The sequence below is a fragment of the Lentzea kentuckyensis genome, from assembly GCF_002150765.1.
Taxonomy (GTDB): Bacteria; Actinomycetota; Actinomycetes; order Mycobacteriales; family Pseudonocardiaceae; genus Lentzea; species Lentzea kentuckyensis.
On the sequence record NZ_MUYM01000088.1, the window covers coordinates 1 to 57,671 of the forward strand.

At 68.9% G+C, this 57,671-nt stretch carries 53 protein-coding genes (1 of these 53 running past the window's edge); 20 read left to right on the forward strand and 33 right to left on the reverse strand.

The window, feature by feature from the left end; genetic code table 11:
* Positions 1-324: 324 nt before the first annotated feature.
* From B0F77_RS35055 to B0F77_RS35065, 3 genes are read right to left on the reverse strand one after another with little or no spacing between them, the layout of a single operon-like run.
* Positions 325-573, reverse strand: a complete 249-nt coding sequence (locus B0F77_RS35055) for a three-helix bundle dimerization domain-containing protein (RefSeq protein WP_143467054.1) — start codon at positions 571-573, stop codon at positions 325-327.
* A gap of 32 nt (positions 574-605) precedes the next feature.
* Positions 606-2,504 carry a hypothetical protein gene (locus B0F77_RS35060; RefSeq protein WP_086667333.1) on the reverse strand — a complete coding sequence of 633 codons (1,899 nt, stop codon included), beginning with the start codon at positions 2,502-2,504 and terminating at the stop codon, positions 606-608.
* A 22-nt stretch (positions 2,505-2,526) separates the two neighbouring features.
* On the reverse strand, positions 2,527-3,450 hold the full coding sequence (locus tag B0F77_RS35065; protein ID WP_086667334.1) for a heme o synthase: 924 nt from the start codon (positions 3,448-3,450) through the stop codon (positions 2,527-2,529).
* 242 nt (positions 3,451-3,692) lie between these two features.
* Between B0F77_RS35065 and tkt the strand changes: the two genes are divergently transcribed.
* The 6 genes from tkt to pgl are packed head-to-tail and all read left to right on the forward strand — an operon-like array spanning position 3,693 to position 11,830.
* Positions 3,693-5,777 carry a transketolase gene (gene tkt, locus B0F77_RS35070; RefSeq protein WP_086667335.1) on the forward strand — a complete coding sequence of 695 codons (2,085 nt, stop codon included), beginning with the start codon at positions 3,693-3,695 and terminating at the stop codon, positions 5,775-5,777.
* A 4-nt stretch (positions 5,778-5,781) separates the two neighbouring features.
* Positions 5,782-6,894 (forward strand): transaldolase, encoded by a 1,113-nt coding sequence (gene tal, locus B0F77_RS35075; RefSeq protein ID WP_086667336.1) that lies wholly within the window; start codon positions 5,782-5,784, stop codon positions 6,892-6,894.
* Between the two features lie 25 nt (positions 6,895-6,919).
* Positions 6,920-8,506 carry a glucose-6-phosphate isomerase gene (locus tag B0F77_RS35080; RefSeq protein WP_245849047.1) on the forward strand — a complete coding sequence of 529 codons (1,587 nt, stop codon included), beginning with the start codon at positions 6,920-6,922 and terminating at the stop codon, positions 8,504-8,506.
* Between the two features lie 50 nt (positions 8,507-8,556).
* Positions 8,557-10,044, forward strand: a complete 1,488-nt coding sequence (gene zwf / locus B0F77_RS35085; protein WP_245849066.1) for a glucose-6-phosphate dehydrogenase — start codon at positions 8,557-8,559, stop codon at positions 10,042-10,044.
* On the forward strand, positions 10,041-11,054 hold the full coding sequence (opcA, locus tag B0F77_RS35090) for a glucose-6-phosphate dehydrogenase assembly protein OpcA (protein ID WP_086667339.1): 1,014 nt from the start codon (positions 10,041-10,043) through the stop codon (positions 11,052-11,054). Before zwf ends, opcA begins: the two co-directional genes overlap by 4 nt.
* Entirely contained in the window at positions 11,051-11,830 is a 780-nt protein-coding gene (pgl, locus tag B0F77_RS35095) for a 6-phosphogluconolactonase (RefSeq protein ID WP_086667340.1), read from the forward strand. The genes opcA and pgl overlap by 4 nt, the downstream gene beginning before the upstream one ends.
* Positions 11,831-11,878: 48 nt before the next feature.
* Here pgl and B0F77_RS35100 read toward each other — a convergent pair whose 3' ends face one another.
* The 4 genes from B0F77_RS35100 to B0F77_RS35115 all read right to left on the reverse strand — a co-directional run bounded on the left by B0F77_RS35100 (position 11,879) and on the right by B0F77_RS35115 (position 17,831).
* Positions 11,879-12,709, reverse strand: a complete 831-nt coding sequence (locus B0F77_RS35100) for a M48 family metalloprotease (protein ID WP_158102905.1) — start codon at positions 12,707-12,709, stop codon at positions 11,879-11,881.
* 124 nt (positions 12,710-12,833) lie between these two features.
* On the reverse strand, positions 12,834-14,009 hold the full coding sequence (locus tag B0F77_RS35105) for a hypothetical protein (RefSeq protein WP_086667342.1): 1,176 nt from the start codon (positions 14,007-14,009) through the stop codon (positions 12,834-12,836).
* Positions 14,006-16,900 carry a DEAD/DEAH box helicase gene (locus B0F77_RS35110; RefSeq protein ID WP_086667343.1) on the reverse strand — a complete coding sequence of 965 codons (2,895 nt, stop codon included), beginning with the start codon at positions 16,898-16,900 and terminating at the stop codon, positions 14,006-14,008. The genes B0F77_RS35105 and B0F77_RS35110 overlap by 4 nt, the downstream gene beginning before the upstream one ends.
* A 10-nt stretch (positions 16,901-16,910) precedes the next feature.
* Positions 16,911-17,831 (reverse strand): hypothetical protein, encoded by a 921-nt coding sequence (locus B0F77_RS35115; RefSeq protein WP_086667344.1) that lies wholly within the window; start codon positions 17,829-17,831, stop codon positions 16,911-16,913.
* A 153-nt stretch (positions 17,832-17,984) separates the two neighbouring features.
* Between B0F77_RS35115 and B0F77_RS35120 the strand changes: the two genes are divergently transcribed.
* A complete protein-coding gene (locus B0F77_RS35120; RefSeq protein ID WP_086667345.1) occupies positions 17,985-18,167 on the forward strand; it encodes a hypothetical protein in 183 nt (60 codons plus the stop codon).
* Between the two features lie 184 nt (positions 18,168-18,351).
* Entirely contained in the window at positions 18,352-21,246 is a 2,895-nt protein-coding gene (locus B0F77_RS35125) for a substrate-binding domain-containing protein (protein ID WP_143467056.1), read from the forward strand.
* A 1-nt stretch (position 21,247) separates the two neighbouring features.
* On the opposite strand, the gene B0F77_RS35130 is transcribed toward B0F77_RS35125, so the two are convergent.
* Positions 21,248-21,637, reverse strand: a complete 390-nt coding sequence (locus tag B0F77_RS35130) for a response regulator (protein ID WP_086667347.1) — start codon at positions 21,635-21,637, stop codon at positions 21,248-21,250.
* 92 nt (positions 21,638-21,729) lie between these two features.
* Between B0F77_RS35130 and B0F77_RS35135 the strand changes: the two genes are divergently transcribed.
* The 3 genes from B0F77_RS35135 to B0F77_RS35145 all read left to right on the forward strand — a co-directional run bounded on the left by B0F77_RS35135 (position 21,730) and on the right by B0F77_RS35145 (position 24,560).
* Positions 21,730-22,458 carry a DUF4360 domain-containing protein gene (locus B0F77_RS35135; RefSeq protein ID WP_245849049.1) on the forward strand — a complete coding sequence of 243 codons (729 nt, stop codon included), beginning with the start codon at positions 21,730-21,732 and terminating at the stop codon, positions 22,456-22,458.
* Between the two features lie 81 nt (positions 22,459-22,539).
* The gene (locus B0F77_RS35140) at positions 22,540-23,169 is read left to right on the forward strand and encodes a DUF4360 domain-containing protein (RefSeq protein ID WP_086667349.1); all 630 of its coding nucleotides are present in this window, start codon (positions 22,540-22,542) and stop codon (positions 23,167-23,169) included.
* Positions 23,170-23,300: 131 nt separating this feature from the next.
* Complete coding sequence (locus tag B0F77_RS35145; protein ID WP_086667350.1) at positions 23,301-24,560, forward strand: sensor histidine kinase; 1,260 nt, start codon at positions 23,301-23,303, stop codon at positions 24,558-24,560.
* Between the two features lie 7 nt (positions 24,561-24,567).
* On the opposite strand, the gene B0F77_RS35150 is transcribed toward B0F77_RS35145, so the two are convergent.
* Both B0F77_RS35150 and B0F77_RS35155 read right to left on the reverse strand, forming a co-directional pair.
* On the reverse strand, positions 24,568-26,166 hold the full coding sequence (locus B0F77_RS35150; RefSeq protein WP_143467057.1) for a serine/threonine-protein kinase: 1,599 nt from the start codon (positions 26,164-26,166) through the stop codon (positions 24,568-24,570).
* On the reverse strand, positions 26,163-26,786 hold the full coding sequence (locus tag B0F77_RS35155) for a hypothetical protein (protein ID WP_245849051.1): 624 nt from the start codon (positions 26,784-26,786) through the stop codon (positions 26,163-26,165). The genes B0F77_RS35150 and B0F77_RS35155 overlap by 4 nt, the downstream gene beginning before the upstream one ends.
* A gap of 217 nt (positions 26,787-27,003) precedes the next feature.
* On the opposite strand from B0F77_RS35155, the gene B0F77_RS50105 reads away from it, so the two are divergent.
* Complete coding sequence (locus tag B0F77_RS50105; protein ID WP_245849053.1) at positions 27,004-27,864, forward strand: hypothetical protein; 861 nt, start codon at positions 27,004-27,006, stop codon at positions 27,862-27,864.
* 126 nt (positions 27,865-27,990) lie between these two features.
* Here B0F77_RS50105 and B0F77_RS35165 read toward each other — a convergent pair whose 3' ends face one another.
* The 6 genes from B0F77_RS35165 to B0F77_RS35190 all read right to left on the reverse strand — a co-directional run bounded on the left by B0F77_RS35165 (position 27,991) and on the right by B0F77_RS35190 (position 32,066).
* Positions 27,991-28,335 (reverse strand): RNA polymerase-binding protein RbpA, encoded by a 345-nt coding sequence (locus B0F77_RS35165; RefSeq protein WP_053738343.1) that lies wholly within the window; start codon positions 28,333-28,335, stop codon positions 27,991-27,993.
* 66 nt (positions 28,336-28,401) lie between these two features.
* Complete coding sequence (secG, locus tag B0F77_RS35170) at positions 28,402-28,644, reverse strand: preprotein translocase subunit SecG (protein WP_086667353.1); 243 nt, start codon at positions 28,642-28,644, stop codon at positions 28,402-28,404.
* 94 nt (positions 28,645-28,738) lie between these two features.
* Positions 28,739-29,527: a triose-phosphate isomerase gene (tpiA, locus tag B0F77_RS35175; RefSeq protein WP_086667354.1), complete on the reverse strand. Its 789-nt coding sequence runs from the start codon at positions 29,525-29,527 to the stop codon at positions 28,739-28,741.
* On the reverse strand, positions 29,527-30,720 hold the full coding sequence (locus B0F77_RS35180; protein ID WP_086667355.1) for a phosphoglycerate kinase: 1,194 nt from the start codon (positions 30,718-30,720) through the stop codon (positions 29,527-29,529). Before B0F77_RS35180 ends, tpiA begins: the two co-directional genes overlap by 1 nt.
* A gap of 16 nt (positions 30,721-30,736) precedes the next feature.
* Positions 30,737-31,741, reverse strand: a complete 1,005-nt coding sequence (gene gap / locus B0F77_RS35185) for a type I glyceraldehyde-3-phosphate dehydrogenase (protein WP_086667356.1) — start codon at positions 31,739-31,741, stop codon at positions 30,737-30,739.
* 115 nt (positions 31,742-31,856) lie between these two features.
* Positions 31,857-32,066 carry a hypothetical protein gene (locus B0F77_RS35190; protein WP_086667357.1) on the reverse strand — a complete coding sequence of 70 codons (210 nt, stop codon included), beginning with the start codon at positions 32,064-32,066 and terminating at the stop codon, positions 31,857-31,859.
* A gap of 91 nt (positions 32,067-32,157) precedes the next feature.
* Here B0F77_RS35190 and B0F77_RS35195 point away from each other — a divergent pair, with 91 nt between their 5' ends.
* Positions 32,158-34,509 carry an ATP-binding protein gene (locus B0F77_RS35195; RefSeq protein WP_158102906.1) on the forward strand — a complete coding sequence of 784 codons (2,352 nt, stop codon included), beginning with the start codon at positions 32,158-32,160 and terminating at the stop codon, positions 34,507-34,509.
* Here the strand turns inward: B0F77_RS35195 and whiA are convergent.
* The 9 genes from whiA to B0F77_RS35235 all read right to left on the reverse strand — a co-directional run bounded on the left by whiA (position 34,506) and on the right by B0F77_RS35235 (position 42,242).
* Positions 34,506-35,492 carry a DNA-binding protein WhiA gene (whiA, locus tag B0F77_RS35200; RefSeq protein ID WP_086667359.1) on the reverse strand — a complete coding sequence of 329 codons (987 nt, stop codon included), beginning with the start codon at positions 35,490-35,492 and terminating at the stop codon, positions 34,506-34,508. The two genes, B0F77_RS35195 and whiA, sit on opposite strands and share 4 nt — an antisense overlap.
* Positions 35,483-36,451 (reverse strand): gluconeogenesis factor YvcK family protein, encoded by a 969-nt coding sequence (locus B0F77_RS35205; protein ID WP_086667394.1) that lies wholly within the window; start codon positions 36,449-36,451, stop codon positions 35,483-35,485. Before B0F77_RS35205 ends, whiA begins: the two co-directional genes overlap by 10 nt.
* A 5-nt stretch (positions 36,452-36,456) precedes the next feature.
* Positions 36,457-37,314, reverse strand: a complete 858-nt coding sequence (rapZ, locus tag B0F77_RS35210) for an RNase adapter RapZ (protein ID WP_169731025.1) — start codon at positions 37,312-37,314, stop codon at positions 36,457-36,459.
* A gap of 282 nt (positions 37,315-37,596) precedes the next feature.
* Complete coding sequence (locus B0F77_RS35215; RefSeq protein ID WP_086667361.1) at positions 37,597-38,187, reverse strand: HD domain-containing protein; 591 nt, start codon at positions 38,185-38,187, stop codon at positions 37,597-37,599.
* Complete coding sequence (locus B0F77_RS48195) at positions 38,181-38,333, reverse strand: hypothetical protein (RefSeq protein ID WP_158102907.1); 153 nt, start codon at positions 38,331-38,333, stop codon at positions 38,181-38,183. The genes B0F77_RS35215 and B0F77_RS48195 overlap by 7 nt, the downstream gene beginning before the upstream one ends.
* A gap of 437 nt (positions 38,334-38,770) precedes the next feature.
* The gene (gene uvrC, locus B0F77_RS35220) at positions 38,771-40,729 is read right to left on the reverse strand and encodes an excinuclease ABC subunit UvrC (RefSeq protein ID WP_086667362.1); all 1,959 of its coding nucleotides are present in this window, start codon (positions 40,727-40,729) and stop codon (positions 38,771-38,773) included.
* Positions 40,730-40,771: 42 nt separating this feature from the next.
* A complete protein-coding gene (locus tag B0F77_RS35225; protein ID WP_086667363.1) occupies positions 40,772-41,239 on the reverse strand; it encodes a Rieske (2Fe-2S) protein in 468 nt (155 codons plus the stop codon).
* Positions 41,240-41,345: 106 nt separating this feature from the next.
* On the reverse strand, positions 41,346-41,633 hold the full coding sequence (locus B0F77_RS35230) for a Rieske (2Fe-2S) protein (protein WP_245849054.1): 288 nt from the start codon (positions 41,631-41,633) through the stop codon (positions 41,346-41,348).
* Positions 41,634-41,753: 120 nt separating this feature from the next.
* Positions 41,754-42,242, reverse strand: coding sequence for a hypothetical protein (locus B0F77_RS35235; protein WP_086667364.1), 489 nt, complete (start codon positions 42,240-42,242; stop codon positions 41,754-41,756).
* A 382-nt stretch (positions 42,243-42,624) separates the two neighbouring features.
* Here B0F77_RS35235 and B0F77_RS35240 point away from each other — a divergent pair, with 382 nt between their 5' ends.
* The 4 genes from B0F77_RS35240 (at position 42,625) to B0F77_RS49295 (ending at position 45,979) form a co-directional block, all read left to right on the forward strand.
* A complete protein-coding gene (locus tag B0F77_RS35240; RefSeq protein WP_245849055.1) occupies positions 42,625-44,058 on the forward strand; it encodes a helix-turn-helix domain-containing protein in 1,434 nt (477 codons plus the stop codon).
* On the forward strand, positions 44,058-44,534 hold the full coding sequence (locus B0F77_RS35245; protein WP_086667366.1) for a hypothetical protein: 477 nt from the start codon (positions 44,058-44,060) through the stop codon (positions 44,532-44,534). The genes B0F77_RS35240 and B0F77_RS35245 overlap by 1 nt, the downstream gene beginning before the upstream one ends.
* A 126-nt stretch (positions 44,535-44,660) precedes the next feature.
* Entirely contained in the window at positions 44,661-45,122 is a 462-nt protein-coding gene (locus tag B0F77_RS35250) for a hypothetical protein (protein WP_086667367.1), read from the forward strand.
* Positions 45,119-45,979 (forward strand): hypothetical protein, encoded by an 861-nt coding sequence (locus tag B0F77_RS49295; RefSeq protein WP_211294201.1) that lies wholly within the window; start codon positions 45,119-45,121, stop codon positions 45,977-45,979. Before B0F77_RS35250 ends, B0F77_RS49295 begins: the two co-directional genes overlap by 4 nt.
* Positions 45,980-46,033: 54 nt before the next feature.
* Here the strand turns inward: B0F77_RS49295 and B0F77_RS35260 are convergent, their stop codons facing one another.
* Positions 46,034-46,225 carry a S1 RNA-binding domain-containing protein gene (locus B0F77_RS35260; RefSeq protein ID WP_086667368.1) on the reverse strand — a complete coding sequence of 64 codons (192 nt, stop codon included), beginning with the start codon at positions 46,223-46,225 and terminating at the stop codon, positions 46,034-46,036.
* A gap of 184 nt (positions 46,226-46,409) precedes the next feature.
* Here B0F77_RS35260 and B0F77_RS35265 point away from each other — a divergent pair, with 184 nt between their 5' ends.
* Positions 46,410-47,372, forward strand: coding sequence for a helix-turn-helix transcriptional regulator (locus B0F77_RS35265; RefSeq protein WP_086667369.1), 963 nt, complete (start codon positions 46,410-46,412; stop codon positions 47,370-47,372).
* The gene (locus B0F77_RS35270) at positions 47,369-48,286 is read left to right on the forward strand and encodes a sigma-70 family RNA polymerase sigma factor (protein ID WP_086667370.1); all 918 of its coding nucleotides are present in this window, start codon (positions 47,369-47,371) and stop codon (positions 48,284-48,286) included. The genes B0F77_RS35265 and B0F77_RS35270 overlap by 4 nt, the downstream gene beginning before the upstream one ends.
* Here the strand turns inward: B0F77_RS35270 and B0F77_RS35275 are convergent.
* Positions 48,246-50,012 (reverse strand): LamG-like jellyroll fold domain-containing protein, encoded by a 1,767-nt coding sequence (locus B0F77_RS35275; protein ID WP_086667371.1) that lies wholly within the window; start codon positions 50,010-50,012, stop codon positions 48,246-48,248. The genes B0F77_RS35270 and B0F77_RS35275 overlap by 41 nt on opposite strands.
* Positions 50,013-50,137: 125 nt before the next feature.
* Here B0F77_RS35275 and B0F77_RS35280 point away from each other — a divergent pair, with 125 nt between their 5' ends.
* On the forward strand, positions 50,138-50,857 hold the full coding sequence (locus B0F77_RS35280) for a sulfite exporter TauE/SafE family protein (protein WP_086667372.1): 720 nt from the start codon (positions 50,138-50,140) through the stop codon (positions 50,855-50,857).
* A gap of 21 nt (positions 50,858-50,878) precedes the next feature.
* Here B0F77_RS35280 and B0F77_RS35285 read toward each other — a convergent pair whose 3' ends face one another.
* From B0F77_RS35285 to B0F77_RS35310, 6 genes are all read right to left on the reverse strand, one after another.
* A complete protein-coding gene (locus B0F77_RS35285) occupies positions 50,879-52,489 on the reverse strand; it encodes an alpha/beta hydrolase (protein ID WP_086667373.1) in 1,611 nt (536 codons plus the stop codon).
* A gap of 95 nt (positions 52,490-52,584) precedes the next feature.
* On the reverse strand, positions 52,585-54,186 hold the full coding sequence (locus tag B0F77_RS35290; protein WP_086667374.1) for an alpha/beta hydrolase: 1,602 nt from the start codon (positions 54,184-54,186) through the stop codon (positions 52,585-52,587).
* A 62-nt stretch (positions 54,187-54,248) separates the two neighbouring features.
* Positions 54,249-55,220: an L-histidine N(alpha)-methyltransferase gene (gene egtD / locus B0F77_RS35295; protein ID WP_086667375.1), complete on the reverse strand. Its 972-nt coding sequence runs from the start codon at positions 55,218-55,220 to the stop codon at positions 54,249-54,251.
* Positions 55,217-55,942, reverse strand: a complete 726-nt coding sequence (egtC, locus tag B0F77_RS35300; RefSeq protein ID WP_086667376.1) for an ergothioneine biosynthesis protein EgtC — start codon at positions 55,940-55,942, stop codon at positions 55,217-55,219. Before egtC ends, egtD begins: the two co-directional genes overlap by 4 nt.
* Before the next feature lie 3 nt (positions 55,943-55,945).
* On the reverse strand, positions 55,946-57,235 hold the full coding sequence (gene egtB / locus B0F77_RS35305) for an ergothioneine biosynthesis protein EgtB (protein ID WP_086667377.1): 1,290 nt from the start codon (positions 57,233-57,235) through the stop codon (positions 55,946-55,948).
* Positions 57,232-57,671: the 3' end of a glutamate-cysteine ligase family protein gene (locus B0F77_RS35310; RefSeq protein ID WP_245849056.1), read on the reverse strand. Its footprint extends 649 nt past the window's final position; 440 of the gene's 1,089 nt are visible here — the last part of the coding sequence; its start codon lies off the right edge, out of view — the gene reads right to left on this strand; its stop codon occupies positions 57,232-57,234. Before B0F77_RS35310 ends, egtB begins: the two co-directional genes overlap by 4 nt.

A 57,671-nucleotide genomic window follows, 5' to 3' on the forward strand; every position in this document is an offset into this window, starting at 1 on the left:
CGAAAGCGATACGAAGCACTCACACGCGAGCGCGCTGGATTCAGCGGTGTCGGTGGAGCAGCGAGTGGTGCAGGCCGAACAGCAGCGCCTTGGGCTCTAGTAGTGCTTTGTCGGGTCCGGAGGGACGGACTTCCGCGACAGCGGGCACAGGCGACCCCGGTGGTCGCGCTCTCACGATGCTGCACCTGTAAGTTGGTTGTAGTTACGAGCCGATGTAATCGATTGCAGATCACCTCAACTACCACCAACTGCGCTGGTAGTGGCCATGGGAGCGCAAGGCCCGCTGCGCAGGTCCAGGCAACCCGACAAAGCACTACTAGAACGTCACCGGGCAGGCGTGAGACCGACGGTCTGCTGAATGGGCATCTGCACACCAACGGCCGTAAGCGCCAGCTCACGGGCGGCGCGGCGTGCGGTCAGCACGGCGAGATGGGCGTGCACGGTCGAGGTGCGGCTGAGATCTTCATACGCTGCCGCGGCGGCCTCGAAGATCACGTCGTTCGCCACCCGGTCACCGAAGCGGTGGGTCAGGTCCGCGATCGCCTGACGGAGTTGAGCGTCCGAGTTCAGCATGTCTGCGAAAACGACCACTGGGCGTCGGCGGTTCACCTCAGACGCAAATCCGCCCCGGCGTGCAGCGCGTACGCGAGCCCCAGGACGTTGCCGCGGCCGAGCATCTCCCAGCGGGTGCGCCGCAACGCCTCCCCCGCGGGCATCCCCTCGGCCAGCCTGGCCAGCAGCATGCCGCTCACCCACCCCGCCATGCCCTGGTCGACCGCCACCTCGGGACAGATCACGCCCGCGGCGCCCGCCCCGTTCACCAAGGCGTCCACGAGGCCGGTCGGCGACGACGTCACCACCAGCGGCCGGTGCGGCCAGCCCTCGATCTCGAACGCCTCCAGGACACCCTCGTCGTAGACCAGGTGCACCACGTCCGCGCGCTCGTCCGTCAACGCCCGTGCCAGCCCCGCCGGGCTGACGTAGGCCGACGAGATCGACTCCGGCGGCAGGAACGACATCAGCTCGGCCACGTGCCGCTGGGTGAGCGTCCGGTCCAGATCGGGATCGACGGCCAGCGCCACCGAGACCGGGCGCGTTCCCGGCGCGATCTGCCACGCGAGCGGGCCGGCCGGTTGCTCCAGCACGCTCGACAGGCCCCAGAAACCGAAGGGGCACAACACGTTTCCGCTGTGGTCCGGCTCCGGGCACTGCGCGGGCACCGGTCCGCCGGCACCGAACGGCCCGAACCGCGCCACGGACGCGCACAGCCGATACGGCCCCTCGGTGAACGGCAGGTCGTAGACGAGCGCCCACGGCACCCGCGTGTGACCGGCCACCGTGATCACCCCGCCGCGCCGGACCGCCGCACCCAGTCGTCCACACAGCTCGGCACCCCGCACGGCCGCGGCGGCGAGATCCGCGCAGAAGCCCGGGAAGTCCTTGCCGTACCAGGGATCGAGCCCCGACACCGCCGGCACCGAACACGAAAGGTCGAGGCTGACCCACGACGGCACGCCGCCCGCCGCGACCAGCGCCCGTTCGCCGAGCACCAGGATCGAGGCCACCCGCGACGACAACGGCGCGAGGTCGGCGAACGTCCGCGACAAGCGGAACCGAAGCCGGACCTGCGACTCCCCCGCCCCGACCGGCAGCACCACCCGCTGGACGTGCACCGGCACCACACCGCGATAGATGACCAGCTCACCGCTCCACGGCACGGACGCGTACGGCGTGGTCACCGGGAAGCTCACCCACGGACTGGGGCCCTCCGCCGGCAGCACGAACGACTCGGCCTGCACGTCACGGCCGGTCATGCCGAGCACCGCGCGCAACTCCAGGTCGCCCGGCAGGGCGGCGGCATGCGCCCCGACGCGCACCCACACCTCGTAGGAAGCACCGGGCCGCAGGACTCCCGCGATCCCCTCGGTCGCGCCGGGCAACGCCACCACGACGGTCACCGCGCGGTCCTCGACCACGACCGGCTCCGGCAACGCGGTGTAGCGGACCATCCGGCGTCGTTCCAGCTCACCGAACTGCCAGATGGCGTCCTCGACGCGGCCCTCGCCCGGACCGGACGGCTCCGCGAGGACGACGTGCGGCGCGCTCCACCCCATCAGCACCGACGCGGTGTCCACTCCGGACACCCACGTGTGCGCGGCGGTGAACAGCAGGACCGGGCGCGACCGGCGCAGCGCCTGCACGACCGCGGTGGTGTCCCAGGAGCGCGTGTCGTGCAACGCCACCACGTCGCCGGGGACGTCCGTGATCGACGGCAGTTCGGCGGCCGACGAGAAGTGCCGGAGATCCAGCACGGCGAACTTCAGGACCCGCACCCGTGTGGCGACCGCGGTGGACGCCGCGTGACCAGGCACGAGCCCCTTGCTGACCAGCGCCCAGCCGCCCGGATCGGTCAGGACGACGAGCGAGCGGCCAGGAACGAACGCGGCGGCGAAGTCGAGCGGCGAGCCTTCACCACCGGTGACGGTGAACTCAACGGGCGCCACAGCCGTACGACTTGAGGTGCAGCTAGAACGGCCAGCCAAGCACCGGCAACCCGACCACGGCGTCCACGGCGAGACCGCAGAACACGAGCATCAGGTAGAGGTTCGACATGTGGAAGAACTTCATGGTGTTCGTGGACCCGCCGCGGCGAACAACGTTGTGCAGTTTGTGCGCGAAGACGGCGAACCACACGCCGGACAGGGCCGCCACCGCCACGTAGATCCAGGAGGTGACGGGGGCGAGGGCGAGCGTGCAGACGACCGTGATCCAGCTGTAGATGACGATCTGCCGCGTCACCTGCTGAGCTGTGGCCACCACGGGCAGCATCGGCACGCCTGCTCGCGCGTAGTCCTCCTTGAACTTCATGGCGAGGGCCCAGGTGTGCGGCGGAGTCCAGAAGAAGATGACGCCGAACATCACGAGGGCCGGCCACTCCACCGTGCCCGTCACCGCGCTCCAGCCGATGATCACCGGCATGCAGCCCGCCATGCCGCCCCAGATGATGTTCTGGGAGGTCCGGCGCTTGAGCACGAGCGTGTACACGAAGATGTAGAACAGGATGGTCGCCACGGCGAAGGCGGCCGACATGAGGTTGACGAAGATCCAGAGGAACGCGAACGAGACGACGCCGAGCACGATGCCGAAGATCAGGGCGTTGCGCGGCGGGATGGCGTTCTGCGCGAGCGGCCGGGCCGTGGTCCGCTTCATGACGGAGTCGATGTCGGCGTCGACGAAGCAGTTGAGGGCATTTGCCGACCCCGCGGCGAGAGTGCCGCCGGTGAGCGTGCAGGCGATCAGCCACAGCGGCGGGAGGCCGTGCTGGGCCAGGAGCATCGCGGGGATCGTGGTGATCAGCAGGAGCTCGATGACCCGCGGTTTGGTGAGCGCCACGTAGGCGCCAACAACCTGACGAGGCGACCTGGCAGGGGCCTCGAGGACGGCACTCATCGTGTGAACGCTCCTCGCATCGCAGAGGTGTGAAAACCAGCGACTGATGGTAACCGCGCAAAGAATTCACAGCCCGTTCGGGTGCTGGTGTGCCCCGGCACACACCCACCTGAGACCTTTCAGAGCAACATCTGAATCTCTCAGGACTAGGCTGGCCGGTGGACGAGGGAGAGATGCGGGTCAGGCCGTTCGGGATCGATCAAGCCTGCCCGCCCTAGCGACAAGAGTGGAGCTGTAAGTCCGTGACCGTCACCGACGACATCACCCGGCTCACGAAGGCCGATCTGCCTGACGACTGGACGGAGCTGGACAAGCGCGCCGTCGACACCGCGCGGTTGCTCGCTGCGGACGCGGTGCAGAAGGTCGGCAACGGGCACCCCGGCACCGCCATGAGCCTCGCGCCGCTGGCGTACACGCTGTTCCAGCGCGTCCTGCGGCACGACCCCGCCGACCCGGACTGGATCGGCCGCGACCGGTTCGTGCTGTCCGCGGGCCACTCCAGCCTGACGCTGTACGTGCAGCTGTTCCTCTCCGGCTACGGCCTGGAGCTGGACGACCTGAAGGCGTTGCGCACGTGGGGTTCCAAGACCCCCGGCCACCCCGAGCACGGGCACACCAGGGGCGTCGAGATCACGACCGGCCCGCTGGGCTCCGGTCTCGCCTCCGCCGTGGGCATGGCCATGGCCGCCCGCCGCGAGCGCGGCCTGTTCGACCCGGACGCCGCGCCGGGCGAGAGCCCGTTCGACCACAACATCTACGTGATCGCCTCCGACGGTGACATCGAGGAGGGCGTCACCTCCGAGGCCTCGTCGCTGGCCGGCACGCAGCAGCTCGGCAACCTGGTCGTCTTCTACGACGACAACAAGATCTCGATCGAGGACGACACGACGATCGCGCTGTCCGAGGACACCGCGAAGCGCTACGAGGCCTACGGCTGGCACGTCCAGGTCGTCGAGTCCGGCGAGAACGTCAAGGGCATCCTCCAGGCGATCGAGAACGCCAAGGCCGAGACCGAGCGTCCCTCGTTCATCCTGCTGCGCACGATCATCGGCTACCCGGCGCCGACCAAGCAGAACACCGGTGCCGCGCACGGTGCCGCGCTGGGCGCCGACGAGGTCAAGGCCACCAAGGAGATCCTCGGCTTCGACCCGGAGCAGACCTTCGAGGTCACCGACGAGGTCCTGAACCACACCCGCGAGGTCGTCAAGCGCGGCGAGCACGCCAAGGCGCAGTGGCAGACCTCGTTCGACGCGTGGGCCTCGGCCAACCCGGAGAACAAGGCGCTGCTGGACCGCCTGGTCGCCCGTCAGCTGCCCGACGGCTGGGCCGACGCGCTGCCGGTGTACCCGGTGGACGCCAAGGGCGTGCCGACCCGCAAGGCCTCCGGTGAGGTGATCAACGCCCTCGCCGCCGCGCTGCCGGAGCTGTGGGGCGGTTCGGCCGACCTCGCCGAGTCGAACCTGACGACCATCAAGGGCGCCAAGTCGTTCGGCCCGGAGTCGATCTCCACCGGCATGTGGAAGGCCGACCCGTACGGCCGCGTGCTGCACTTCGGTGTCCGCGAGCACGCGATGGGCGCCATCCTCAACGGCATCGCGCTGCACGGCCCGACCCGTCCGTTCGGTGGCACGTTCCTCGTGTTCTCCGACTACATGCGCCCGTCGGTGCGTCTCGCGGCGATCATGCAGGCCGCCGTCACGTACGTGTGGACGCACGACTCCATCGGCCTGGGCGAGGACGGCCCGACGCACCAGCCGATCGAGCACCTCGCCGCCCTGCGCGCGATCCCGGACTTCGCGGTCGTCCGCCCCGGCGACGGCAACGAGACCGCGTACGCGTGGAAGGCCGTGCTGGAGCAGTTCGGCCCGGTCGGCCTCGCGCTGACCCGCCAGAACGTCCCGACGCTCGAAGGCACCTCCGCCGAGGGCGTGAAGCGCGGTGGTTACGTGCTCTTCGGTGACGAGAACCCCGAGATCGTGATCATCGGCACTGGCTCCGAACTGCAGATGGCGTACGAGGCTGGAAAGGTTCTGCAGGGCGAGGGCGTTGCAGTGCGTGTGGTCTCCATGCCGTCGCTCGACTGGTTCGAGAAGCAGGACGCCGAGTACCGCGAGTCGGTCATCCCGTCGTCGGTGAAGGCACGCGTCGCGGTCGAAGCGGGCATCGCGCAGCCGTGGTACCGCCACGTCGGCGACGCGGGCGAGATCGTGTCGATCGAGCACTTCGGCGCCTCGGCCGACTACCAGACGTTGTTCAAGGAGTTCGGCTTCACGACGGAGAACGTCGTCGCCGCCGCCCGCCGTTCCCTTGACCGAGTGAGGGGTTAAGAAGTTGAGCAAGCCGAATCTCGCCGCACTGTCCGGCGCGGGCGTCTCCATCTGGCTGGACGACCTGTCGCGTGAGCGGCTCACCAGCGGCAACCTGGACGAGCTGATCCGCGACTGGAACGTCGTCGGTGTCACGACGAACCCGACGATCTTCGCGGGCGCGCTCTCGAAGGGCGAGTCCTACGACGAGCAGGTCCGGGAGCTCGCGAACCGGGGTGCCGACACCGAGGCGACCATCCGCGAGGTCACCACGACGGACGTGCGCAACGCATGCGACAAGTTCCGCGACATCTACAACTCGACCAACGGTGTGGACGGCCGCGTCTCCATCGAGGTCGACCCGCGCCTGGCGTTCGACACGGACAAGACCGTGGCCGAGGCGCAGGACCTGTGGAAGACCGTGGACCGGCCGAACCTGCTGGTGAAGATCCCGGCCACCGAGGCGGGTCTCCCGGCGATCACCAAGACGATCGCCGAGGGCATCAGCGTCAACGTCACGCTGATCTTCTCCACCGAGCGCTACCAGGCCGTCATGGACGCCTACCTCGCCGGCCTGGAGCAGGCCAAGGCGAACGGCCACGACCTGCGCTCGATCCACAGCGTGGCGTCGTTCTTCGTGTCGCGTGTGGACACTGAGATCGACAAGCGCCTCGACGAGATCGGTACGGACGAGGCCAAGGCTCTGCGCGGCAAGGCTGCTCTCGCCAACGCGTGGATCGCCTACGGCGCGTTCGAGAAGACCTTCCAGGGCTCGCGCTGGGAGGCTTTGAAGGCCGACGGCGCCAACGCGCAGCGTCCGCTGTGGGCGTCGACCGGTGTGAAGGACCCGAGCTACTCCCCCACCCTCTACGTCGACCAGCTCGTCGTGAACGACGTCGTGAACACGATGCCGGAGAAGACGCTGCACGCCGTCGCCGACGGGGGCAAGATCGCGGGTGACACGGTCACCGGACGCGCCGCAGAGGGCCAGGAGGTGTTCGACCAGCTCGCCGCCGTGGGAATCGACCTCGAGGACGTGTTCAAGGTCCTGGAGACCGAGGGCGTCGAGAAGTTCGAGAAGTCCTGGGAAGAGTTGCTCGAGACGGTGACGAACCAACTGGCTCAACTGAAGGGCTGATCACGAAGTGACCTCCGTCGAAATCGTGAGGTCACCGAACGCCGACCAGGTCAGCATCATCGCTGCTGACCTGGTCGCGGATTCGGTGCCGAGCAAGCTGACCGCGCAGGACCCGACCCTGTGGGGGCCGGAAGCCGAGTCCGAGGCGAGCATCCGCCTGTCGTGGACGACGTTGCACGAGACGTCCCGAGCACTGCTCCCCGAACTCGTGGCCCTGCGCGCCGAACTGCACGCCGAGGGCGTCGACCGCGTGGTGCTCGCCGGAATGGGCGGCTCGTCGCTGGCCCCCGAGGTGATCACGCGGACGCGGAACGTGCCGCTGATCGTGCTGGACACCACCGATCCCGCCCAGGTCGCCGACGCTCTCGCCGGTGACCTCGAGCGCACGGTGATCGTGGTGTCGTCCAAGTCCGGTGGGACCGTCGAGACCGACAGCCACCGGCGCATCTTCGAGAAGGCTTTCGCCGACGCGGGCATCGACGCCGCGTCGCGCATCGTGGTGGTCACCGACCCCGGTTCGCCCCTGCAGAAGGCGTCCGAGGAAGCGGGCTACCGCAAGGTGTTCCTGGCCGACCCGAACGTCGGCGGCCGGTACTCGGCGCTGACCGCGTTCGGTCTCGTGCCCTCGTACCTCGCCGGCGCGGACGTCGAGTCGCTGCTCGACGAGGCCGCCGAGGCCGCGAAGCTCGTGTCCGAGGACTCGGTCGAGAACCCCGCGGTCGTCCTGGCCGCGATCTTCGGCGCCGCGCACGCGAACGGTGCCGAGAAGATCGTGTTCGCCGACACCGGGTCCGGCATCGTCGGGTTCGGTGACTGGGCCGAGCAGCTGATCGCCGAGTCGACCGGCAAGAACGGCACCGGCCTGCTGCCGGTCGTCGTCGAGGGCCCCGGCGCTCCCGGCTTCGTGGACGCGCGTTCGGACGCCACGACCGTGGCGATCGGACCGGCCACCGGTTCCGCCAACATCGCGGTCGAGGGCAAGCTCGGCGCGCAGATGCTGCTGTGGGAGTACGCGACCGCGCTCGTCGGCCGGGTGCTCGGCATCAACCCGTTCGACCAGCCCGACGTCGAGGCCGCGAAGAAGGCCGCCCGCGCACTGCTCGACGCGCCGGTCGCCTCCTCGTCCGCACCGTCCTTCGTGGACGGACCGGTCGAGGGTCACGGCACCGACTGGGCGCCGCGCAAGGTCGACACCGTCGCGGAAGCGCTTGCGGCGCTGGTTGAAGTGGCGCCCGACCACGGCTACATCTCCGTTCAGGCGTACTTGGACAGGATCGACGACGCGTCGTTCGAGCTGCTCCGTGCGGAGATCGCGAAGAGGACGCACCTGCAGACCACCTTCGGCTGGGGTCCGCGCTTCCTGCACTCGACCGGCCAGTACCACAAGGGCGGTCACCAGAACGGCGTGTTCATCCAGATCACCGGCGAGTCCGGCGACGACCTGGAGGTGCCCGGCCGTCCCTACACGCTCGCGCAGCTGCAGCTCGCGCAGGCGCTCGGCGACGGTCAGGTGCTGATCGAACACGGTCGCCCGGTGCTGCGGCTTCACCTCGAAGACCGCATCGCAGGTCTGGCCCAGCTCGTCGAGGCAGTCCAGGAGGACGGTTCGTGACCGCATCCGACAAGTGGCGCAACCCGCTGCGGGACGCGCGCGACAAGCGCATGCCCCGCATCGCGGGCCCGAGCGCGCTGGTCATCTTCGGCGTCACCGGTGACCTGTCGCGCAAGAAGCTCATGCCCGCGATCTACGACCTCGCGAACCGGGGTCTGCTGCCGCCGGGCTTCGGTCTCGTCGGCTTCGCCCGCCGTGACTGGGCCGACCAGGACTTCATGAAGGTCGTGCACGACGCGGTGAAGGAGCACGCGCGGACGCCGTTCAACGAGGCGGTCTGGCAGCAGCTCGCCGAGGGCATCCGGTTCGTGCAGGGCACGTTCGACGACGACCAGTCGTTCGACAACCTCGCGTCGTGCCTCGCGGCTCTGGACGCCGAGCGCGGCACGGGCGGCAACCACGCGTTCTACCTGTCGATCCCGCCGGGCGCGTTCCCGACGGTGGTCAACCAGCTCAAGCGCGCGGGCCTGGCGCAGACGCAGGCCGACCAGTGGCGCCGCGTCGTGATCGAGAAGCCGTTCGGTCATGACCTGGCGAGCGCGAAGCAGCTGAACAAGACGGTCAACGAGGTCTTCCCCGAGGAGTCGGTGTTCCGCATCGACCACTACCTCGGCAAGGAGACCGTGCAGAACATCCTGGCGCTGCGGTTCGCGAACCAGCTGTACGAACCCATCTGGAACTCGAACTACGTCGACCACGTGCAGATCACCATGGCCGAGGACATCGGTCTCGGTGGCCGCGCGGGCTACTACGACGGCATCGGCGCGACGCGCGACGTCATCCAGAACCACCTGCTGCAGCTGCTCGCGCTGATCGCGATGGAGGAGCCGGTCTCCTTCAAGCCGTCGGACCTGCGCGCGGAGAAGGTGAAGATCCTCTCGGCGACGCGGCCCGCGGGACCGTTCGAGGAGACCACCTCGCGCGGTCAGTACACCGGTGGCTGGCAGGGCGGTCAGAAGGTGCCCGGTCTGCTGGAGGAGGGCGGTTTCTCGCCCGAGTCGAAGACCGAGACGTTCGGCGCGATCACCTGCGAGGTCAACACCCGCCGCTGGGCCGGGGTGCCGTTCTACCTGCGCACCGGCAAGCGCCTGGGCCGGCGCGTCACCGAGGTGGCGGTCGTGTTCAAGCGGGCGCCGCACCTGCCGTTCGACGACACCGCGACCGAGGAGCTCGGGCAGAACGCCCTGGTGGTCCGGGTGCAGCCGGACGAGGGCGTGACGATCCGGTTCGGGTCGAAGGTGCCGGGCAACACCATGGAGGTCCGCGACGTCACGATGGACTTCGGTTACGGCCACTCGTTCACCGAGTCGTCGCCGGAGGCCTACGAGCGGCTGCTGCTCGACGTGCTGCTCGGTGAGCCGTCGCTGTTCCCGAAGAACGACGAGGTCGAGCTCTCCTGGGAGATCCTCGACCCGGTGCTGGAGTTCTGGGCGCGCAAGGACGAACCAGCTTTGGAAAAGTACAAGGCCGGTACGTGGGGGCCGCCGTCGGCGGACGCGATGACGGCTCGGACCGGAAGGCACTGGAGGCGTCCGTGATCATCGACCTGCCCTCGACCACCACTTCCCAGATCAACTCGCGGCTGGTTCGTCTGCGTGACGAAGGTGGCGCGACCACGCTGGGCCGCGTGCTGACCCTGGTCATCGTGACCGAGGACGGCCAGCGCACCGACGCCGCGATCGACGCGGCCAACGACGCCTCGCGCGAACACCCGTGTCGCGTGATCGTCGTGGCCCGCGGCGCTCGTCAGGCCGCACCTCGCCTGGACGCGCAGATCCGCGTCGGTGGCGACGCTGGTGCGTCCGAGGTCGTTGTTCTTCGTCTGTACGGAGAACTGGCCAAGGAAGGCGCGTCCTGTGTGATGCCGCTGCTCCTGCCGGACACCCCGGTCGTGGCGTGGTGGCCGTTCGACGCACCGATCTCCCCGTCCAAGGACCCGATCGGCCAGCTCGCGCAGCGCCGCATCACCGACGCGGCCGCGGAGAAGAACCCGATCAAGGCCCTGGAGTCCCGCAAGGCGCACTACGCGCCGGGCGACACGGACCTGGCGTGGACGCGGCTGACGTTGTGGCGCGCCATGCTCGCGGCGTCGCTCGACCTGCCGCCGTACGAGAAGATCGTCGAGGCCGAGGTGACCGGTGAGGCCGACTCGCCGTCCACGGACCTGCTGGCGGCGTGGCTGACGGACAAGCTGAAGGTGCCCGCGAAGCGCTACAAGGCGACCTCCGGTGAAGGCATCGTGCAGGTCAAGCTGGACCGCGCGTCCGGTGCCGTCGACCTGATCCGCCCGGACGGCAAGGTGGGCACGCTCTCGCAGCCCGGCCAGCCGTCGCGCCGGGTGGCGTTGCAGCGTCGTTCGGTCCGCGACTGTCTCGCCGAGGAACTGCGCCGGCTCGACCCCGACGAGGTCTACGCCGCCGCGTTGAAGTCGCTGTCGAAGGTCGCGAAGGGCCGCACGCCCTCCGCGAAGCCCGAGGAGCCCGCTCCGGAGGCCGCCGCCAACGGCAAGGCGGCGCCGAAGAAGTCCAAGGCGAAGGCGAGTTCGTGAGCAATCCGCAGGTAGTGGTCCACCGCGACGGCGACCTCCTGGCCGCCGCCGCGGCGGCGCGCCTGGTCACCCGCATGGTCGACGCCCAGGCCGCCCGCGGCTCCGCGTCGGTCGTGCTGACCGGCGGCCGCACCGGCACCGCCGTGCTGGAACACCTGAACCGCAACGCCGCCCGTGACGCCGTGGACTGGTCCCGCGTGGACCTGTACTGGGGCGACGAGCGTTTCCTGCCTTCCGGTCACGCGGAGCGCAACGAGACGCAGGCACGTGCGGCGCTGCTGGACCACGTGCCGGTCGACCCGTCGCGCGTGCACGTGATGGAGCCTTCGGACGGCAAGTTCGGCGACGACCCGGAGGCCGCCGCGTCGGCCTACGCGGATCTGCTCGCTTCCCTTGCCCGGCCGGAGGATCACGGCGACGTGCCCACGTTCGACGTGTGCATGCTGGGCGTCGGCGAAGAGGGTCACGTGGCGTCGGTGTTCCCCGCTTCTCCTGCCGTGTACGAGAAGGAACGGACCGTCGTCGCCGTCCGCAACTGCCCGAAGCCACCGCCCACGCGCGTGTCGCTGACGTTGTCGTCGGTGCGCCGCGCCCAGGAGGTCTGGCTGATGACCACCGGCGCGGCGAAAGCCGCCGCGGTGGCCATGGCTCTCTCGGGCGCGGGCGAGGTCCAGCTGCCGGCCGCGGGTGCCACGGGCCGTCGCCGCACGTTGTGGTTGCTGGACACGGCGGCCGCTTCGGCGGTGCCGACGTTGTTCAAACCGCCGCTGGCGTGATCAGGATGAAGGGTCCCTTCATACACCTCAGGTGGATGAAGGGACCCTTCATCGACGTTGCTGGAGACGGGTGATCCGCTGCGCACACGACGGGTGCGAGGCCAGCATCCGGGCCCGCAGCCCAGCCCTCGCGCGGATGTCGTCGTGCCCCTCCCGGATCCACCGCTGCAACACCTCCAGCAGCCGCGGCCCGTACCCGAGCTCGGCGGCGATCCGGTCCGCGTGCAACTCCGCCCGCCGGCTGGTCAACGCCACCAGCGGCGCGATCACCGGCACCAGCAACAGCCACGGACTGGCCAGCACCGCGACAATTCCCAGCGCCACCACGAGAACGACGGACACGATGGCCCCCGTGCCGCCGAACGCCTGCCCGATTCTGAGCACGACCACCCCGACCAGAACGACCACGAGAATCGTCATCCGCGCGGGCAGCTCGTACCACCACCGCAACAGACTGATCTTCGTGTGCCCGGCCAGGTGATGCCCGAGCTCGTGCGCCAGCACCGCTTCCAGCTGCTCTCGCGGCAGGCCGAGCGCCGCGGTCGACACCCCGACCACGTGCCCGCCCACCGCCATCGCGTTGATCTCCCGGGAGTTCTGGATCCGCAACCAGTACCGGCCTGGATCAACCCCCGCGTTGGCGCACACGTCCTCCAGCAAGGGTTCCAACGTCGCGCTTTCCGTTCTGGTGGGCTTCCGAAGCCGGTGTACGACGGCCGCCAGCACTCGATCCGTGGCCGGCACGAACACGATCGCGCCGGAAACCAGCCACAGCACCGGGAACAGCCACCACATCTGCTGGCTGACCGCCCGCCCGAGCAACGACACGAGCAGCAAGCTGCTCAACACCGTCGGGACACCGAGCAGGAGTTCTGCCACGGCGGCAACGTGAAATCGTCGGGATGCGGGCATCGTCACCACCCCTCGGCGTACGAGCGTTCCAGCCACAACCCGTTTGCGTCCAGCCGATTCGCCCGTCCCGCCCAACGTGCCGCCCGGATGATCAGCCCTTCAGCCGGTTCGCGAGCCGGCGATTGCCTGCCTGTTCGGCCATCGCGGCCGCGTCGCCGGCCGTGAGTCCGGTGAACCCGAGCTGGGTCCGGAGCCGGGCCAGCCTGCTCTCGATCTGGTCCCGGCTGACCTGCGACCGTGCGGTCACGAAGTAGTCGAGGCGTTCGAGCAGGGCGCGCCCGCGGACCTGTTCGTCCTGGCACCACACCTGGAAGAAGCCGGTGTTCTGCAGGACGAACGAGCCGAGCCGGTACAGCGCGACGCCCTTGTCGCCACCGAACGCGGCACCGGGCAGCGTCACGCGCAGCATCCCGCCGGCTGTCCTGGACAGGCGGTAGTCGTCCAAGTCGTTGCGCCGCAACCAGTCGAGGGCGCGCTGCTGGTCGTCCTGGGCGGACCGGGTCTCGGTCTCCAACACCCCGGCGATCTCCGGAGTGCGTTCGGCGAGCGCGGTCAGGTCCGGATCGGCCTCGTCGCTCGCCTGGCTGTAGACGAGATACCGCATGCGACGCCCGTCGAGCGCGCGAATGACGTACACCGGCAGGAAAAGCTGCTCCGGCGCGCACGCCAGACGTGGGTTGTCGATCTGCGCCGGGAGGTTGAACCGGTCCCGATCAGGACTGCTCGCGAGCCGCGGCAGTGCGCCTGGATCGAAGCCCCTGGCGGTGTACAGGGCCTGGAACGAGCCGAAGCCGGCGTCGATGGGCGCCAGCGTGACCTTGCGGGAGTCGTAGTGCGGGCGGGTCAGCGGCTGCGACTCCCACCCGTCGAAGTACAGCTTGCGCCGATCCTCCGCCTTGAGCACGTACCGCTTCTGCTCACGGGTGGACCGCAGGCCCAGTGGCGTGAGCGACCAGACGCCGTCCGACCACGTGACGTGGCCGATCGCGGCGAGCGCGCGCAACGCCCGGTCGACGATCACCTCGTCCAGCGCGTAGAACCGGGCGAGGCCCGCCGTCGTCACCAGCCCGCCCTCGGCGATGCCGCGTTCGAGGTACCGGTCGATCAGGTCGTAGTCCTCGGCCTCGGTGACCGTCGACGTGATCGTGACGCACCAGACCGGGAACAGCAGGGCGAAGATGCGCGTCGGCGTCGTCCCGCGGGCGAAGGCCGCGTCTTCGAGCACCCGTTGCTCCGGGTACGGGAACAGCTTGGTCCTGGTGGTCATCCGAGCTTCCCGATGATCTCGTCGTACTGCCTGATGTCGCCGTGCCGCGCGACGTGGTCCCGCATCCGGCGCGCCAGGTCCCGGAACCCGTCGTCGCGGGCCGCTGTCAGGGTGTTCAGGTCACCGACCAGCACGAGCTGGTGCTTGGCTCGGGTGAACGCCACGTTGGCGCGCCGCAACTCCCGGAGGAAACCGACGTGGCCGTCGGGGTTGCTGCGGGTGAACCCGTACAGGATCACGTCGCGCTCGCCGCCCTGGAAGGAGTCGACCGTGCCGACGTTCAGCTTCACCTTCTCCTCGTCGCCCAGCACGGCGAGCAGCGCGGTGGTGATCGCCTTGACCTGAGCCCGATACGGCACGATGACCGCCCACTCCGCTCCACGTCCGTCGTAGTACTCGGCGAGTTTGCTCAGCAGCCGTGCCTCCGCCGGGTTGTGACAGCCGCGGACACCGCGTTCGCGTTCGGCGACAGGCCGTTCCCCGCGCTGGGCCTGCGGCAGCCGCGAGGTGTCGACGAACGCGAACGCGCCGCGGAACAACGGATCGTCGTGCACGCGGTCGACGTCCGTGTGGAGCATGCCGCGGTAGAACGACTCCGAGATGAACTCGGCGATGACCGCGGGCATCCGGCGCTGGCGGGTCAGCGGCACCACGTTCGCGCCGGGGAACCCGTCGACCGCCAGCTCGAGCGCGCTCTTCGCGAGCAGCCGCCGGATCGTCGGGTCGCCCACCTCCTTGCCCCACGTCTCGACCTCCGAGTCGAGGAACGGCGGCAGCTGCTGGTGATCACCGACCAGGACCGCTCGCCGGGCACGGACCAGCGGCACGAGCACGTCCGCCATGCCGATCTGGCCGGCCTCGTCGACGATCGCCAGCTCGAAGTCCACATCGGACAGTTCGGGCCGCGACGCCGCGCCGATCGCGGTGCACGCGATCACGTCCGCGTACCGGATCAGCTCGGGGTGCAGCTGCCTGGTCGCGCCGCCGACCTCCTCACGCCACTGCGCGAGCAACTGGGACCGGTTGCGCAGCAACGGCATTCGCTCGGTCGTCCAGGCCAGGAGAGCCCGCAGGTCGTCCGCGACGGCCTCGTCGCGCACCTGTGGTGGCGCGTCGAACGCGCTCACCGCGTGACGGGTGGCGTGCGCGGCGGTCAACGCCTCGGCGCGAGCCTCCCCCGTTCGCTGTTCCCACGCGGTGAGGTCCGCGTGCGCGGCCTGGACGAACGGAACCTCCCGGGTGGCCTCGCCGAGGCGCTGCTCGGCCACCGCGAGCTCCTGCCGTTGCCGCTCGACCGCCGCGGCCAGCTGCTCGAGCCTCGCCCGCAGAGTCCGCAACCGCTTGTCGCACAACGACGCGAACAGCCCGCCCAGCGCGGTCCGCCACCGGCCGTACCGCTCCCCCGCCCGGCTCACCCTGGCCAGCTTGCGGGACATCGTGACGTGCCCGGCGGCGATTTCGTCCACTGTGGACGTCAGTGCGCCTCCCGCGGCACGCTGCGCTTCCCGCAGCCTCGTGCGGGACTGGGCTTCCGCCGCCAGTGCGGCGAAGAAGACCTCGGTGCGGTCGGCGAGCTCGGCCGCCCACTTCTCGGCGATGTCGAGGTCACCGATGTTCGCCAGCGTGAACTCGGTCTGGTTGAGGATCGTCTGACGCAGTTCCGCCGACTGGCGTTCCAGCAGGTAGGGCTGCCCCTCCTCGGTCACCACACCCTCGTTGCCCACCCGGACCACGACGAGCCCGCCGGGGATTCGCGCGAGCACGTTGTCGACGGCGCGGTTGGTGTGGGAGGTGATCAGCACCCGTTGCCGGGGCCGGTGTCCGGCGGCGCCGTGTGCGGCCGCCTGGCAGACCTGGCTGATCACGCGGGTCTTGCCGGTGCCTGGTGGTCCGAGCACCAGCAGCACGTCCGGCACCGCGAGCGCCTTGCGGAAGGCCAAGAGCTGGTCGTCGTCGAGACCCTCGGTCGGTTCGTCGGCGTGCGGGGCGAACGGCCGCACGAGGTGGTCGACGAACGCCGGCAGCAGGTGCGGGTTGAGCGACTGCCCGGCCCGCAGCGTGGCAACGGCTTCGCGCTGCTTGTCGAACACGACGGTGCTCGGCGTGACCTCCAGGTCACCGGTCTGTTCGAGCCGCCCGAAGTCCACGGGCTGGTCGAACCGGACCACCACCGCCTGGCCGTCGACCCGCGTCACCTGACCGCGCTGTTCCGGCTCGCCGCGGACCTGGACGAACGTGTCCTGTTCCGGCACCCTGCCGCCCGCGAGCCGGAACTCGTACATCGAGGCGGCGCCACGCCTGCGTTCGCCGATGGGGTCGACCCCGCGGTACGGGTACGGTTTCTCGCGCCGCGCCTCGGACATCGTGATCTGCTGGTTGGCCTCGATCATCGTCGCGACCGTGTCGAGGAACCCCGTGTGCGCGGGGTTCCGCGGGGCAGCGGCCGCGGCCGGCTCCTGGTTGAGGGCCTGCCATCCCGCGAGCACCCGTTCCCAGTGCGCCGACGCGCCCTGAGGCAGCATCCGGATCTCGAACACCCGGTGCCACGACGGTGGCCGGATGATCAGGCACGCCTGCGCGAGCCGGTGGTGATCGCGGATCCGCAGCGGATCGACCGACGCGATCACGTATCCGTCGCGGAACCTGGTCGGGTACAGGCGGAGCACCCACGTCCGGCCGTAGAGGAGCAGACTCGGGTCACCGCCCGGCTTGTACGACGGGCTCACCGTCGCCGCCACACCGTCCCGCCGCTGGTTCAGCTCGGCGATCACGTGGTCGAGGCTCGCCGGCATGCCGGGATGGTCCTGAGCCCGCGACCGCAGCTGGGCGTCGGTCTTCGCGGACGGCACTAGATGAATGGTCGTGGGCACGACGACCTGGCGGAACGCCACAACTGCTCCCTCAGTGGATGTCGGCGCGGGCCGCGAGCACCATCGCGCCGAAGGACCGCATGTCCGGCCGTTGCGCCGGATCCACGGCCAGCGCGGCCTGTACCGCCGCCGCGAGCCGTTCCGGAACGGGTGCCCACGACGTGAGCGGGAGTGGACCGGCCGGACGTCCGGCGATCACGTGGTAGGCGAGGGCCGCGACCTGGTAGACGTCGGTCCAGCCACCGACGTTGCCGCTGCCGCGCATGTGCTGCTCCGGCGCCTGATAAGCGGAGGGATGCTCGTTGCGCCCGACGGGCCGCGCGGCGAGCCCGAGGTCTCGCAACACGAGACGACCGTCGTCCAGCACGATCACCCCGTCCGGGGTGAGACCGCGATGCGCGAGGCCGCGCTCGTGCAGGCTGCCGAGCGTCGTGCCGAGGCCGGCGAGCCCTCCACAGAGCCGGAACAGCCGCAACGAGTCCATGACGTGCGTCCCCACCAACGCGTCGAGCCCGTCGCACGGCTTGCCCGAACTCGACGTGGGCCACGTCGAGACCAACGTCGTCGTCCGGCCGGTCACGTCGAACTGCACCACCCGCGGAAACCCCGTGCCCCGCAACGCTTTCAGCAGGTCGGCCTCGGCCCCGAGCGCACCCGCCGGCGTCGCCTGCCGGAGCCAGACGTGGCCGTCCGGTGCCTTGCACCGAGCCTGGCGGCGCCACGTCGTGCCGTCGTCCGACCAGCGTTCCTCGGCGAGGTGAGCCTGGACGAGATAGGTGCGCTGACCGACGGTGACCTCAGCCCCGGCGCCGAACGCCTGCGGCTTCTCGACCTCGGTCGGCACGATGAACCGTGCCCCGCCGTACAAGTGCACATCGCCGTGGACGTCGCGCGCCTGCACCACCGGACCGGACACATGGCCGTCCACCGAGTTCGTGACCTCGTCGCTCACACCGCCTCCAGCACGGCCGGCAGAAGCATCAGAGGCTTGCAGGTTCACCCGTTTGTGTCCAGCCGATTCGACCATTCCGCCCAACATTGCGCAGAATTGCTCAATCTCGGCCAACGGCTCACGGAGCCGCGCCGCCCGTGATATCCGGTACCGGTGCACAAGGCCGCCAACATCGTGCTGTTCGTCGCCGTCGACGACACCGACGTGCTCGGCTACATCCAGCTCAGCGACTACGAGAACATCGGGCTGAACCGGGTGGACGCGCGGAAGTTCTACGCGGCCAACGGGTACGAGGTCCGCAAGGAGCAGACGAACCTCATCAAGTGGTGGAGCTGAGCGGTTCCTCCAGCACGGCGACCGGAGACGGCGGGTTCGAGGCCAGGCCGGACGGCACAGCGTTCACCAATCCCCCTGGTAACACGGCAGGCATTCCCCCCGACAACGCGTATCATCCCGAAACGCGTTGAGTAGCGGGGGTTTTGTGGCGAACGGCAGTGCGAAGCGACGTCCCACCATCGGGATGATCACCGCTGGCCCGCTGATCGAGCTCGCGGGCGAGCAGTGGCGTGGTGTCAGCGACGGGGCTCAGCACCTCGGTTGCGACCTCGTGTGCTTCGTGGGCAGCGAATTGGACCACCCGGAGCTGCACAAGCGTCGGGCGAACACGGTCTATGACCTCGTTTCGCTGAACAGGATCGATGCGCTCGTCGTGTGGACTACGCGCGTGGGGCAGCTCATCGGGTCCGACGGCATGGAGGAGTACATCAAGCGGTACGCGCCCATGCCGATCGTGAGCGTTGAAACCGGCCTTGCCCAGTGGCCAACGATTTTGATGGACAACCGCGACGGCATGAAGCAGGCCGTCGACCACCTCATCGAGGTGCACGGCAAGCGCCGGATCGCGTTCATCCGGGGGCCGCAAACGCATGCGGGCGCCCGAGAGCGGTTCCTGGGGTACGCGGATTCGTTGCGCAACCACGGGATCGCGTTCGACCCCTCGCTCGTCACGACGCCGGGCTCGTTCATCTGGGAACCGAACGGCGCGGCCGAGTCCGTGCGCAGGATGATCGCGCGGATCGACGTGCCGCCGGACGCCATCGCCGCCGCGAACGACGACTACGCGATCGGGGTCGTGTCCGCGCTGGAGGGGTTGGGCTTCCGCACGCCAGAAGACATCGCCGTCGTCGGATATGACAACCACACGAACGTCCGCACGCACGACCTCGGCTACCTGGCGCTGACCGGCGGTGGCACGTCCAGGGTGCAGCGCGAGGTCAACATCGACGCGGCGACGCCCGCGTTCACCACCGTGCGAGCGCCGTTCCACGAGATGGGGTTCCGGGCCGCGGAACTGGCGCTGGCACTGGTGCGGGGTGAACCCACGGTCTCCCGTCAGACGATGCCGACCGAACTGATCGTGCGCCGGTCGTGCGGGTGTCTGCCGTCCGGGCTCGGCGACCACGCGCCCGCGCACGGCCGGTTGAACATCTCCGAGTCGGCGACCGCGTCCACCGTGGCCGACCACCTGCGCGGCTCGCTCGGACCGCTGCAGGCCGCCCTTCCCGAGGGCTGGGCCGAACAGCTCATCGTCGAACTGATGGCGGCGGGGCGCGGCGAGGTCGAAGGCGCGGAGTTCCTCAAGCTGCTGGCCGAGTACATCCGCGCGAGTGCGCGCGCCGGGTGCGAACCAGAGCGGTGGTGGCCACCGCTGTTCGACCTGCATCGGTTCGTGACGGCACGGATCAGCGACGCGACACTCATCAACGACCTGTGGCTGCGCGTGCAGCTCCTCGTTGGCGATGCGTTCGCCACGGACGCACGCTTCAAATACCTTTCGCACGAGCGTCACGACCAGACGGTGCGTGAAGCCGGGCAACGGCTCATCGCGTCACGGGACGTGGACGAGCTGACCGACGCACTGGCAGACGAACTGCCACGGCTCGGCATCCCCGGCTGTCACGTCATCGCGTACGACACGCCAGGCACGGCGCGCGCGCTCGTCCGGTACGAGGACAACAAACTCAAGGACGTCCCCGACACCTCGTTCCCCGTCATCAACCTCACGCCGTACCCGTTCCGGCGCGACGAGCCCTTCAGTTCGCTGATCGCCCCGCTCTACACCGACGAGGACCACCTCGGGTACGTGATCTTCGAGGAGGGTCCGGAGCCGGGCTGGATCTACGAGGCCGTGCAGCAGCAGCTCAGCAGTGCGTTGCGCACGATCCGTCTGATGCAGGACCTGAAGGACGCGCGCGCACGCCTGGAGGAACGCGTCGGCGAGACCGAGGCACAACTGCGGCACGCGCAGAAGATGGAGGCCATCGGAAGGCTGACCGGTGGCATCGCGCACGACTTCAACAACATCCTCACCGTCGTGAACGGCAACAGCGAGATGCTGCTGCGACGCACCCTTCAGGACGACCCGCGCCGCGCGGCGATCGAGGACATACGGCACGCGGGCGAACGGGCCGCGAACCTCACGAGGCAGCTGCTCGCGTTCACCCGCCAGCAGGTCCTGCACCCGGAGTCGTTGGACCTCAGGCACAACCTCACCAAAGTGCACTCGATGCTGCGCACGCTCGTGGGCGACCACATCGAGTTGGACATGCATCTGCCAGAAGGCGTCGCACGGGTGTGGGCGGACGCGGGTCAAGTCGAGCAGATCCTGTTCAACCTCGCGGTCAACTCCCGGGACGCGATGCCCGACGGCGGCAAGCTCATCGTCTCGATCGAGAACGCCACGCTCGGCGCCGGCGACACCGGCCGGATCGTGGGCGTGCGGCCGGGCGAGTACGTGGTGATGCGGGTCCAGGACACCGGCGCGGGCATGGCCCCGGACGTGCGGGCGCAGGTGTTCGAGCCGTACTTCACCACCAAACCCGTCGGGAAGGGCACCGGGCTCGGTCTGTCCACGGTGTTCGGCATCGTGCAGCAGTCCGGCGGCCAGATCGAGGTCATCAGCACGCTCGGCGGCGGCACGACCGTTGAGGTCTATCTGCCCGTGCCGTACGAACGCGACGGCAAGCCGGAAGCACCGTGCCCGCGCCGTACGACGTCACATCAGGGTGCGGGCACCGTGCTGCTCGTGGAGGACGACGCGCAGGTGCGGATCATGGCCCGCCGTTCGCTGGAGACCGCGGGCTACGCGGTGATCGAGGCGAGCGACGGGCAGGAGGCGCTGCAGCTGGCCACCGCGCACCGCAGCACGATCGACCTCGTGCTCACTGACGTCGTGATGCCGAAGATGGGCGGCCCCGAACTCGTCCGGCTGCTGCGTTCGACCGGCGCGGCGCCCGCGGTGATCTACCTGTCCGGGTACACGACGGACGAGGTCCTCGACGACGAGATGCTGATCACGAAGCCGTACGTGGAGAGCGAGCTGCTCGAACGCATCCGCGAGGTGCTGGCGCGCTGAGTCAGGACGCCTGAGCGCGCTTCGCGACCGCGAGACGGACCGTCTCGTCCAACGCCTCGATGCGGAACGGCTTCTGCAGGTACCCGGCGATCTCGTGCCCGGCGAACCGGCGCTCCAGCGACGTGCGGTCATGACCGCTGGTCAGCACGACCGGCACGATCAGGCCCTCGCGCTCCGCCTCGGCGAGCACCTCTTCCCCGGACAGGCCGGGCATGCTGTGGTCGAGCAGCATCGCGCTGATCTCCGCGCTGCGTTCGCGCAGGATCGCGATCGCCTCGACGCCGTCGCTCGCCTGCACAACGGTGAACCCGAGCTCCTCGAGCAGGCTGACGGTGTACCTCCGCACGGGGTCCTCGTCCTCGACCACGAGCACCAGCCCAGCTTGCGACATGCGCGTCAGTATGCCGGAACTTATTCGTTTCCTCAGCACCAGGTCGCCAACTATTTCTGGAAATTCTTCACGAACTGCTCCATCAGGATGACATGGGCCATTTGGATCACACCATTGGTAGAGGGTCTGCGCTAACCTTCGCGGCACCGCTGCCGCTCCACGCTGAGAAAGAGGCACCAGGAAAGGCCAACTTCATGCGTAAAGCGACGGCAGCAGCCGCTCTGGCCGTGCTGTTCACATTGTCGTCCGCACCCGCACACGCCGCGACGATTCCTTCGGAGCGCGTGACGATCGACGTGGTGACGGTGAACGGATCCGGGTGCAAGCAGGGCACCGCAGAAGTGATCGTCTCACCGGACAACACCTCGTTCTGGGTGATCTACAGCGACTACCTCGCCCAGGCGGGCAAAGGTGCCGGTGCGACCGACTTCAGGAAGAACTGCCAGCTCACCCTGCAGATCAACTCGCCACAGGGTTTCTCGTACGGTATCGCGGAAGCGACCTACGCGGGCTACGGACACCTGGAGCGCGGCTCGGTCGGGTACCAGTCGGTGAATTACTACTTCCAGGGTCAAGCGGCCACCACCACGTGGAAGCACACGTTCAACGGGCCGTTCGACGACAACTGGTCGATCACCCATCGAACCGAGTTCTCGGAGATCGTCTGGGCCCCGTGCGGCGAGCAGAAGAATCTCAACGTCAACAGCTCTCTCCGCGTTGACAAGGGCTCTTCGGATGCCAATACAAACAGTTTCATGACGATGGACTACCAACGCGGAGAAGTGCGCACGCTGCATCACTTCTCCTGGAAGCGCTGCTGATTTTCTGAAGGCCGCCGCCACCTTCTCCAACCGCCACCGCCGCCACCCCCACCCTGCGAGATGCGTCGGAAAGGTCCCCCCATGCTGAACGCGGTTGCCGCTGCCCTGCTGGCCTCCTCCATCATCATTCCGCCCGGCGCGCCCAACGACACGCCGCCGCCCGACCACATCACGATCGACATCGTCACGATCAACGGCTCCGGCTGCCCGGCAGGCACAGCGGCGGTCGCGGTGTCCGAGGACAACAAGGCCTTCACCGTGACCTACAGCGACTACCTGGCCCAGGTCGGTGTCGGCGCGAAGCCCACCGACCTGCGCAAGAACTGCCAGCTCAACCTGCGGGTCAACGTGCCGCAGGGCTTCACCTACGGCGTCGCCCAAGCCGACTACAGAGGTTTCGCACACCTGGAGCGCGGCGCCTACGCGATCGAGAAGGCCAACTACTACTTCCAGGGCATGTCGCAGACGGAGTCCATCTCCCACCGGTACAACGGCCCCGTCAGCGACGACTGGCAGGCCACGGACTCGACGGAAGTGGCCGCGATCGTCTTCGCACCGTGTGGCGAGAAGCGGAACTTCAACATCAACACCGAGCTCCGGGTCTACGCCGGCTCGTCCAACACGGCCACGACCACGAGTTTCATGACGATGGACTCGACCGACGGCAGCCTCGAAACCACGTACCACTTCGCTTGGAAGACGTGCCCCTAGTAGTGCCGTGACTACCGCACGCGCTCACCCGAGCGTGTGCGGTAGCACATATGTGAGCCGAGCCCCGTACAGATTCGCGTGCAACGGCGTCTTAACCCCTGACGGGGCAGGTCGGGGTAAAGGGGCAGCCAATGCCAACCGCTGCATACGCGCAGTACGGTGAGGATCGGAAGGCTCACAGGGGAGGTCGGATCCTGACCACGACGCTGCTCCCGGCCAGACGGCCGGCTGAGACGGCGGCTGGCTCCCGCCGGTCGCGCGTCGACTACCGCGAGATCCTCGTGGACCTCGCGTTGATCTTCTTCGCCGTGCTCGACGTGTGGCTGCTCGGGCTGTGGATGGAGGCCGACCCCAGCCCGGACCTCCCGCCGATCGAGAGTTACCAGGTCTGGCTGAACTGGGCCGCGGTCGGCGCGCTGGTGCTGCGCCGCCGGTTCCCGTTCATCACGCTCGTGCTGACCATCCCCGGCTTCTTCGTCGGCTGGTCGCAGCTCGCCGCGATGATCGCGCTGTACTCGGTGGCGCGCCGCTACGTCGGCGGCTGGCAGACGGGCCTCGCGGCCGCGCTGGTGTGGCTGTGCCGGTTCGTGGCCTGGCCGCCGCAGGAGCTGATCGACCGGCCCGCGTCGGGCCACTTCCACTCGGCCATCTACGGCTTCCTGGTGGCGGGCCTGCCGATCGCGATCGGCCTGCTGGCCCACGTTCGTCAGGAACTCTCCAGCCGCATCGTCGAGCTGGCGGAGGTGCGCGAGAGAGAGCGCGTGCTGCACGCTCACGCCATCCGAGCGGACGAAAGGGCAAAGCTCGCCCGCGAGATGCACGACGTGGTGTCGCACCAGGTGAGCCTCATCGCCATGCAGGCCGGTGCGCTGCGCATGGCCGTGGTCGACGCTGAGCACAAACAGGTCGCGGGCACCATCCGCATGTTGTCGACACGCACTCTCGACGAACTCCGTCAGCTCGTGTCCGTCCTGCGCACCACTGAGGACAACCAGCCAGGCGTGGACGAGCTGGCCGAACTGGCCGCCGACGCGGGCTTCGAGGTGTCCGTGCAGGTCAAAGGCCCGGTCGAGGACCTCGCCGCACCCGTGTCCGGCGCCGTCTACCGGACGGTGCAGGAGGCCCTGACCAACATCCGCAAGCACGCCGCCGGGGCGAGCGCGACCGTGCTCATCGACGCCCACGACGACGACGTGCTCGTCGAGGTGCGCAACACGGCCGCGGCTGACCCGTCGGCCGACTCGTCGCCGCTGCCCAGCGGCGGCCACGGCCTGGTCGGCCTCCGCGAGCGCGCCGCCCTGCTCGGCGGCGAGTTCTCCGCGGGGCCGACCGACGAGGGCGGCTTCCTGGTGTCGGCGTCGTTCCCGAAGCAGCGAACGGTCGGCGACTGAACGCTGCTCAGGGGCGCTTGGACGCCAGTGACGCGCTGATGGCCGCCGCCGCACCGAGCACACCGCACGTGAGGGCGACTGTCATCGTCGGCTCGTGCTTCAGCACCACGGACACGAGCAGCCACACGGCCAGCCCGAGCCCGAACCCGAGCGGCACCGACGCGATCACGGCGGCGACGCCGGTCTGCCGCTTCCGCAACGCCCGCAGGTTCGACTCCAGGTAGGCGAACGTGAAGAGCAGCAGCAGCGCCGAACCGGTGCCCATGATGCTCAGCCACGGCGTCTGGTTCGAGACGAGCAGGAACTCCCGCCCGTCCACGGACGCCGTCACCGCGCCGCCGACGATCCACCGCGTGGCGCCGGGCAGCACGAACCCCTCCGGGCTGTTCGGCACGTTCGCCAGCTCGATCCCGGCAAGGGACACCACGAGCTGGGTGCCCTGTCCCTGCACCGGATCCGCGAGGCTCTGACTGACCTCGACGAGCTCCCGGCCGGTCGTCACGAACGGCACGACGACCATCGCCAGCAGCGCCACCGCCGCCACCAGCCAGAGCGCCCACGGCGCCGACGGCGGCTTGATCACCGACGCGGCCGGCACCAGCGTGCTGCTGCCGCTGAGCCGCGCGGCCGGGATCGGGTCGACCAGCGTGGCGCGGATCGGTTGCTGCGTAAGTGAAACCGTGTCGCGTTCGACCGGCCGCAACGACGGCCGCGTGGCCGACGCCGACACCTGCGGTGCGAGGTGCACGGGCATGCCCAGGCGCGTCAGCCAGTCCGGCCCGAACAGGTGGCCCGCCGCGGCCGACAGGTCGATCGCGAACGTCTCGGCGTTGCGGTACCGCGCGTTCGGGTCCCGCGCGATGCTGCGCATCACCACGCCCGCAAGGGGTTCCGGCACGTTCTGCAACGGACGCGGCTCCTGGTAGACCCGCTTCTGGATCATCGCGATGGGACCGCCACCGCGTTCGAACGGCAGGTCGCCGGACAGCAGCTCGTACAACACCGTGCCGGTCGCGTAGACGTCGGCGGCGGGCGTCAGCGCGTTGCCCATCGCCTGTTCCGGCGCGATGTACGCCGGTGTGCCGAGCACAGCGCCGCCGTGCGTCACGAGCGTGGCACCCTCCGACACCACCTGGGAGATGCCGAAGTCCGCCACCTTCACCAGACCGTTCGAGGTGAAGAGCAGGTTCTTGGGCTTCACGTCGAGGTGCAGCACGCCGGCCTCGTGTGCCGCGTGCAGACCGGACAGCGTCGCCAGCACGATCCCGCACGACTGCTGCGCCGTCAGGCCGTCCGTCGCGAACCGCGACCAGACCGTGCCGCCGTCGAGGCGTTCCATCACCAGCAGGTGCTCGCCCTGCTGCCGCACGTAGTCGTACACCGGCACGATGTGCGGGTGGTCGAGGCGTGCCAGCAGTCTGGCCTCGTGCTCGAACCGCTCGCTCATCTTCGGGTCCTCGGCCACCGCGTGCGGCAGCCGTTTGATCGCGACCGGCCTGCCTAGCTGACGGTGCATGCCGCCGTAGACGACACCCATCCCGCCTTCGCCGATCTGCTCGCCGACGGCGTACTGCGGCAGCGCGGCGACCACACTGGACAAAGTCACCGTTGAATCCTCACGGTATCCACTTCGGACGGTTGCTGCTCACCCGGATGCGGTGTCACATAGCCAAGAACGAACGCGGCGGCCGCGGCACCCACGATGAACGGGATCTCGGCCGTCGGCGACGGCGCCACCAACCGCAGCACTGACAACGAGATCACCGCCACCAGACCGGTCCCGAACCCGGCAGGCAGGAACCGCATCGCCCGCTGCCAGCGGTTCGCGGGCAGGCGCCGGCGGGCCAGCGCGATGAGCGCGCCCGCCCACGACAACGCGGTCAGCACCAGCACGCCCAGCCCGAACGCCCCGTACACGGACCACAACGACCCGCGCACGTCCCCGGTCGTCTCGACGGACGCGATGCTGTCCCGTTGCACGTCGATGACCTCAACCGTGACCGGAAGGAGACCAAGAGCCTGCGCACCGAGGTCCGAGGGCTCCAGCGGGAACGACCGGGTCTCGGACGTCTTCGGCGCGATGTCGAACGGAACCGTTGTGTCGTAGGAGAAGAAGGTCAACGCGAGCGCGGTTCCGCTGATCCGCACGGTCTTCACGCGCTGCACGGTGTTCGTGTTGTTGCGGACCGTGACCGAGACCCTCGCGGTCTCCGCGGGGTCCAGCACGAGCGTTCCTACTCCAACCGGCCTACCGTCCACATCGGCCTCGAGCAGAACCGACCCGTCCTGTGCGGCAGCCGTCGAGGGAAGCAGCATAATTCCGCACCACAGCAGTAAACCTGCACCGGCCATGCGACGTCTCACTAGCGCACCTTAGGTTCTGATCCGGGGAGTTGGAATGCGGTCATTAGGCTTACTCGCGGCTTTCACAGCCGGTGTTACGGTGCTGGCCGCCACACCGGCGGCCGCGCAGACGACCACGCCCGCGCCCCCGCCCGTGGTGACCGGGGCGCCGCAGCCTGCCACAGCGGGCGGCCCCGTGACCATTTCCTGGAGCGGTTTCATCACGTGTCGTGCCGTAACGATCAGCTTCGCGCTCGACGGCACCCAGATCGCGACCGCGGCCTCCAGCGCGAGCGGCTCGGTCGGGGCCACCGTGCCCGCGGGCACCACGGCGGGTAGCCACAAGCTCACCGCCACGTCGTCGAACACGAAGTGCGGCACCGCGGGCTCCGCGCTGCGCGTCGTCGTGCCGCCGCCCGTCACCACGACGACCAAGCCGCCCGTCACGCAGCCCCCGGTGACGAACCCTCCCGTGACCAACCCGCCCGTGACGCGTCCCCCGGTCACCACGACCACCACCACGCCGGTCACCACGACGACGACCACGGACACGCCCTCGTCGTCGTCGGAGACCCCGTCCTCGTCCACCAGCGAGTCGTCCGACCCCGGTGACGGCGTGCTGGTGCTGGACAAGGAGAACATCCAGCCCGGCGAGGACCTGACCGCCACCGGCACGGGCTGTCCCAAGGGCGCGAACGTCACCCTGAAGTCGCTCGGTCAGGACGTCGGCCGGACGACCGCCGACGACAAGGGCGAGTTCAAGTCACCGGTGAAGTTCGCGAGCATCGAACCCGGCCGGCACAAGGTGCGCGCCGAGTGCGGCATCACGCTGGTCGGCAACGTCGACGTGACGCTCTCCAGCTCGTCCGGCGGCACGACCAGCACGCTCGTGGTGCTGCTGTTCTTCCTGCTGCTGGGCGCCGCCATGCTCCGCCGCCAGTTCACCGGCCTGCGCCGCTGACCGCACGCGGGGAGCTTTCGTACTCCAGGAGTGCACGAAAGCTCCCCGCGTGCACTTCAAACACACGCGAAAGGCCCCCTCATCTGCGGAGAGAGGGGGCCTTTCGCGGTTTGAAAGCTGGCGAGCCTACGGCTCCTCGCGCTGACGGCGCAGCTTGGCGAGGGCCTCTTCGAGGATCGCCTCGCCGTCCGCGTCGGAGCGCCGCTCCTTCACGTACGCAAGGTGCGTCTTGTACGGCTCGTTGCGCGGAGGCGCGGGTGGCGTCTGCTCGTCACGACCTGCCGGCAGGCCGCAGCGCGGGCAGTCCCAGTTCTCCGGAATCTCCGCGTCGACCGCGAAGGAAGGCCGGGACTCGTGACCATTCGCGCACCAGTACGACACCCGACGACGAGGCGCGGACTCGCCGCGCTCCGATTCGCCCATCGGGCCTGCGCCGACGCGGGTACCGCGAATCGCGTTACCACCGGACATCGACCGTTACACCCCCACCAAGTGGTTACCCCAAGCCCCGAAGGGCTTCTGCCGCTGAACGGTTGATCAGGCTGACGGAGGCAGCTTGATCAACAGTCCGATGCCCACGATCGCGATGACCCAGACCGCGCCGACGAAGAGCGTCAGGCGGTCGAGGTTCTTCTCCACAACCGAGGAACCGGACAAACTCGACTGCATACCGCCGCCGAACAGCGAGGACAGGCCGCCACCACGACCGCGGTGCAGCAGCACCAGCAGCACCAGCAGCACGCTGGAGACGATCAACAGGATCTGCAGGAACAGGATCATTTCTTCCTCGCTGTCAGGCAGCCGACGCCATAGAGTACCTGTTCGACTGCCGAACGTGTGCAACCAGTGGGGTTAAGGGTTTATCCAGATCAACTTAGGGTAGAGGGCCGCCGGCGGCCAGAGCGCACAGCTTGGTGAATTCGTCCGCCTGAAGGCTGGCACCGCCCACGAGAGCGCCGTCGATGTCCTTCTGCTGAATGAGCTCACCGATGTTCGACGACTTCACGGAACCGCCGTAAAGCACGCGAACGACGGCCGCGGTCTCCTCGCCGTACTTCTCCGCCACGAACGAGCGGACCAGCGAGCACACCTCCTGCGCGTCGGCCGAGGAAGCCGTGCGGCCCGTGCCGATCGCCCAGACCGGCTCGTAGGCGAACACGATCTTGGCGACCTGCTCGGCCGTGAAGCCCTTGAGGCCGTCCTGCAACTGCTGGCGGACCAGCTCCAGGTGGCCCTTGGCCTCGCGGACGTCGAGCTTCTCGCCGAAGCAGAAGATCGGCGTGACCTCGTGCTTCAGTGCCGCCTTGACCTTCGCGTTGACGATCGCGTCCGTCTCGCCGTGGTACTCGCGGCGCTCGGAGTGACCGACCACCACGTAGTGGCAGGACAGCTTCTTCAGCATCGGGCCGGACACCTCACCGGTGTAGGCACCGGAGTCGTGCTGCGAGATGTCCTGCGCGCCGTACTTGATCAGCAGCTTGTCGCCGTCGACCAGCGTCTGGATGCTGCGGATGTCGACGAACGGCGGGAGAACGGCCACCTCGACCTTGGCGAAGTACTTCTCCGGGAGGGAGAAGGCGATCTTCTGCACGAGGCCGATCGCTTCGAGGTGGTTGAGGTTCATCTTCCAGTTGCCCGCGATGAGCGGGAGCCGGGCTGCCATCAGGACTCCAAAACGCTGATGCCGGGGAGGTCCTTGCCCTCGAGGAATTCGAGGGAGGCGCCACCACCGGTGGAGATGTGCGAGAAGCCGTCCTCGGGCAGACCCAGCGCGCGAACGGCCGCGGCGGAGTCGCCACCACCGACGACGGTGAACGCGTCGGAGGAGACCAGCGCCTCGGCGACGGCACGGGTGCCGCCGGCGTAGGTCTCGATCTCGAACACGCCCATCGGGCCGTTCCAGAACACGGTCCTGGCGTCGGCCAGCTTCGCGGCGAACAGCTCGCGCGACTTCGGGCCGATGTCGAGGCCCATCTTGTCCGCGGGGATCGCGTCGGTGCCCACGACCTCGTGCTCAGGGTTGCCGAACTCGGCCGTGACCAGCACGTCGACCGGCAGCACGAGCTCGACGCCGCGCTTGTCGGCCTCCGCGATGAAGCCCTTGACCTGGTCGAGCTGGTCTTCCTGCAGCAGCGACGTGCCGACCTCGTGGCCCTGGGCCTTGAGGAACGTGTACGCCATGCCGCCGCCGATGAGCAGCTTGTCGACCTTGGTCAGCAGGTTCGCGATGACGCCGAGCTTGTCGGACACCTTCGAGCCGCCGAGCGCCACGACGTACGGGCGCTCCAGGTCGTCGGTGAGCTTGCGCAGCACGCCCAGCTCGGCCTCGACGAGACCGCCGACGTACGCGGGCAGCTTCTTCGCGACGTCGTAGACCGAGGCCTGCTTGCGGTGCACGACACCGAAGCCGTCGGACACGAACGCGTCCGCGAACGCCGCGAGCTCGTCGGCCAGTGCGGCGCGCTCGGCGTCGGCCTTCGAGGTCTCGCGGGCGTCGAAGCGAACGTTCTCCAGCATCACGACGCCACCGTCGGTGAGCGCCTCGACGACGGACTTCGCCGACTCGCCGACGAGGTCCGAAGCCAGCGCCACCTCGGTACCGAGCAGCTCACCGAGGCGAGCGGCGGCCGGGGCCAGGGAGAACTTGGGGTCCGGCTCGCCCTTGGGGCGGCCGAGGTGAGCGGTGACGATCACGCGGGCGCCCGCGTCGGCGAGTGCCTTGATCGTCGGCACCGACGCGCGGACGCGGCCGTCGTCGGTGATCTTGTCGCCATCGAGAGGGACGTTCAGGTCGGCGCGTACCAGGACGCGCCGACCCGCGACACCCTCGGCGAGCAGGTCGCTGAGAGTCTTCAACTCACTGACTCCGAACTCAGATCTTGGAAGCGACGAGCTTGACCAGGTCCGCGAGGCGGTTGGAGTAGCCCCACTCGTTGTCGTACCAGCCGACGACCTTGACCTGGTTGCCGATGACCTTGGTCAGCGGCGCGTCGTAGATGCACGAGTGCGGGTCGGTGACGATGTCGGCCGACACGATCGGGTCGGTCGAGTACTTGAGGATGCCGGCCAGCGGACCCTCGGCGGCGGCCTTGTACGCGGCGTTGACCTCTTCGACGGTGACCTCGCGCTTGAGCGTGACGGTCAGGTCGGTGGCCGAGCCGGTGGGGATCGGCACGCGCAGCGCGTAGCCGTCGAGCTTGCCCTTGAGCTCCGGCAGCACCAGGCCGATGGCCTTGGCGGCACCCGTGGAGGTCGGGACGATGTTCAGCGCGGCGGCGCGGGCACGGCGGAGGTCGCTGTGCGGCGCGTCCTGCAGGTTCTGGTCCTGCGTGTACGCGTGGATCGTGGTCATGAGGCCCTGCTCGACGCCGAAGCTGTCGTTGAGGACCTTGGCGAGCGGCGCGAGGCAGTTCGTGGTGCAGGACGCGTTCGAGATGATCGTCTGCGAACCGTCGAACTTGTCCTCGTTCGCGCCGATGACGACGGTGAGGTCCTCGTTCTTGGCCGGCGCGGAGATGATGACCTTCTTGGCGCCGCCCTCGTCCACGTGCGCGCGGGCCTTGGTGGCGTCGGTGAAGAAGCCGGTCGACTCGACCACGACGTCGACGCCGAGGTCCTTCCAGGGCAGAGCGCCCGGGTTGCGCTCGGCGAGGGCCTTGATGACCTTGCCGTCGACGGAGATGCCTTCGTCGGTGACCTGCACGTCGGCGTCCAGACGACCGAGAATGCTGTCGTACTTCAGCAGGTGGGCCATCGTGGCGACGTCACCGAGGTCGTTGAACGCGACGATCTCGATGTCGTGGCCGCCGGCCCTCACAGCGCGGAAGAAATTGCGCCCGATCCGACCGAAACCGTTGACACCTACACGAACCGTCACGACTGACTCCTTGCGTTCAGCTTGGTAGGAACAAGCCCACCCTATCTGCCGAACTGCGTCCCTGGTCACAGGGATAGTGCGGATCTCTTGATCGAACCAGAAAAACCACCTCTGATTAGGCCGTTCGGCGGCGCAGCGCGCGGAGCATCCAGAGGTACGCGCTCAGCTCCTCCGCGGCCTCCGCGGCGTTGCGGCACGCCTCCGGACTGTCCTCCCGCGCGTCCCTGCCGACGACGGCCGCGATCCGCGCGAGCCATTCGTCGACCACCGGCCGGTCCTGCGGCGGCACGAGCGAGGCGTTGCCCTGGTTCGTCTGCGCTGTCATGACGGGGATCGTGTCCGCGCCGCGAAGGACGCTTCAATACCCCGAAACAGCGGGTGTTACGGACCGTTACGCGCCGGTACGGTCAATTCTCATGACGGCCAATGCCGCCTGCGTGACATGTGGGAACCCGCTCACGGCGGTGGTCGCGGGCCGACGTTACTGCTCCAACGCCTGCCGTCAGCGTGCCTACCGCGAACGCACCTCGGCACGGGACGACTCCCCTGGTGACTCCGGTCTGCCGGCACCTCTCGACACCTTCGTCGGCCGCCGCGAGGAACTGACCTCGCTGGCCCGCCTCTGCGCGGAGCACCGGCTCGTCTCACTGGTCGGTCCCGCGGGCGCGGGCAAGACCCGGCTGGCCGTCCAGCACGTCGACAAACGCGCAGATCAGGTGTGGTGGACCGCGCTGGCGCCCGCCTCCGGCGTCGTCCAGGCGATCTACCACGCCGTCGGCGCCCACCCGTTGCCGAACCGCTCGGTGCGCGACGCCGTGATCGCCGAGATCGAGCAGCACCGGCGTCCGCTGCTCGTCCTCGACAACTGCGAGCACCTGCTGGCCGACGTCGCCGACGTGGTGTCCGAGCTCCTGGCCCGCTGCCCGCGGCTGCGCGTGCTGGTGACGTCGCGCGAGCCGCTGCGCCTGGCCGGTGAACAGGTTTTCGCGCTCGGCGAGCTGGAATCGCCGCCCGCCGATTGCGACGTGGCCGAAGCCCTGCGTTACGACGCCGTGGTGCTTTTCCGCGATCGTGCCGTCTCGGTGGACCGCTCGTTCGAGGTGGATTCCGCGAACGTCGCCGACGTCGCCGCCGTCTGCCGCTCGCTCGACGGCATGCCGCTGGCCATCGAGCTGGCCGCGCGCCGCATCACCGTGCTGTCCCCCGCCGACATCCTTGCCCGATTGGGCGACCGCCTGGCGTTGCTGACCGGCGGTCCGCGAGCCGCCGACGACCGCCACCGCACGCTGCGGGCGGCGATCGGCTGGAGCTACGACCTCCTGTCGCCAGAGGAGCAGGCCGCCTCCCGCCGGCTCGCGGTGCTCGGTGTGCCGTTCGACCTCGGCGTCGCGAGCGCGGTGTGCGGTGTGCCCGACGCGCTGGAGCTGCTGACCGGCCTCGAACAGAAGTCGCTGCTGGTGGTCGACCGGATCGGCGGCCACACGACGTTCCGCCAGCTCGAGTCCGTGCGCCTCTACTGCCACGAGCGTGCCGTCGAGTGCGGAGACGTCTCTCTCGCGGCCGACCGTGTGGTCGAGTGGGTGTGTTCGGTCGTGGAGCCGGAGATCTCGTCGTTCTTCCCGTCCCCGCCGGTGGTGCTGCGGCTGGACCGCAACGTCGGCCTGCTCGACCTCGCCGCGGCCCGCACGGCCGAGACCGGCGACTGGTCGCGGTACGCCCTCACGGCCGTCGCCACGGCCTGGACCTCGACCCCGCGCGGCCCGCGCGGCGCTCCCACCGAACTGCTGCACCAGGCCCTGTCCCGGCCGATGCCCCAGGCGTACCGCAGCGCCCTGACGGTGCTGGCCGCGATGCACCACCGGGTGCGCGGCGGCTGGCACGTGACCCGCCGGTTCGCCGAGGAGTCGCTCGCGATCGAACGCGCCGACGCCTGCCGCCCCGGCACCACGGCCCGCGCGCTGGAGGTGCTCGCCTCCGCCGAGGCTCACACCGGCGATCCCGCGCGGGCCTGGCGACTGTTCGACGAGGCCGCCGCGCTGCTGCACGACTCGGACGACAAGCTCGCCCGTGCGATCCTGCTGAACTCCTACGGCTGGACGTTGCTGCAACACGACGAGGCCGACCAGGCGGCCCCGCTGGTCCGCGAGGCGCTCACGCTGACGCGCCTGCTGGGCCTGCCGCACATGCTGAACCCGGTCCTGCACACCGCGGGCGCGATCGCGCTGGCCCGCAAGGACCACGCCGAGGCCGTGGACCTGTTCCGCGAGAGCCTCGAAGTGGGTGCCGAACACCCCATGGACCAGTTCTACGACCTGGAAGGCCTGGCTTTGGGCCTGCTGGGCGTCGGCTCCGACGACGAACGCGCGCTGTCGCTGCTGACCGCCGCGTCGGTGGTGCGGACCCGCTACGACTTCCGCGCCGAGCCCTACTGGCAGGCCCGGCTGGACGAGGCCCGCGCGATCTGCCGCGACCGCATCACCGCGGGCCGGCTGCGCGCCGCCGAGTCGACGGGCGAGCGGATGTCGCTGGCGCAGGCCATCTCCTACGCCCTGACCGCCCAGCCGCTGGCCGAGGACGACGGCCTGATCTCCGCGCGCGAACTGCACGTGGCGACGTTGGTGGCGGAAGGCCTGACGAACCGCCAGATCGGGCAACGGCTGGGGATCTCCCCTCACACCGTTGCCCGGCACGTGACGCACGCGCGATCCAAGCTGGGCCTGAGATCACGCGCTCAGCTGGCGGTCTGGGCAGGCCGCAACACGCCTTAGACCTCGGCTTCGAGCATCTCCGCCGTGACCGCGGACTCCGTGTCCGGCAGCCCCAGGTCCTTGGCCCGCTTGTCCGCCATGGCCAGCAGACGCCTTATCCGGCCGGCCACCGCGTCCTTGGTCATCTGCGGGTCGGACAGCTGGCCGAGCTCCTCCAGCGAGGCCTGCCGATGCGCCAGCCGCAGCGCGCCGGCGGCGGCCAGGTGATCAGGTGCCTCCGGCCCGAGGATCTCCAACGCCCTGGCGACCCGTGCGGCAGCAGCGACAGCCGCACGTGCCGACCGGCGCAGGTTGGCGTCGTCGAAGTTCGCGAGCCGGTTGGCGGTGGCCCTGACCTCACGCCGCATCCGGCGTTCTTCCCACGCCAGCACGGAATCGTGCGCGCCGAGCTTGGTCAGCATCGCCCCGATGGCGTCGCCATCCCTTATCACCACGCGTTCGGCCCCGCGGACCTCGCGCGACTTCGACGAGATCCCCATCCGGCGCGCCGCACCGACCAGTGCCAGTGCCGCCTCCGGACCGGGACAGGTGATCTCCAGCGACGAGCTGCGACCGGGCTCGGTCAGCGAGCCGTGCGCCAGGAACGCGCCACGCCAGGCGGCTTCCGCGTCGCACACGCCACCCGACACGACCGGCGCGGGCAGACCGCGGACCGGACGCCCGCGCGGGTCGAGCAGCCCGGTCTGGCGGGCGAGCCCCTCACCGTCCTTCACCACGCGGACGACGTACCGGGTGCCCTTGCGCAGGCCGTTCGACTGGATCGTGAACACCTCGGCGTGGTGGCCGTAGAGCGCCTGGATCTCCTTGAGGAGCCTGCGGGCGGCGGAACCGAGGTCGAGCTCGGCCTCCACGACCACCCGGCCGGACACGATGTGCAGGCCGCCGGCGAACCTGAGCAGGGAGGACACCTCCGCGCGGCGGCAACAGGTCTTGGATACCGCGAGCCTGCTCAGCTCGTCCTTGACCGCCGACGTCATCGCCACGGGCTTGTCCCTCCCACTCCGGTCTCATCGACCACTTGCCTCAAGCAACCGGCAAGCGCCTCCGGATCATGCCGTTCGACGGCGTCCGGTGCGGCGATCTTGGCCAGATGTGTGTGTGCGCCCAGTGCCGAGGCGGCTCGCGTCAACCGGTCCGGGGTGGGGACCGAGTCGACGTCGGCGATCACCGCGTCCACCTTCAGCTCGGGTGCGTGTTCGCAGACTACGTCCAAATGGCGCTCCGGAGAGAAACCGGCGGTTTCACCCGGTTGGGGGACCAGATTGAGCACGAGGACCTTCTTGGCCCGCGTGTGTACCAGCGCGTCGTGCAGTTCAGGCACCAGCAGATGCGGCAACACGCTGGTGAACCATGATCCCGGCCCGAGTAACACAAGATCGGCGTCAAGTACAGCCTGTACTGCTTCCGGACAGCCGGCAGGTCGCCCGTTCGGGGCGGTCAGCCGGATGCGCTGCACGAGCCCCGGCGTGGTCGCGATGGCGACCTGGCCCCGGATGCGGCGGACGACCTTCTCGTCCTCGTCCAGCCCCACGACGTCGGCCTCGATGTCGAGCGGATCGTTCGACATGGGCAGCACCCGGCCCTTGACGCCGAGCAGCCTGCACGCCGTTTCGAGGACCCGCACGGGGTCGCCGAGCTGCTCGAGCAGCCCGGCGATCACCAGGTTCCCGACAGCGTGGCCGGCCAGCGCCCCCGTGCCGCCGAAGCGGTGCTTGAACAGGGACGTCCAGAGCCTGCTCGACTCGTCGTCCCCCGCCAGCGCCGCCATGGCCTTGCGCAGGTCACCCGGCGGCAGCAGGTCCGAGAGCTCACGCCGCAGCCGGCCGGACGAGCCCCCGTCGTCCGCGACGGTCACCACGGCCGTCACGTCGTCGGTGACCCGCTTGAGGGCCGTCAACGTCGCGTGCAACCCGTGCCCGCCACCCAAAGCAACAGCTTTCAACTTCGTCACTCGCGTCCCAGATCCCTGTGCACGACCTTCACGGCCATGCCGTCCTCGCTCGCCAGCCGCGCGGCCAGCTCTTCGCTCAGGGCCACACTGCGGTGCTTGCCACCGGTGCAGCCGATCGCGAGCGTCAGGTAGCGCTTGCCCTCACGCCGGTACCCGGCGCCGATCAGGCGCAGCAGCTCGTGGTACCGATCAAGGAACTCGTCCGCGCCCTCCTGGGACAGCACGTAGTTGCGCACCTCACCATCGAGACCGGTCTGCTCGCGCAGCTCCGGGATCCAGAAGGGGTTCGGCAGGAACCGCACGTCCATGACGAGGTCGGCGTCCATCGGCAGCCCGTACTTGTAGCCGAAGCTCAGCACGGTGACCCGCGTCCGGCTGGCGGCCTCGGTGCCGAAGGTGTCCTCGATCTTGGCCCGGAGCTGGTGAATGCTGAGCGCACTGGTGTCGAGCACCAGATCGGCTTCCTGCTTGAGCGGCGTGAGCAGGATCCGCTCGGCCTCGATGCCGTCCTGCAGCCGCCCGTCGCCCTGCATCGGGTGACCGCGGCGCACCGCCTCGAACCGGCGGATCAGCACGTCGTCGGTGGCTTCGAGAAAGAGCACGCGCGGCTTGTACCCGCGCGCGTCGAGGTCCTTGATGATGGCGGCCAGGTCCTCGGTGAACGCGCGGCTGCGCACGTCCATGACGACCGCGACCCTGGTGATCGCCCCGCGCGCCTGCGCGCCAAGCTCGACCATGGTGGCGATGAGTTCCGGGGGCAGGTTGTCCACGACGAACCAGCCGAGGTCCTCCAGGCACTTGGCCGCGGTGCTGCGGCCCGCACCGGACAGCCCGGTCACCACGGCGACTTCGATGCCGGACTTCTCCGCGTTCACGACTACGACTCCGTTACCTGTTCATGAGCGCGTGGCGCTCTCGTTTGGGCAAGCTCGGTGTTGGGGGCAACGCCACTCGTATCGGGCGCGCCCGCTCTTGAGTCTCCCCTGTCACCGCCGCCGAGCGCGGCAGGTTCGGCCGTTGAGACGGTCGCGCCGTGGCCGCGGTCACGATCCTCGCCCGCCCCGCGCCCCTCGCGCAGGTCGAACGGGAACAGCGTGACCGCTGCGCCAGGTGTGACCGGTGGTTCGGCATGACGATCACACCGTGACCGGGTAGCTCGACTGGTAGGCCAGCCGGACGTCCGCGCCGGACGCGATCCGGTCCAGCTCGTCGTCCAGCGCCATGAAGACCTCCCACGCCTCCTGCCCCGCGGCGTTGGCGAGGCGCACGGTGACCAGCTCCTCCAGGTCCCGGACGCGCTTGGCCTTCCACACCTTGTCCGCGAGGCTGACCAGCAGGTCCTCGAGACTCGACGCCGCCGACCAGGACCCGTGCGTCCCAGCGAACCGGGCCAGCCGCTCCTCCACCCCGCGAGCGCGCAACAGCTCGTGCCCCGCCGGCTCATGCGCAGTGCCCGGACCAGACAACTCGTTGGGGTGCAACACCTTCCCGACGTCGTGGGTGGCCGCGCCATACCGCACCGCACCCCCGTCGAACCGGGCGGACGGGTGGTGTTGTCGCACCCAATCCGTCAGCTGACACGCGACGTCGTGCACCGCGCGCAGGTGGGCGACGAGACGCGGCGGCGCCTGCAGGTCCAGGAGCAGGGCGGACACGTCCTCGGGCAGCCGTCGCAACGCCACGTCCTCGGTCAGGGCGCGGCGAGCGAGGTCGGCGGCTTTCACCACTCCGACTCCGCGGCGATGGTGGACGCGACGCGCAGGACCGCAGCCCCGCGGACCACTGCGGAGAGGTCGCGCCCCCGCACCTGGGACACGAGCTGAGGCGCCACGCCCCCGGTCAGGGCGAGGCGAGCGAGGCCGACCGGCGTCACCGCCTCGACTCCGCAGCGACCGCGAACGCGTGCACAGGCCAGAAAGTCGTCACGGCACCGGCTTTCCGCGGGACGGCCACGCCACTGAGGCCGCGCTCGCCCCAGCCTGGCTCGCCACCACAGCCTCGGATGCAAAGGCCTGCTCGGATCGCCACCACACCGGTCTTCCGTCGGACGGCGACACCGCCGACACCACACTTCCGTCGGACGGCGACACCGCACCTGCCCTGACCCGCCTCGCCACCACAGCCTCAGAACCGCAGACTTGCCCGAGGATCGTCACGACACCGACTTTCCATCGCCCGCCCTGGCCGCAGCGCTCACCCGGCCACGGAGCACCACCACGACCTCGGTCGCGACACCGCGAGACAGTCCAACACCCATCAACGCTCCCCCCGGCAGAGGCAGCCACGGCCACGAGAACGGACCAGGGATCGTCACGACACCGGCTTTCCATCGCCCGCCGTGGCAGCCGACGCCGCGGCCGCCGACGCCGCTGGGGCCGCGGTCGCGCCGGCCAGGGTGGCCACGACGGCCTCGGCGGTGCGGCGGCCCACGCCGGGGACCTCGCTCACCTCGTCCACTGTGGCCTGCTTGAGCTTGCGGACCGAGCCGAAGTGCTTGAGGAGCGCGGCTTTGCGGGTTTCGCCGAGGCCGGGCACCTCGTCCAGTTCGGAGGCCGTCATGCGCTTGGAGCGCTTTTGGCGGTGGTAGGCGATGGCGAAGCGGTGGGCCTCGTCGCGGACTCGTTGCAGCAGGTACAGGCCGTCGCTGGCGCGGGGCAGGATCACCGGGTCGGGTTCGCCGGGGACCCAGACCTCCTCCAGGCGCTTGGCCAGGCCGACCACCGCGACGTCGGTGATGCCCAGTTCGGCCAGGACGTCGGCCGCGGCGGTGGCCTGGGGGCCGGCGCCGTCGACCACCAGGAGGTTGGGCGGGTAGGCGAACTTGCGGGGTTTGCCGGTGTCCGGGTCGATGCCGGGGTTCGGGCCGCCGGACGCGGTTTCGCGCAGCATCGCCTGGAAGCGGCGGCGGACCACCTCGGCGATCGAGGCGACGTCGCCCTCGGTGGCGGCCTCGCGGATGGCGAAGCGGCGGTACTCCGACTTGCGGGCCAGGCCGTCCTCGAAGACGACGAGCGACGCCACGACATCGGTGCCCTGGACGTGGCTGATGTCGATGCACTCGATGCGCAACGGCGCGGTGTCCAGCGCCAGCGCGTCCTGGATTTCCTGCAGGGCGGCCGAACGCGCGGTGAGGTCGCCGGCGCGGCGGAGCTTGTGCTGGGCGAAGGCCTCGGAAGCGTTGCGCGCCACCGTCTCCATCAACGCCCGTTTGTCGCCTCGTTGGGGCACGCGCAGAACTACTCGCGAGCCGCGTTGTTCGGACAGCAGGTCTTCCAGAGCGGGGGCGTCGTCCGGCAGCACCGGGACCAGCACCTCGCGCGGGGTGTTCTCGGTGTTGTCTCCGTAGAACTGCATGATGAACTGGTCGACCAGCGCCGCGTCGTCGACCGCCTCGACCTTGTCCAGCACCCAGCCGCGCTGCCCGCGCACCCGGCCGCCGCGCACGTGGAAGACCTGGACGGAGACCTCCAGCTCGTCCTGCGCGAACGCCATCACGTCCGCGTCCGTGCCGTCGCCGAGCACGACGGCCTGCTTCTCCATCGCGCGACGCAGCGCGCCCAGGTCGTCGCGCAGGCGCGCGGCCCGTTCGAACTCCAGCTCGTCGGCCGCCGCGGTCATCTCGCGTTCCAGGCGGCGGATCATGTGATCCGTCTTGCCCGCCAGGAAGTCGCAGAAGTCCTCGACGATCGCGCGGTGCTCGTCCGCCGACACCTTGCCCACGCACGGCGCCGAGCACTTGTCGATGTACCCGAGCAGGCACGGGCGCCCGATCTGGTTGTGCCGCTTGAAAACGCCGGCGGAACACGTGCGTGCGGGGAACACGCGCAGCAACAGGTCCAACGTCTCGCGGATCGCCCACGCGTGTGCGAACGGCCCGAAGTACCGCACGCCCTTCTTGCGCGGACCGCGGTACACGTGCAGCCGCGGGTAATCCTCGAACAGCGTCACGGCGAGCACCGGATACGACTTGTCGTCGCGATACCGGACGTTGAACCGCGGGTCGAACTCCTTGATCCAGTTGTACTCGAGCTGCAGCGCCTCGACCTCGGTGGTGACGACGGTCCACTCGACGGAGGCCGCCGTCGTCACCATCTGCCGCGTGCGCGGGTGCAGCCCGGCGAGATCCGCGAAGTAGGAGTTCAGCCTGCTGCGCAAGCTCTTCGCCTTGCCGACGTACACGACCCGGCCACCGGCGTCGCGGAACTTGTAGACGCCGGGAGCCTCAGGAATCGTGCCCACCGCGGGGCGGTACGTCGAGGGATCTGCCACGCCGTCAAGACTATCGACGAGGTCTGACAAAAACAGAAAAGGTCAGGTCAGGACCACTTGGTCACCGTCAACCTTCACCGCGACCGCCTTCAGGCCGGACGTCGCCGGTCCCTTCTTCACCGCGCCGTCCGCGGTGCCGAACTGGCTGCCGTGCGAAGGACAGGTGATGGTGCTGCCGGAAGGCTCCGCGACGATCGAACCCTGGTGCGGGCACGTCGCGTCATAAGCCTTCACCTCGGTGGCGGAAATCCGCGCCACGACGATCTTCTTGCCACCAGGTGCGTCGACCACGGCGCCGCCGCCCTCGGGAACATCCGCCAACGCGACGAGCTTGGTTCCGGCAGAACCAGAAGATCCCGTGGACCCGGTGGGCGTCGAGCCGCCCTGCCCAGGCGTGGAGGTCGAGGGCGACGTGGAGCTGCACGCGGTCACGAGCCCGCTGGGCACGGCGAGGGCCACCGCGATTCCGCACAGCGCCGCTCGCCTGTTGACCAGACTTTCGGTGTTCACGACCGTTCCTCCGTGGTGGTGGGTGCTCGGGGTCACACCACAGCATTACGCGACCAAGCCACGGGAAGTTCAGCCAGAACGCCAATGCACAGCAAACGCACAGGTCCTAGGCGAGCACCAAATCTTCACCGGAAAGAGTGATGGCAACCTCGACGAGACCCGAAGTCGCAGGTCCTTTGCGGACCGCGCCGGAAGACGGATCGAAAGCGCTCCCATGAAGCGGGCACGTGATGACGCCGCCGGCGGGAGGATTGACCATTGACCCCACGTGCGGGCAGGCGGGGTTGAAAGCGCGGAATTCACCCGTCTGAGGCTGCACGACCAACAGCTGGGCGTTGCCGGGCATGTCCACCAGCACGCCACTGCGCACGGGAACCGAGGCGGCGGACGCCACGCGGTCCCCTGGCCGGGCGGTCCCCACACCACCCGTCTTACGAGGAGCAGGCTCGCCACAGGCGCTCAAAGCGGCGACGAGCCCACACAACAGCACTGAACGACGATCCACGAGCACCGATTATCGGCGCTGGTCCTCCGCGGCGGCCGTCCGGGCCAGTGCCAGCACGGCGGTGAACGGTGGGAACCAGTGCCTCGAGTGCGACGGCGGGTTCGCCCACCGCAGCGATCCGTACCTGGTCATCGTGGGTGGCAGCGCGATCCGGTGGGGGGATCGCACGAACTGGACCTCCGGTGGCGCCTTGAGGTGGGTGGGCAGCAACGCCACCAGCTCGGCCAGGAAGATCCAGTGCTCGCGGGGGCCGGGGATGACGGTGACGGGCCCGGCGAGCATGCGCGACTTCAGATCCGCCAGCACTCGCGATCCGATGCGCGCCGGCATGGCCAGCGCGGTCGTGGCGGGGCCTAGAGGTAGGAAGACGCCCTGCTCGGTGACGCTCACCTGCCAGCCGAGCAACCGGTAGCCGGCGACGGCCTCACCGATCGCCCGTCCGTGTCCCCTGTTCTGTGGGATCCCGGCTGTGCCGGTCTCCGCGGTCGTGATGCTCATCGGCGGTCGTCCTCCCCGGTGGTGGGTCAGGCACTGGCAGAACCACGGGGATCGGCCCGTGCCCCTGCGATGTGCAGGATGTGTCCCACTTCACGCCAACACCACTCGTCCGCTGCATGGGCCTCATGCAGCGGACGTATGAAGCTCATCCGCCGGGCGGGGGTACGGAGACTGCGACACGCGAATTCATTACGTCTTATGCATGAGATGGATGGACTGACGATCACGTCTCCGTACACTTGGTAAACGCTCAGTGACGGGGGCGATGCCGATGGATACCGCGAGACCCAAATCCAGGCGCGCTTGCCCGTGTGGGGCGTTCATCGCCGCCGACAACACCGATCGGCTGTGTCACCGGTGCCGCCGCAACGCTCGCGCGGACGTGCACGGACCACCCGAGGTCCCGAACGACTTCTGGGACCACCCCGCGATCGCGGCCGCCTGCACCGACCGCGACATGGGTGCGCTGATCTCCGCGTACCGCCACCACCCCCAGCACCTGAGCCGGGTCACGCAGGACCGCATGGCGGCGTGGCTCGGCATCAGCCAGGCGCAGCTCTCGCGTTACGAGTCGGGCGAGAACCAGATAGACCGGCTCGACCGGTTGCGCCACTTCGCGCTCGTGCTCGGTGTACCTGGCGAACGACTGTGGTTCGACCGAGTCGTCATCCCAGCTCAGGTGGGCTCACCCGAATCGGGCCCACCAGACGTGCTCGCCGCCCCCTGGGAGGCGACGAGCATTGCCCGTTCGGTCGAGGAGACGGCGAGGAGCGACTTGGCGATCAGCAGACGAGCGGCGCTCACCGGGGCTGCCGCGGTGACGGTGGGATCCGCACTGGTCGAGCCGCTGCAGCGGTGGTTGCACCCCCTGCAGAACCTGTCGAAATGGTCGTCGCACTCGGCGATCAGCGAGGAGGAGCTCGTAGCCCTGCAACGCGTGGCCGACGGCCTGCGCGGCTGGGGCGGCCGGGGCGGGTACGGGCTGGCACGCAAGGCCGTGCTGGGTCAGCTCGACGAGCTGGCGGAACGACTGGGTCGCGCCCCTTCGGGCCCGACGACGGAACGCGCGTTCTTCATCGGCGCCGAACTGTCCAAGGTGGCGGCGAGCATGTCGTTCGACGCGGGCCTGCACAACGCGGCCCAGCGCTACTACGTGCTGGCCATCCGCATGGCCAAGGCCGGCCACAACGACGGCTTCGCGGCCCTGTGCCTGGCCGCCATGGCGAGGCAGATGTTCGACCTGGGCCGCCCGGAGGACGGCCTGGAACTGGTCCAACTGGGCCAGTACGGCACCCGCCGCACCGGCACGCCCACCCTGAAAGCCCTGCTCCTGACCCGCGAAGCCTGGGCCTACGCCCAGATGGGCAAGACCAGGGAGTTCCACCAGGCAGTGGGCATGGCCCAGGACAGCTTCGCGCAGCGCGACGCGGACGTGGAACCGCGCTACCTGCACAGCTTCGACGAGGCCGAACTGGAAGGCGTGATCGGGGCCCGATGCCGAGACCTGGCCATGCACGACCCAGCTCAAGCCGTGTTCGCCGAACAACACATCCGGCGAGCCCTTGAACTGCGGGACCCGTCGAAGGTGCGCAACCGCGCGTTCGACGTGATCGGACTGGCGCGCACCAAGATGGTCGCGGGAGACCCGGAGGCAGCGTGCGGGTTGATCAACGAAGTCCTGCCCACAGCGGCGAAGCTCTCTTCGGGACGCGTCCTGCGCAAACTGGAGGATTTCGCCAAGGAAGCGGCACGGCACCGCCACATCCCCGCCGTGCAGGACACCCGCGACGCGATCAGAGCGATCCGGACGGCTTGATGCGCATCGGCATCACCGGCCACAGCAACCTGGTCCCCGAGTGCATCCCGGCCGTCCAAGCCGCGATCACCGAGGTCCTGAACCACCTCGGCCACCCCCTGGTCGGCGTCACGTGCCTGGCCCCAGGCGCCGACCAGGTCTTCGCCCGAGCCGTCCTGGGCCTGGGCGGCCAGGTCGAGGTAGTCCTACCCGCCCTCGACTACCGCGACCGCCTGAAACCACACCAACTGGCCGACTACGACGAACTGCGCGCGGCAGCCACCGTGGTCAGCGTCCTACCCCACATGTCGTCGGGACGCCTCGCCTACGTGGCCGCCAACGAACGCATGCTCGCCTCGGTGGAAATGCTCGTGGCCGTCTGGGACGGCGTGCCGTCCCAGGGCAAGGGCGGCACGGCGGACGTGGTGGAACAGGCCCGCGCGTCCGGCGTGCCGATCGAGGTCGTGTGGCCTCGGGAGGCACGCCGGAAGTCCTGAGGAAGGTGCCAACCGCACCACGAACCGAGACGCCACTACTCCAGCTGAGGGAAGTTCGTCGGCAACCGGACCAACTCAGCCCGCGGACCTAGCCGCACCCACCTACCTTGATCACGATTTCTATGCATGGCAGCCGAACCGTTCGCCCGCCTGGCCGACCGCCAGCACGCGTTGCGAACAGCCCTACGAGCCCTCCAAGCCGCAGGCCCCGGCAGCCCGGACTTCCCTGCACTCCTCGCGGACACCGACCGCGAGGTGGAAGCCGTGATGCAGGCCCGCCGAGACGTGGAAGCGGCGCGACTGACCGTGCCGAACCGTGTCATCGCCGCGGCGACCAGCACGGCGGCCCTGGTCGTGGCGGTCGGCTGGTTCGACGCCTGGTCCCTGCTCTCCCTCCTGCTGGCGGTGGCCACCGCCGCGGCGGTCCTCGTCGACCCCATCGGCCGCAAGATCTGGGAACCACGGGCCAGGACCACGGCCATCACCGCCGCCCTGCTCGCCACCCTGATCACACCGCTCGCAAACGGATGGGCCACCCTCGTCACCGCGCTCGGCATCGCCTGGTGGGCCTGGAGGACGCTCAAGTGAAGAACATCGACCCGGTCAAGGCCCTGGACGACAAGGTCGAGCGCCTCAAGAAGGACCTCAACCAGCTCACGGCGCGGATCGAGAACGGCCAAACCGAGGCCGCCCAACAACAACTGAGCACGAACAACCAGTTCCGGGACGCGACCCGCAAGATCACCAAGACCAACGACCGGGTCACCGAGCTGGCGGAGAGCGTTCACCGGCTGGAACGGCTCCTGGTGGCGCTCAACCGGAAAGTCAGGGCGGGCGAGACCAGGAGGGCGGACTTCGACACGTGGCCGGAGGTGCCCAAGCCGCTGATCGCCAAGATCCTCGCCGGCCAGGAAGCCTACGCCCGCAAGACGTTCACCCCGCAGGAAGCCAAGGACACCCGCAAGGCGATCGCCGAGTACGACCACAAGGCACGGGAAGCGATCGACGCGGCCGAGGCGCTGACCACCTTGCCGCCGAACGCGGAAGCGTTGTGGCGCAAGCAGTACAAGCAGTGGCGACAGATCATCGAGAAGGAACGCCCTCAGGTCCCGGACGAAAAATCGCACGCCAAGGACACCGCTGCCAAGTCAGCGGGCAACGAGGCCGTGGCGGAGGCCAGGGAGAAGATCCGCACCCGCATCGAGGACGCGGTCGCGAACGATCTGCTGTTCCCGGCGTGGTTCGAGAACATGCTCGGACCCGCCGCACCACCCGGCAAGGCGGGCGATTGGCTTTACACCGCAACGGATGTGGTGTTGTACCGGTTGTTGCACGACATCACGAGCCCGGCGGACGCGCTGGGTCCGGCGCCCCAGGAACAGGGGCACCGCAGGAACCTGCACGACCGCCTGATCGTGGAGTGCGCGGACTACCGCAAGCCGTGAAACCACCACAAGCCGTGAAAACTCGGGCAGGGCGCCTCTGCCCGAGTGCTCAACTCACGCCAGCTCCAGGCTGAAACGCTGCTGTTCAGCGTCCACCGCGAGCACCTTCACCTGCACCGCGGCACCGACCTCGGCCTGCTGGCCGTGCAGGAGCCCATGTGCACCGGCGGGGTGCTCGACGAAGGAACCGAAGGGAACGGTCGAGACGACCTTCCCCGAAAAGACATCCCCAACGTTGGGAAGCATTGCGCATCACCTCCTCTCCCAAGCGCGTTGTCCCAGAAACGAACAAGCGCGGGATCCGGAGGGGCCCTGATCAAGTCAGGGCCGGGCAACCGTTCCGCTCACGGCACAAGGCCGACCCGGCAGTCATACCGCAAACATTAACCAGCACAGGCCGTTGTCCGCAACGGAATCTAGACTTCCTCACATGCTGGAGACGTCCGCACGGCTGCTGAAGCTCCTCTCGCTGTTGCAGGTGCGGCGCGACTGGACGGGCCCCGAGCTCGCGGACCGGCTCAGCGTCGACGTCCGCACGATCCGCCGCGACGTCGACAAGCTCCGCAGCCTCGGCTACCCCGTCACGTCGCTGCCCGGCGCGACCGGCGGGTACCAGCTCGGTGCCGGCGCGGAGCTTCCGCCGCTGCTGCTCGACGACGACGAGGCCGTGGCCGTCGCGGTCGGCCTCAGGACCGCCGCGAACGGCACGATCGCGGGCATCGAGGAGACGTCGGTCCGGGCGCTCACCAAGCTGGAACAGGTCCTGCCGAGCAGGCTGCGCAGGCGGGTCCAGGCACTCCAGGCGCACACCACTCCCCTGATCGCGGCGGGTCCGACCGTCGACCCGGAAACGCTCACGATCATCGCCGCGGCCTGTCGCGACCACCAGCAGCTGCGGTTCACCTACGCCTCAACGAAAGGCGAGCCCCAGAAACGGCTCGTGGAACCACAAGGGCTCGTGCACACCGGCCGCAGGTGGTACCTGGTCGCCTGGGACGTGTCCAAAGAGGACTGGCGCACGTTCCGGGTCGACCGCGTCAGCACCGAACCCACCCCGGCCGCCCGTTTCGCACCCCGCGAACCACCGGCGGACAGCCTCGCGGAGTTCGTGTCGCGCCAGGTCGCGTCCAGCGTGTACACCTACCAGGCGGTGCTGACGATCAAGGCCCCGCTGCGGCAGGTCGCGGAACGCACCACGCCCATGTCGGTGTCGCTGGAGCCGATCGACGAGAACTCCTGCCTGATGCGCACCGGTGCGGAGTCGCTCGACCGGATGGTGTTCTACCTGCTGTTCATCGGGCTCGACTTCGAGGTGCACGAGCCGAAGGAACTCGCCGACCACATCGGAACGCTCATCACCCGCTTGCAGAACGCGATTACAGTGCAAGAGTGACAGTGGACTTCGCGACCGCCGCGGACCCGTTCCGCCGGGAACTGCTCGCGCACTGCTACCGGATGCTCGGCTCGCTGCACGACGCCGAGGACCTGGTGCAGGAGACGTACCTGCGCGCGTGGAAGGCGTACGGCCAGTTCGAGGGCCGCTCGTCGGTGCGCACCTGGCTCTACCGGATCGCGACGAACGTCTGCCTCACCGCGCTCGACACGCGCACCAGACGGCCGCTGCCGTTCGGGCTGACGACCAGCGCGACCGAACGGGACCCGCTGACGCAGGACCACGAGATCCCGTGGCTGGAACCCTTCCCGACCGATCCCGCCGCGATCGTCACCGAACGCGAGTCCACCAGGCTGGCGTTCGTCGCGGCGCTGCAGCACCTGCCGCCACGCCAGCGCGCGGTGCTCATCCTGCGGGACGTCCTCAAGATGTCCGCCGCCGAGACCGCCGACGAGCTGGAGATGACCGTGGCGGCCGTCAACAGCGCGCTGCAACGGGCCCACGCGCAGCTCAAGGACCTCACCGAGGAACAGGTCACCGAGCCCGCGGACGCCAAGCCACTGCTCGACCGGTGGGTGAAAGCGTTCGAGGCCAAGGACATCCCGGCGATCATCGGGATGTTCGCCGAGGACGTCGTCTGGGAGATGCCGCCGTACCCGCAGTGGTACCAGGGCCCGCGGATGATCGCGTGGCACCTCGAGAACCAGTGCCCGGCCGTGCCGCACGGCTCCAGGATGCTCGCGACGGAAGCGAACGGCCAACCAGCCTACGGGCTGTACCTGCGCGAAGAGGACGGTGTGTTCCGGCCGTTCAACCTCCAGGTCCTGGACGTCGCGAACGACCGGATCACCCACGTCTCGTCGTTCTTCGACCTCAGTCTGTTCCCGCGATTCGGGCTGCCTTCGACCGCATGAACTCGGAGCGGTCCAGCGGCCGGTTCACGACCCGCAGGTCGCCGATCCAGCCGTACAACGACTTCTCGACGATCCTGTTGTACGCGTAGGCACCGACGAGCCACGGGTCACCGCCGGTCGAGATGCCCCGGGCCGGCGTGGAAGGGTTGCGCAGCAAGCGAGATCCGTCGACGTACAACGTGGTGTGCACGCCGTCGTTGACCACCGCGACGTGCCACCACGTCTCGTACACCATCTCGTGGCCCCAGTTCGTGGAGATCCCCGGGAGGTTGCGCGGGAACACCGCCCACTGCAGACTGCCGCCGCCAGCGACGTTCAAGGTCGCGAGCGGTTCACTCGGGTCGTCACCGGTCTTGCCTGCCGCCGAGCCGGGCGCGAGCTTCGTGAACAGACCGCACCACGGGTGGTCGAAGTCCTTGGGCAGCTTGAGGAACAGCTCGATCGTGTACCCGCGCTCGAACGTCTCCCTGTTCAACGGCGCGGAATCCGCAGTGGACAGGTGGCCGTTCTTGCCGAAGTACAGCGAACGGTGCGACGGCGCGAACCGGTGGTGGTCGTCGCCGGCAACCAGCGTGCCGATCTGCTTGAGGTCGTTCCCGTTGCCCGACAGGTCCTTCAGCCCCTCCCCGAGCCGCCAGTACGCGACCGTGCCGCGCACCAGAACGTCGCGAACCGGCTGGGCCGCGGGCAGCACCGGCGGGGCGAAGCGCGCGAACCGCTGCTCGAAGTCGATCGGCACGCTGAACCGGTCGGCCGGGCCGGTCAGCTCGATCTCCTTGCGCTCCAACGGGTTGAGCGACCTCTTGCCGAGCAGCCACGGTGACAGCGTGCGCACGTCGATCGTCCTGCGGTCCAGGTCGAAGTGGTACAACCGGATCATCGCTCCACCGCCGTAGTAGCGGTCCTGGTAGTTCGTGATGTGCACGTGCACGTCGTTGCCGGCGGTGTTCCGCATCGTCGCCCGCGCCGGCGGCCAGAAATGTCCGTTCAACGTCAGGAAGATCTGGTCGTGGTCCTTGATCAGCTCGTCCCACAACTTGCGGCCGTAGTCGGACGTCACCGCGGCACCGTCACCGCCGTCGTACACCAGCTCGTGCGTGGTCAGGATGACCGGCAGCTTCGAATGCGTCCGCAGAACAGACCGCGCCCACTCGAAACCCTTGGCGGACATGCGCCAGTCCAGCGCGAGCACCAGCCAGTCCTGGCCCGCCGCGCGGAACACGTGGAACGAGTTGTACCCGTCCGCGCTCGCCCCGCGGAACGTCGGCGAGCTGCGGAACCGCTGCGGTCCGAACCTGTCGAGGTACGGCGTGCGGCCGCGCTGGTCGTCGGTGCGCGAGTCCGGCAGGTCGTGGTTGCCCGCGAGCACGCTGTACCCGACCCGGCGGCGGTCGAGCACCTCGAACCGCTCGCTGATGTCGTCGATCTCGCTCTGGCGCCCGTTCTCGACGAGGTCGCCGAGGTGGCTGACGAAGACGATGTTCTCGGACTTCTGGTGGTCGATCAGGTACTGCAGGGTCGCCTTCAACGGCGCCGAGTCACCCCGGTCGAGATCGAACATGTACTGCGTGTCCGGGATCACGGCGAGCGTGAACCGCCTCGCCTCGGGGTCCGGCCGCCCACTTCCGACAACGTTGTCAGCCTGAGCAACGCCAGGCGTGACCAGGGCGGCAGCGGCGGCGGTCGCACCGGTGCCAAGCAGGAAAGAACGGCGGGACGCAGTCATGGCGCGGAGCGTAAACGCGCTCGACCAACACCAGCCAAACGCCGAACGAACCCTCGCCCCACAAGTGCACGCGGGGAGCTTTNNGCGAACGAAAGCTCCCCGCGTACTAGATAGCATCGCTAACTATGTCGTGGGGGTTGATGGCTGTGGCCGGGGTGGTTGTCGCGTTCGGCGGGTTGTTGCAAGGGCTGATCGGGTTCGGGCTGGCGCTTGTCGCCGTGCCGCTGCTGGCGTTGCTGGACCCCGTGCTGGTGCCGGTGCCCGTCCTGGTGGTCGCCAGCGCGCACGCGATGATGTCGCTGGCCAGGGAGTTCCACCACGTCGACTGGCGCGGCGTCGGCTGGGCGATGCTGGGCCGCCTGCCGGGGACGGTCATCGGCATCTGGATCGTCGACTCGCTGGACACCAGGAGCTTCGGCGTGGTGGTCGGCGCCGCGGTCCTCGTCTGCGTGCTGCTCTCGATCATGTCGTGGCGCCCGCAGCCCACGCCGAAGTCGCTGGTCACGGCCGGGGTGGCGAGCGGCTCGTTCGGCACGGCGACGTCTATCGGCGGCCCGATGGTCGCGCTGCTCTACCAGAACCAGGCGGGCCCGGAGGTGCGGGCGACCCTGGCCGCGTTCTTCACGATGGGATCCGTCGTCTCGATCATCGGCCTGACCGCCACGGGCAACGTCACCGCGCACCAGCTGTGGTCCGGTGTGCTGCTGATCCCGTTCCTGGTGGCCGGTTTCCTGCTGTCGGGCCCGCTGCGCAAGCGGTTCGACGCGGGCGGGATCCGGACGCCCACGCTGATCGTCGCGGGTGCGAGTGCGGTGGTGCTGATCGTGCGGAGCGCACTCCTGTGAAGTGCGCTCCGCACCACTGAATCAGGCGAACGGCTGCACGTTCGGCTGGAACACCGAACCTTCGGCCGGCGCGACCAGATCCACCAGGTACTTCGCCACCGCCGCGTCCGTGGCCGCCGAGCGACCCAGGATGCAGTGACCGAAGGAGTCAACGCTGATCAGGCGAGCGTTGCCGAGCTGCTTGGCCATGCGCTGCGCGAACAGGTACTGCGTCGCCGGGTCGTAGTAGTTGCCCACCACGACGACCGGGTTCGGCGTCTTGCGGTTCCACGGGCCGATCCAGCGGTCCGGGTTGTGCGTCGGCCACGTCGGGCACGCGAGCAGGTCGGCCGCGGCCTGGTACCGACCGAACGTCGGCGACTGCTTCTCCCACTTCGCCGCCGTCTGCTCCCACAGGCGGTTCGTGCGCGGGAACGGCTTGTCGGTGCAGTTCACCGCGAAGTACGAGTCGTCCGCGGTGTACGGCGTCTCCGGCATCGGGTCCACGTCGTAGCGGCCGGCGCCGTTGTTCAGCGGCGCGGCGAGCTCCACAGTGGACTGCACAGCCAGGACCGAAGCGGGAGCGGGGTTCAGCGCGACGTGGACGCTCTGCAGCCACGCGACCAGCGCCGCGAAGCGCGGCACCGAGTAGAGGTCACCCGACACGCGGCCGATCACGTCGGCCAGCGTCACCTTGGTGCCGTTGGGCAACGTCGCCGGGCCCTTGGCCAGCGTCTTCTTCATGGCCTCGAACTTGCCGCGCGCATCGCCGGCGAACGCGCACTTCGCCACACCCGCGCTGTCACAACGCTTCAGCATCGCGTCCAGCGCGATCTCGAAGCCCTGTGCGCGCTGGCGGTCGTACTCGGTGCCGTTGGTCAGGCGCAGCTGCGGGTCGACGTTGCCGTCGATCACGATCGCCCGCGACTTCGACGGGAAGATGTTCGCGTACGTCGAGCCGATCAGCGTGCCGTACGAGAAGCCGACGAAGTTCAGCTGCTTGTCGCCCACGGACTCGCGCATGATGTCGAGGTCACGCACGACGGCCTCGGTCGACATGTGGTTGAGCAGCGGGCCTGCGTTGATCTTGCAGTACGCGCTGTAGTCCTTGGCCGCGGTGATCGAGCTGGCGATCTCCGCCTTGGTAACGGGCAGGCTGTACCAGCCCGCGTTCACCGCGTCGGACTCCTCCTGCGTGCGGAAGCAGCGCAACGGCGCGCTGCGGGCGACACCGCGCGGGTCGAAGCCGATGATGTCGAACCGGTCCAGCACCTGCACCGGGAAGTAGTTCTTGGCGATGGCGCCGCGGATCAGGCCGGAACCGCCGGGACCACCGGGGTTGAGGAAGATCGAGCCGATCTTGCGGGACGGGTCGTTCGCCGGCCGCTTCATCATGGCGATGCCGGTCTTCTCACCACGCGGGCGCGAGTGGTCGACGGGCACCTCCTGGGTGGTGCAGGAGAGCCGGGCCCGCTCCTCTGGCGTCACGGTGGCGGGAAGCGTGGCGAGAACGTCTGCCGCGCACTGCCCCCAGGCAGCGGGTCTGACGGAGGAAGCCTCGGTCTGGGCGGATGCGGTGCCCAGACCGGAAACGACGGTGCCGAGCACGAGCGCACTCGTGAGCAAGGCACGGACTGCGGAAGATGACGTCACGCGTGCACCCCATCACCGACGGTGCAACGTTTGTACCCGTCGTTCGGAGGGTTGTGTCCCGGCGACAACAGGACACAACCCTCCTCACGAACAAATCAGAACGGTTGGACGTTCGGCTGGTAGACCGATCCGTTCACCGGAGCGGTGAGGTCCACCAGGTAACGGGTCACCGCCGCGTCGGCACCGGCCGAGTCACCGAGGATGCAGTGACCGAACGCGTCGACGCTGATCAGCCGCGCGTTGCCGAGTTCCTTGGCCATGCGCTGCGCGAACAGGTACTGCGTAGCCGGGTCGTAGTAGTTGCCCACCACGACGACCGGGTTCTTGGTCTTGCGGTTCCACGGGCCGATCCAGCGGTCCGGGTGGCGCGCCGGCCACGTCGGGCAGGTCAGCAGGTCCGAGGCGGCCTGGTAACGACCGAACGTCGGCGACTCCTTCTCCCACTTGGCCGCCGTCGTGGCCCAGTTGCGGTTCGTGCGCGCGAACGGCTTGTCCGTGCAGTTCACGGCGTAGTACGAGTCGTCCGCGGTGTACGGGGTGTCCGGCAGCGCACGAACGTCCGCGCGACCACCGAGGTTGTTCAGCATCGGAACGTCCACAACGGACTGGACGCCCAGCGCGGCGGCGGCCGACGGGTTCTGCGCGGCGTGGATCGACTGCAGCCAAGCCGTCAGAGCCTTGAACGTCGACGGGCTGTACAGGTTGCTCGACGTGCGGCCGACGAGGTCGGTCAGCGTGACCTGGGCGCCACCGGGCAACGTCGTCGGGCCCTTGCGCAGGGTCTCGCGGATGTCGTCGTACTTCTTGCGGGCGCCACCGGCGAACGCGCACTTCTCCACACCGACCGTGTCGCAACGCTTGAGCATCGCGTCCAGCGCGATCTCGAAGCCGCGGGCACGCTCACGGTCGTACTGCGCGCCGTTGGTCAGACGCAGCTGCGGGTCGACGTTGCCGTCCAGCACCAGCGCACGCGACTTCTGCGGGAAGATGTTCGCGTAGGTCGCGCCGAGCAGCGTGCCGTACGAGAAGCCGACGTACGTGAGCTGGCGGTCGCCGACGGCCTCGCGCATGACGTCGAGGTCGCGGGCCACGGCCTCGGTCGACATGTGGTTGAGCAACGGACCGGCGTTGATCCCGCAGTAGTCCGTGTAAGCCTTGGACTGCCGGATCGAGCTCGCGATCTCGTCCTTGGTGATCGGCAGCGCGTACCAGCCGACGTTGACCGCGTCCGCCTCCTCCTGGGTGCGGAAGCAGCGCAGCGGCGCGCTGCGGCCGACACCGCGCGGGTCGAAGCCGATGAGGTCGAACTTCTCCAGGATCTCCGGCGTGAAGAAGCTGGAGCCGTAGGCGCTGTAGATCAGGCCGGCGCCACCGGGGCCGCCGGGGTTGATGAACAGCGAGCCGATCTTCTTCGCCTGGTCCAGGGCCGGACGCTTCATCATGATCACGCCCGTCTTGTCCCCGCGCGGCCGCGAGTGGTCGACGGGCACTTCCTGGACGGCACAGCTGACCTTGTCGCGCTGCGCGGCGGGAATCTCCGCGAGCACGTCGGCCGCGCACGGCCCCCACGCGGCGGGTCTGACGGCGGATGCGGCCTCGGACTGAGCTGACGCGGTCCCCAAGCCGGAGATGACGGTGCCGAGCGCGAGCGCACTGACAAGCGCCACGCGCACGGCACGCGTAGTTGCAGGAGTCATCGAAGCAGCCCATCACTGTCGACGGACCGCTTGTACCCGCCTATCGGATGGTGTTCGTCTCTTTACACCGCCTGGGCGAGCGAAACCGCGAACCTGCCCTCGGAGTCGGTCCACCACCGGTGCAACGCGAACCCGCCGTCTTCCAGCTCCTCGCGCACGCCTTCCTCGCGGAACTTGGCCGACACCTCGGTCCGGAGCTCCTCGCCCTCGTGGAAGTCGACGGTCAGGCCGAGCTCCGCGAGCGTCACCCGCATGTCTCGTTTGGCCCGCAGGCGCATCTCGATCCACTCCTGCTCGGCGTTCCACAACGCCACATGCTCGAACGCCTCGACGTCGAAGTCTCCGCCGACCTCGCGGTTGAGCACGTTCAGCACGTTGCGGTTGAACTCCGCCGTGACGCCCTGCGCGTCGTCGTACGCACGCACCAGGGTTCCGGGATCTTTCACGAGATCCGTGCCGAGCAGCAGCCACTCCCCCGGCTCCAGCACGTCGCGAACCGTGCGAAGGAACTTTTCCCGTTCCTCTGGAATCAGGTTGCCGATCGTGCCGCCCAGGAACGCCACCACCCGCGGCGACTCGCCCGGCAGCAACGACAGGTGCTGCGTGAAGTCGCCGACCACGCCGTGCACCCGCAGGCCCGGATAGTCGGCCATGATCGCGTGCGCGGCATCGGTCAACGCCGACACCGACACGTCCTGCGGCACGAACTCCTGCAGCGTGCCGTGCTCACGCAGCGCGCTGAGCAGCAACCGGGTCTTCTCCGACGACCCGGAACCCAGCTCCACCAGCGAATGCGCCCCGGTCGTGGCGGCGATCTCGGCCGCGCGGTCCGCGAGCACCTCGCGTTCGGCCCGCGTCGGGTAGTACTCGGGCAGGCGCGTGATGTCCTCGAACAACTCGCTGCCCACCGCGTCGTAGAACCACTTCGGCGAGACCCACTTGGGGCTCGCGGTCAGTCCGGCACGAACGTCGGCACGTAGCGCGTGTGCGGCGTCCTCCGGTTTGAGATGAACGTCCAGCACCGGCTCGGTCATAGGGGTCGAACCTCCACAGTGGATGGAGCGGCGGTGACCACGTGCCGGTCGGGGATCTCCCGCCAGCCCGGGTCGTCGTCAAGCGGTTCGGACGCGAGCGTCACGCTCTGTCCTTGAACCAGTACCCACAGGGCGTGTGTCCACGTTGTCCCCACGAGCACTTTTCCGTTGGTCAGCAAGAAGTTCAGCCGCGACTTCGGTGCCGCGTCCGCAACCTCCCGCACCAGTTCAACAAGCACCTGGTCCGGGTTCTTCCCGGTCTCCAGACGCCGGCTGAGAACTGCCCACAGCAGCGCCGAGTCCGTCGGGGCATCCATGGTCAGCAGATCTGTGACGTCGAGCGTCTTCGCGAGCCCCGCCACGGTGTGCGGCCAGCCGTCGACCCGTCCGTTGTGGCTGAACAGCCACGTGCCGTCGGTGAACGGCGCGCAGGCCGCGTCCGCGACGGGCATGCCGACGGTCGCGGACCGCACCGCCGCGAGGAAGGCCGTCGATTCCGTCGCCGCGAGCTGACGCAGGTTCGCGTCGCTCCACAACGTGCCGGCCCGCCGGTACCGCACCGGGCCGGGGAACCAGCCGACGCCGTAGCCGTCGACGTTCACGGTTCCCCCGGCCCGCATGTCCTGCGGCGCGTACGACTGGCGCTCCAGGGAGTGCGGTGCGTCGAAGAGCAGCCTGGCCAAGGGCAGGGCGGGGCCCAGGTAAGCCAGATGGCGGCACATCTCTCAGGCGTCCCTGGCGCAGCGGAAGCCGGCGAAGATCTGCCTTCTGATCGGGTAGTCCCAGTTGCGGAACGTCGACCGGATCGCGGACTTGTCGGTGCCGAACGAGCCACCGCGCAGCACCTTGTAGTCCGGTCCGAAGAAGACCTTCGAGTACTCGGGGTACGGGAAGACCTCGAAGCCCGGATAGCCGTGGAAGTCCGTCGAGGTCCACTCCCAGACGTCGCCGATCAACTGGTGCACGCCCGCCGGTGAAGCACCCTTGGGGTACGCGCCGACCGGTGCCGGACGCAGGTGGCGCTGCCCGAGGTTGGCGTGGATCTCGGCGGGATCCTCGTCGCCCCACGGATAACGCCTGGTCGTCGCGGTCTCGGCGTCGTAGCGGGCGGCCTTCTCCCACTCCTGCTCGGTCGGCAGCCGCTTGCCGGCCCACGTCGCGTACGCCTGGGCCTCGTGGAAGCACACGTGCACCACGGGTTCGTCCGGCACGATCGGCTCGGTGACGCCGAACGCGGTGCGGCTGAACGAGTTGCCCTCGCGGTGCCAGAACCTCGGCGCGGACAGCTTGGCCGTCGTCCGGTGCTGCCAGCCCTCTTCCGTCCACAAACGACGGTCGTCGTAACCGCCGGCCAGCGCGAACTCGGCGTATTCGGCGTTCGTCACCGGGGTGGTGTCGATGAAGAACGCGTCGACGTGGACGGTGTGCGCCGGCCGTTCGTTGTCGAGCGCCCACGGTTCGTCCGACGTGCCCATTTCGAACGGTCCGCCCGGAATGAACGCTTCCGTTGCGGGCACGAGGTTTCCGGTGGGCGGCGGCGGTGCGTGCAGGACCGGTTCGCCGGTGCGCAGCTGGTGCGTGGCGAGCATCGTCTCGTCGTGCTGTTGTTCGTGCTGCACGATCATGCCGAACGCGAAGGCGTTCTCGACGAGCCTGCGGCCCTCCAGCTGGACCTTCTCCAGCACGTCGAACACCTTGCCGCGCACGTCCCCGACGTACTGGCGGGTCTCGACAGGACTGAGCAGCGGTAACTCGGGCCGCACGCTCCTGGAGAACTTGAACGCGTCGTAGTACTCGTCGATGTCGCTGCGGACCGGTTCGCGTCCTCCGACGTCGCGAACGAGCCAGAGCTCCTCCTGGTTGCCGATGTGCGCCAGGTCCCAGACCAGCGGCGACATCAGCTTCGAGTGTTGCCGGACGAGGTCGTGCTCGTCGACGGCGTCGGTCAATGCGGTGGAACGCGCGCGAGAACGCAACAGTTCCTCCGCCACTTGCTCGCGGAGTTCTTCAGTCACAGCTTCCCCTCAAGCTCCCGGCTGATTGCGCTGATCTGGTCATGAGAGAGACCGGTGCGGTGCAACGACTCGATGCCCAGCGCGACGACGTCTTTCGCCGCTCTGGCAAGACGTTCGTCCGCCATCCCGTGCCGGGCGGCGATGAGCCACCGCCCGGTCGCCCGTTCGGTCGCCGCCAGCACACCGTCCACCACGGACGGATCGCTGAACAGCGCGACGAGCAGCGCACTCGGCGCGATCCACCCGCCAGGCGCGGGTGTGTCGAGGTATCGGATCTCGATGTACCCGCGCGGCCGCACCGGCGGGAACATCGTGGTCAGGTGGTAGTCGAGGTCGTCGCTGGTGGGGCTGCGGTCGAGCGCCCCGTCGATCCAGTCGCCGAACGTCAGTCTGCGCGGCGGAATCCAACTGGGACTCGGCCCGCGCACGACGATCA

Coding starts and splice junctions, on each gene's coding strand:
- B0F77_RS35145 (WP_086667350.1), top strand. CDS start 23,301: ATGCCAACCGCTGCATACGCGCAGTACGGTGAGGATCGGAAGGCTCAC.
- B0F77_RS35135 (WP_245849049.1), top strand. CDS start 21,730: ATGGGCCATTTGGATCACACCATTGGTAGAGGGTCTGCGCTAACCTTC.
- B0F77_RS35235 (WP_086667364.1), bottom strand. CDS start 42,242: ATGAGCATCACGACCGCGGAGACCGGCACAGCCGGGATCCCACAGAAC.
- secG (WP_086667353.1), bottom strand. CDS start 28,644: ATGATCCTGTTCCTGCAGATCCTGTTGATCGTCTCCAGCGTGCTGCTG.
- B0F77_RS35140 (WP_086667349.1), top strand. CDS start 22,540: ATGCTGAACGCGGTTGCCGCTGCCCTGCTGGCCTCCTCCATCATCATT.
- B0F77_RS35250 (WP_086667367.1), top strand. CDS start 44,661: ATGGCAGCCGAACCGTTCGCCCGCCTGGCCGACCGCCAGCACGCGTTG.
- B0F77_RS35245 (WP_086667366.1), top strand. CDS start 44,058: ATGCGCATCGGCATCACCGGCCACAGCAACCTGGTCCCCGAGTGCATC.
- egtD (WP_086667375.1), bottom strand. CDS start 55,220: ATGACCGAGCCGGTGCTGGACGTTCATCTCAAACCGGAGGACGCCGCA.
- zwf (WP_245849066.1), top strand. CDS start 8,557: ATGCCCCGCATCGCGGGCCCGAGCGCGCTGGTCATCTTCGGCGTCACC.
- B0F77_RS35265 (WP_086667369.1), top strand. CDS start 46,410: ATGCTGGAGACGTCCGCACGGCTGCTGAAGCTCCTCTCGCTGTTGCAG.
- B0F77_RS35260 (WP_086667368.1), bottom strand. CDS start 46,225: ATGCTTCCCAACGTTGGGGATGTCTTTTCGGGGAAGGTCGTCTCGACC.
- B0F77_RS35190 (WP_086667357.1), bottom strand. CDS start 32,066: ATGACAGCGCAGACGAACCAGGGCAACGCCTCGCTCGTGCCGCCGCAG.
- B0F77_RS35290 (WP_086667374.1), bottom strand. CDS start 54,186: ATGACTCCTGCAACTACGCGTGCCGTGCGCGTGGCGCTTGTCAGTGCG.
- B0F77_RS35280 (WP_086667372.1), top strand. CDS start 50,138: ATGTCGTGGGGGTTGATGGCTGTGGCCGGGGTGGTTGTCGCGTTCGGC.
- B0F77_RS35065 (WP_086667334.1), bottom strand. CDS start 3,450: ATGAGTGCCGTCCTCGAGGCCCCTGCCAGGTCGCCTCGTCAGGTTGTT.
- egtC (WP_086667376.1), bottom strand. CDS start 55,942: ATGTGCCGCCATCTGGCTTACCTGGGCCCCGCCCTGCCCTTGGCCAGG.
- B0F77_RS35165 (WP_053738343.1), bottom strand. CDS start 28,335: ATGTCCGGTGGTAACGCGATTCGCGGTACCCGCGTCGGCGCAGGCCCG.
- B0F77_RS35055 (WP_143467054.1), bottom strand. CDS start 573: ATGCTGAACTCGGACGCTCAACTCCGTCAGGCGATCGCGGACCTGACC.
- B0F77_RS35125 (WP_143467056.1), top strand. CDS start 18,352: ATGATCACCGCTGGCCCGCTGATCGAGCTCGCGGGCGAGCAGTGGCGT.
- tpiA (WP_086667354.1), bottom strand. CDS start 29,527: ATGGCAGCCCGGCTCCCGCTCATCGCGGGCAACTGGAAGATGAACCTC.
- B0F77_RS35195 (WP_158102906.1), top strand. CDS start 32,158: ATGACGGCCAATGCCGCCTGCGTGACATGTGGGAACCCGCTCACGGCG.
- B0F77_RS35105 (WP_086667342.1), bottom strand. CDS start 14,009: ATGACCACCAGGACCAAGCTGTTCCCGTACCCGGAGCAACGGGTGCTC.
- B0F77_RS35130 (WP_086667347.1), bottom strand. CDS start 21,637: ATGTCGCAAGCTGGGCTGGTGCTCGTGGTCGAGGACGAGGACCCCGTG.
- B0F77_RS35275 (WP_086667371.1), bottom strand. CDS start 50,012: ATGACTGCGTCCCGCCGTTCTTTCCTGCTTGGCACCGGTGCGACCGCC.